This window comes from Hydrogenophaga sp. Root209 (assembly GCF_001428625.1).
Classification (GTDB): domain Bacteria; phylum Pseudomonadota; class Gammaproteobacteria; order Burkholderiales; family Burkholderiaceae_C; genus Hydrogenophaga.
Window position 1 is genome coordinate 1 of sequence record NZ_LMIE01000034.1, and the last position, 57,537, is coordinate 57,537.

The window sequence follows — 57,537 nt, forward strand, 5'->3', positions numbered from 1 at the left end:
AGCTGATAGACCTGGTGGCACGGCTCGACGAACTGACCGACCTCTCGCCGCTGGCAGGCATGCTGGCTCGCCAAGCGTGCGCTGATCGACACTAACAGCGTTTATTGGTGCGGGCAGGCTGGCGTGCGGAAAAAAAAGAGACGTGCAATACCCCTCATTGGTCGGCGTTTTTGCTCTCCGCGGAAGGGCTGCGCCCAATGCGGCAAAACAAGCGCTGCAACATGCTCCTGGTCTCCCCACGGGCCAGCTGCTGCGGATGGTGACCAACTCCAGGCAGCGCCGTCACTTCAAGCGGCATCAGACCGTGGCGAAACAATGCAATCGCGCTGGGCCGCCAGCCATATTCATCGTCATTGCCGAACAACACGGAGACCGGACAACGCACTGCGGCAAGCTCGACGCTCATGTCCCATTGAAGTGCCTGCGGGCTGGCCCAGGGCTCGTACCAGCCCCAGAACATGGTGTCGGTGTTGTCGCCATGGTGGCGACGAAGTTTTTCGCGCAAGCCGTCTTGCTCAAACGCGCGCCGCGCGACGGCCATGGCGTCCACCATGAACTGATCCACAGCCATGGTTGGCGAGCAGGCAAAAACGCCGCATACCAGCTCAGGATGCGCCGCCGCAGCCAGCACCGACATGGCTCCTCCATCACTGTGGCCGAACATCAACGCCTTGTGGATTCCAAAGTGGCGCAACACCTCGCCAAGCACCGGCCCAGCCTCTTCACGCCGGTAGCTGGGCTCGCGCCCACCCACCAGACTCTCGGATCGCCCATAACCATACCGGTCATAGGCCAGCACCGGCCAGCCGCTGGCTTCGGCCAACACCTGAGGCAGGTCTTTCCAGGTGGTGATGCAGTCCAGACCGCCATGCATCATCACGATGGTCGGCTGCCCGTTGCCCACATCACCCCAGGTGGTGGCGGCCAGCCGATGGCCTCCCGCAAACAGTTCGTGTTCCTTCATTTCGTTCTTTTTCATCATGTCAATCTGCCTCCGGGTTGGGCATTGCAGAGGATCCACACAGCCTACAGGTCGGCCTGTCCAGTCAGCAGTTGGCGCGCGACGGTGCGGCGCTGGATTTCGCCCGTACCGTCGGGTATACGCATCACGCGGGCGAAGCGGTAGCCCTCTTCCAGGCGCAGTTCGTTGGTCAGGCCCATGCCGCCGTGGATCTGGATGCTGCGGTCCATCACGCGCCCCAGCATCTCGGTCGAAAATGCCTTGACCATACTGACCTGTGCGTTGGCTGAGCGGCCGCTGTCCAGGCGCCAGGCACAGTTCTGAATCATGGTCTTGGCAGCGTAGATGTCCATCGCGCTGTCGGCCAGCATGAGCTGGATGGCCTGGTGCTCGGCAATGGGCACGCCAAAGGTTTTTCGCACCTTGGCGTAGTCCACCGCCTGGTCCAGCGCCCAGCGGGCCAAGCCCAGGCAGGATGCAGCCATGCCCATGCGCCCGGCGTTGACGCCGTCCATGGCCACCGCCAAGCCGTGCCCGACGTCGCCGAGCCGGTGGTCGTCGCGCACACGCACGCCGTCGAGCACGATGACGCCGGTGTCGCCGCCTAGGTGACCCATGGTGTTGATGATGCGCGGCACTGAAAAACCTGACGCGCGCGTGTCGACGAAGAAACCGGTGACACCACCCTTGTGGCGCGCTGCGGCTTCGGGGTCGGTCAGCGCGAACACCATGGCGTAATCGGCGTAGGGCGAGTTGGTTATCCACTGCTTGGTGCCGGTGAGCACCCATTCGTCACCGTCGCGCACGGCGCGGGTTTGCATGCCGAATACATCGGAGCCCGCATCGGGCTCGCTCAGACCAAAACACAGGGTCTTGTCGCCGCTGGCGATGTCGTCGCGGTACTGCGCGAAGATGTCCGGCTTCAGATGCCGCAGCACAGGCGACAGACCGTTGGTGAAGGGCGAGGGCAGCACCACCGTCTGCACCAGCGGCTGGGCCGGACCCACGCAGTGGTTGAGGCTCTCCTGCACATGGGCCATGACCTGCGCGCCCTGCCCGCCACCACCCAGTTTTTCGTCGCCGAACAAGGTGTAGAAGCCCAGTTCCGCGGAGCGCTTGCGCACCTGCTGGCGCAGCGCCAGCGCCTCGGGCACATAACGGCCGCTGGCGTCGAACAAAGTGCGTTCGCTGCCCAGCAGATCGTGGTGGCGCTGCTGCAGTGGCAGCACTTCGCGCTCCACGAAGCGCAGCACTGCCTCGGCAATCGCCACGGTATCGGGATCGATGGTGAAGTCCATATGGGAAACCTCGGCGCTACAACAGCCGGAACTTCGGCAGCGTGACCTCGTCGGTCACGTCGTCGTACTGCACCGTCACACGCTGGCCGATGCGCACCGCCTCCACATCGTCGGTGACGATGTTGGTCATCATGCGCGCGCCCTCGTCGAGGTCGATCACCGCCACCACGTAGGGGGTGTCGGCCTTGAAGGCCGGACCGGCCGGCCGGCGCGCGATGGTGTAGCTGTAAATGGTGCCGGTGCCGCGCGCATCGACCCATTCGACGGCGTCGGAATGGCAGTGCGGGCACAGGACGCGCGGATAGAAATGGTGCTTGCCACAGTCATGGCAGCGCTTGAGTGTCAGGCGATGTTGTTTCAGGGCGTCCCAATAGGAGCGGCTCTCGCCATCGATGACGGGCAGGGGTTTGTCGTACATGGTGTTCACCGGGTGGAGAGAATGCAAGTGGCACCGCTGGAGAGCGTGCCGCCGGTGCCGTGGACCAGCGCGGTCACGGCGTCCTGGATCTGGCGCGGGCCGCATTCACCGCGCAACTGGCGCACCGCCTCGATCAGCAGGAAGATGCCGTACATGCCGGGGTGTGCGTAAGACAGACCGCCGCCGTTGGTGTTAAGCGGGAATACACCGCCCGGCGCGGTGCGCTGGTTGGCGACAAAGGCTCCACCCTCGCCACGCTTGCAAAAGCCCAGCGCTTCGAGCGTCAGCAGCACGGTGATGGTGAACGAGTCATAGACCTCAACCACGTCAATGGCGTCATGCCGGATGCCCGCCATGGCAAAGGCGTCCCGACCGGCCACTTCGGCGGCCGTCAGGCGCGCTAGGTCGGGCATGGCGGCGATGGTCCAGTGGGTGTGTGATTCGCCGTAACCGCGCACGAACACCGGCTTGCGACCGAGCGCCTTGGCGTGCTCGGCGGTGGTCATGACCAACGCGCCACCACCGTCGGTGACCAGACAGATATCGAGCAGGTGCAGCGGGTCGGAGATCATCGTGCTCTGGAGCACATCCTCGATCGACAGCGGCTCGCGCATGGTGGCCGCCGGATTGAGCGCCGCCCACTTGCGCGTGGCCACCGCGATCTCGGCCAGGTTCTCGGAGGTGGTGCCATATTCGTGCATGTGGCGCTTGGCCGCCATCGCATAGCCGCCCACCGGCGTGGGCATGCCCCAAGGCGTCTCGTACTGCATGGTCAGCACCGCCGGGCGCCCGGCGAGGTTGCGGCTCATCTCGCTCTTCTGCAGGCTACCGTAAGTGATCAGCGCCACCTCGCAGCGGCCAGCCTCGATGGCGGTGGCGGCATGCGCCACATGCGCCTCGAAGGCCGAGCCGCCGATGTTGGTGCCGTCGACGAAGCGCGGCGTAATCCCCAGGTACTCCGACAGCGTCACGGTCGGCAACTGGCCCGGACCGGGCACCCCCCACATACCGGCGGTCAGCAACCCATCGACTTCGTGCATGGCGATGCCGGCGTCCTTCAAGGCGTCGCGGGCGACCAGCGCCTGGGCCTGCAGGACCGACATGGGCGCAAGGACCTTGCCGTCCTTCAGTGGCAGGTCGGCAACGCCGACGATCACAGCTTCTCGTTTTGTCATAGTTGGAAGTTTCCTAGTGTTGAATATCCCGGTCCACCCGGTCTGTACTGTTGATCCGGCCCTTTGACGTCGCGAGTCGTAGACGGGCTGCCACAGGCAAACGACTCACGAAAGTTCAAAATTCATGGAGCCGGAGCAGCAGGCAAAAAAGTAATGGTTTCAGTGAAGTCGGCAATGGTCTCGCCACGCTGATTGATCACCAAATGTTGCAACTCCATCAGGGTGTAGCCGCGCGAGGTCGTGGGGAGCAACCGGGCCTCCCCTTCGACATGAATGGTGTCGCCCGGAAACAGCGCACCGCGCAGGCGCGCCTGTACGCCGGTCATACCGCCGAACGGGCCGACTTCGTGGCCTTTGAGCGTGCCCTTGATGATGCCCGCCACGTAAGTCGCCAGCAGCCCCATGCCTAGCGAGATGACCATCGGGCCGGGCGCAAAGCGGCTGCGATGCGATCCGGTCATGTTCTCCCGGATGTACTCCATGTCGATGAAAAATGGTTCATGCAAGCCGACCACATTGACGAAGGTGACGATGTCGGTTTCGCTGATGGTGCGCCGGTGCGTCTTGAAATGATGCGACTTGGCACTGTCGGTCAGCTTGGTCATTTTGAAGTCCGGTGATGGATGGGGGGTGGTGATGGATGAAAGTGGTCCTCTGCGGGCAATCCCTCGATCGGCCTGTCCCGCTGTTTTGACAAAGTCGGGTTTTTATGTATCCAGCGCCGGAGAACAGCGGATGAACCCAGCACCCTTGACTGGCGGTCCACTTCAGGGCCAGATCGCCCTCGTCACCGGTGCCACGGCCTTCATCGGTCGTGCCATAGCGCTGGAGTTGGCGCGGCGCGGCGCGCACGTGGTCGTCAACGGCCGCAATCCCGAAGCCGGGCAGGCGGTGATCAACGAGATCGCTGCGAACGGCTACAGCGCCACGTTTGAACAAGCCGACCTGACCAATAGCGATGCGGTTCATGCCATGGTGGATCGAGTTGCCGAGCGCCACGGTCGCCTTGACATCCTGGTGGCCAGCGGCGCAGATGCCAGTGCCGACTTGCCGTTCTTTCGCCTTTTCAAGGAAATGCGCGACGGCGGCTTCGACAACTACATCCGCGCCCACTGGCTCACCCGCGTGTATGCGATCCAGGCGGCCGCCCGCGTCATGGCACTGCACGGTCGCGGCAAGATCGTCGCGGTGGGTACCGCCGCGGGCCGCGTGGCCACGGTCGGCGAATCTTTCATTGGCGGTGCCACAGGCGGCATGATGCAAATGTGCCGCGTGCTGGCACGTGAACAGGGGCGCGACGGCATTCGCGTCAACGCGGTGGCGATGAGCTACATCTGGGATGCCGAGCCGCGCTGGGGTCCGGGCTCGCCAGCGCTCGAAGACGGCCATGGTGCGGGCATGATCGAGAACCCGCGCAAGCGCATGCTGTTTCCAGTGCATTGCCAGAACATCGCCAACTCGGCGGCGTTCTTGGCCGGACCGGAGTCCGATGCCATCACCGGCCAGACGCTCAGCGTCAACGGCGGTTTGAGCACACCGGGCTGACATGGCCATCAGGCGCCACCGTGCGCGGCCTTGACGGCCGCGCGGTCAATGCTATCGGCACCGCCCAAGGGGAGTGCCGATACAAACACCACGTGCTTGGGTTTTTTGTAGCGTGCGATGCGACCGCCCACAAACTCGATCAACTCCTCGGCACTCAGCGTGCACCCCGCCTTCAGCACGCAGACAGCCTTGACCGCCTCGCCCCACTGAACGTCCGGCACACCGAGGACCACCACCTGCGCCAGCGCCGGGTGCTCCATAATGACCCGCTCGACTTCAGCCGGATAAACGTTCTCGCCCCCCGGCTTGATCAACTCCTTGGCCGGTGAACGCCCGCTGTACCAGAGGTAGCCCTCGGCATCGACGCGCCCCATGTCGCCCGTGTGGTGCCAGCCGTTGCGCAGCGTGAAGGCGTTGTCTGCTTCACAGCGCCAGTAGCCCTGGAACACCATCGGCCCCCGCACCACAATTTCGCCGGTGGCGCCTGTGGGCAACGGGCGGTCCAGTTCGTCCACCACCGCGACCATGTTCAGCGCGGTGGGACGCCCGGCGCTGCCGGGGCGCTCGTCAAATGGCGCCAGGCTGACCGAGCCCGAGGTCTCGGTCTGGCCGTAGGCACTCCAGAAGGTCGCCTGGGGACAGGTGGTGCGCAAGCGCGCGATGGTCTCGGGCACATCGATCCCCGACACCACGCGCAACCTGGCCAGTGAAGAGCCTTGGGCGGCTGCGGCGTCCAGCAGGGCACCCAGCATCGGTGGAAAGGTGCCGATCAGGCTGCCCCCGTCCTCGTCGATATGTTTGACCAGACTGGGCGGATCGAAACGTGTCAACAGCAGCGTCGCCCCGCCCGCCTGCTGCGTGGCCAGCATGAAGCCGATGGCGGCCACGTGAAACAGCGGCAAAACGCCCAGATTGACGTCCGTCGGCGTCAGGTGCCAGGCCAGTTGCGTCTGCAGGCTGGCGGCAATCAGGCCGCGGTGCGAGAGCAGCGCGCCGCGCGGCCGACCGCCCACGGCGGCGGTGTGGATGATGAGCAAACCGCTGTCGTCGGCCAGACCGGGCAGATCCGCCGCCTGCGTATCGCACTCCCGATACAGCTCACTGACGGGTTGCCATGGCGCTGGCGCGGCGCCCAGCGTGTAGCGCAGCGTGTCGTCCAAACCGCGCTGCGGCAGCAGGGCCTGGAATTCATCGGCCACGATCAGCACCCGCGGTGCCACGTCCTCGATGACATAGGCGACCTCCTCGGCCGACAGCCGCCAGTTGATCGGCACCACGATCGCGCCCAACTGGGCTGCGGCGCCGAACAGATCGACGTATTCCAGGCAGTTGGGGGCCAGTATCGCCAGCCGGTCACCCTGGCCCACGCCTGCGTCCGCCAGACCGGCTGCCAGGCGCGCTGTGCGCCCGGCGTACTGGGCGTGCGTGATCCGCTGATTGCCGAACACCAGAGCGGTGTTCGATCCGTACAACCGCGCGTTGCGGTTGATGAGATCGTGCAGCGTAAAAGATCGCAAACTCATTTCAGGCTCCTGGTTCAGATTTCACCCGACGGGGACTGTGTCGACGGCATCACTTCGTGCAGAAACGCCGCCACGCTGGCGGCGAAGGCGTCGTTGGCATCACCAGCGATCATGTGACCAGCACCCTTCAGATCGATAAAACGCGCCCGCGGCAGGGTTTGCACCAGGGCGCGCGCATCTTCTTCGCTGATGACGTCGCTGCGCTGGCCGCGCAGCAGCAAAGTGGGCGCCTGCAGGCCGCGCAAAGCGCGCTCGTAGCCGTCCGCATCGCGCCGGTGGTTGTGGTTGGCCTCGCTCATCAGTTGCGGGTCCCAATGCCAATTCCAGAGACCTTGCGCATTCATGCGCAGGTTTTTCTTCAGCCCCTCAACCGGTCCTTCCATGGGTCGGCCCCGGTAGGCGGCGATATGCTGGGCGGCCTCTTCAAGTGACGCAAAACCATCGGGCCGAGCCCGCATGAAGCGCACGATGCGCTCGACACCGACTTCTTCCATGCGCGGCGCAATGTCCACCAGCACCAGCGCGTTGATCGGCGGCGCATCGGCGCGGCCCACAGTGGCCATGCTGATGAGGCCACCCAGCGAGGCACCGACCACCGCCAGCGGTGTGCCCAGTTCGCGCCAGATGCAGCACATGGTGTCGGCCAGCGTCTCGATGCGGTAATCGCCATCCTTGGCCCAGGCGCTGTCGCCGTGGCCCGGCAAGTCCAGCGCCACGGTGTACCAACCCGCATCGCCCAGCACCTGTGCCGCCTTGCCCCATGCATGGCGGGTTTGCCCGCCACCGTGCAGCAGCAACACCGTGGGCGCGCCGACTGGGCCATAGACGTCGGCCACCAGAGAGCCACCGGCAAAGCCGGGAAATTCCCGGCGCGTCGTCATGATGACGGCCCCACTTCCTGGGCGAAGTCGGCCCCGCTGTCCGCGGTCTGTCCCCAGTCGGCGAAGGTTTTGTAATGTGCGCGCCAAGAGGCCAGCAGTTCATCGCGCGGCAAGTCGGCGTAAGTGCCGTGGTCGTGCACATACTCCATGTGCCTGCGGCCGCTGACATCGAATTCATGAAAGACCGAATCGGCGCGGCCATCGAATTCCAGTGGATGGATACCGGCCTTCTCGCACAAGGAGCGGTTGAAGGCGGGCGTGGCCTTGAGCCACTGCCCGTCAACCCACAGCTCGGTGTAACCGTGAAAGACGAACAGATCGGTGCCCATCATGTCTTGCAGGCGCTTGCTGCTCAGGTGGTTGCGAACGTCGGCATAGCCCAGCCGTGCCGGCACGCCCAGGACGCGGGCTGCCGCTGCCAGCAGCGCCGCCTTGGGCACGCAAAAGCCACGCCCGGCCTCGATCACGCGACTGCCCTTCAAACCCTCGACCGTGGTGTCAAAGCAGTAGGGGTCGTAGAGAAACTCGTCACGCACGGCGTAATAGAGCTTGACTGCGATCTCGCGCGGCGCCATGGCAGGGTCGGCCACCCGGTGCGCGAACGCGATCACCGCCGAGTGATCGCTGTCCACGTAGCGGCCGGGCGCGAGATAAGCCGACGGATCGTTCGAAGGGGTGATTGGGGTTTGCATAGTCACTTCCATGTCATTGATCCTTGACGCTCAGGCACTTTGGCGGTTCGGCCAGCGCAAAGCCATTGAAGGGTTTGGATCGATCATGAGCCTGCAATTTCCAGGTCGGTCGGGCATTGGGCACGCCACCATCGACCCGAATGCAAGAACCCGTGATGAAAGCCGCCGCCTCGCACAGCAAAAACACAATCGCCGCCGAAATCTCGGCCTCGGTGCCATAACGTTGCAGCGGCACCTTGGTCTTCAGGCTGCGCAGTTCGGCCTGCATCTCGGGGCTGTAGGTATCAAAGCCGCTGCTGGCAATCCAGCCCGGTGCCACGGCGTTGACACGCACGCCGGCGCAGGCCCATTCGCAAGCCGCCGTCTCGGTGAACGACAGCATGCCGGCACGCGCCGCACCGCTGTGCGCCATGGTCGGCATGCCGCCCCAGATGTCGGCGATGATGTTGACAATGGCGCCGCCATGGAACTCCATGGACTGGTTGAAGGCTTCGCGCGCCACCAGGAAGCCGCCGGTGAGGTTGCTGCGCACCACCGCATCCCAGCCCTTCAGGCTGATGTCCTTGACCGGCTGCGGGTACTGGCCACCCGCGTTGTTGACGAGACCATCGATCTTGCCGTGCTGTGCGATCACGTCGGCGATCATGGCCTTGACGCCCGCCTCGTCGCGAATGTCGCAAGCGTGGATACTGGCCCGGCCGCCGGCCTGCGTGATTTCAGCTTGCACAGCTTCCAGCTTCTCGACGCGGCGACCGACAAGCGCGACGCTGGCCCCTAGGTTGGCCAGTTCGTGCGCGGTGCAGCGGCCAATGCCACTGCCACCACCGGTGACGATAACGGTTTGACCAACAAACAGGCCAGGGCGGAACACGGAACGGTAGGTAGATTGAGACATGATGGACATTTCCTTTCTGCACCCTCAGGCTCGCAGCATGAAATTGCCGTGGCCAAGGGCGATGGGCTTATCGGGGCTGGATTGCCATGCCTGGATGCGCAGGTTCGCCACACGCTGGCCCAGCTTGACCATCACGACGTTGGCATAGGTGTCCTGCGGACGGCCCGAGCGCAGGTAATCAATGTTGAAATCGATGGTCTTGGGCAAGTCCCGGCTGTCCATGTGCCACAGCAGGTAGAACAATCCGGCGCATTCCAGAAACCCTCCGGTGGCACCGCCATGCAGAGCCGGCAGCATGGGGTTGCCTATCAGTTTTTCCTGGAAAGGCAAGACGCAGGTGAACTCCTCGCCCTTGACATCAATGCGCAGGTCCAGAAAACGCGCAAAGGGCACCGCCTGGATCACTTCGCTCCAGTCACCCTGGGCGCGCGCATGGTCAATTTGTTCGGTCCATTTCATCGTGGCACATCCTCGTTGCGCAATACCGGTCGCCCGGAAGTAAACATGTAAATGCCGACTGCGGTGGCTATTGGGTCGTCCAACGTGTCGTGGTAAGCGGCGCCACGGACGAACGCCAGTTCTGCAGTCAACTTGTAGCAAACGGCTCCCCCCAGAATCGCCCGCCCGGGCGTCGCGGGCTTGAGGTAGTCGATGCGCAAGTCCAGCGTGGCCATCGGCCGTATCTCCGGCAGCTTGACGAAAATCGCGAATCCGAGCGCGGCGTCGAGCAGCGCAGTGATGACTCCGCCATGCAAAACCCTGGTCTGCGGATCGCCCACCAGTGCTTCCTGGTACTCGACTTTGAGCACGCACCAGTCGGTGTGCACCGCGTGCGGCAGGAAGCCCAGTTCGCGGTTATACGGCGACACATGGGCGAACTTTTGCCATCGCTTGGCGATTTCTTCTTCTTTGATGATGTGTGTTTCTGTCATCTCGACATGTCTCCAGACAAGGTGAGGGTGGGCTCTTCGCTGGCCGCCGTCACCGGATACCAGCGGGTCGCGGCTGGCGTTTCTTCATGGCGCACATGGCCGGCACGCTGCAGCCACAGCAGGTGCGCCAGGGTTTCGCCCATGGCCAGGTAAGCATGCAGCGGGTCGCTCTGCGCGCCATAAACGGCGTAGCCGAGTTCGGTGGCATTCATGCCCCCCTCGCCCAGACGCGCCAAGAACTTGCGCAGTGCCCTCTGGTGGTGCGCCACCAGTCCATGCGCGCGCTCGACCCCGGCGTGGTAGACGCCGTGGTGGGCTGGCAAGACGTACTCGATGTCCAGTCCCGCAATGGTGCGCAGGCTATCCAGGTAACGTGGCAGCGGATCGGTTTCGCCATAGGGCCAGACACCAATGTTGGGTGTGATGCGCTCGAGCAACTGGTCGCCCGTGAGCAGCAATTTCAGCTTGGGCTCGTACAAGCAGATTTGGGCAATGCTGTGTCCACCAAGCACCAGCACGTCGAAAGCATGATCGCCGATGTGCAAGGTCTGGCCGGCTTCGAGCGGCTCGACGCGAGTCGGCACGGCACAGGCCATATTGCTTTGCAACACCCCGCCCACCACCTGATGCGCATCTTCCGGCGCCACCCCATGGCGGCACATGAAGTCGATACAGTAAGCGCGGTCATCGATGCTGACCACGTGCGTCTGCCGCGCCACCGCCACCTCCTCCTCGCGCATCAGGATCGGAGCCCCGGTGCGCTCGTGCAGCCACACCGCCAGCCCGAGGTGGTCGGGGTGGTGGTGCGAGACGATGATGCGCGTCAAGCCAGCCGCCAGCGGGCCTTCCAATGCGCGCAGCCACAAGGCCCGCGCCGCCTCGCAATCGGCACCCGTGTCGAATAGGCACCAACCCTCGCTGTCGCGAATCAGGTAGATGTTGACGTGGTCGATGCCATAGTCCACCGGCAGCGTGAACATCAGGATGCCGGGCAGGACCTCCTTCAGAGGCAGCTCGACCAACCCGTCAATGACTGAAGTAGCTCGAGAGGTGCTCATGTTCACAACCGTTTCGCCACTTCTTCGAGCATGACCTCGGTGGCACCGCCACCGATAGCTTGGACGCGTGCGTCGCGCACCATACGCTCGATCGCGGCCTCGCGCATGTAGCCGAAGCCGCCGTGGAACTGCTGGCAGTCATAGACCACATCGTTGACCAGCTCGCCGCACAGCGCCTTGACCATCGACACCTCCTTGACGCAGTCGCGCCCCTGCGCGTCCAGCCAGGCCGCGTGGTAAACCAACTGGCGGGCCGCCGCCACCTGCGCTGCCCGCATGGCCATGCGCTGGCGAATCGCCTGCTTGTCCCACAGCGTGGCGCCGAAGGCCTTGCGCTCGCGCACATAGGCCAGCGTCAGCTCGATCGCGCGTGCGGCCTCGCCCATCACCTGCGCACCTAGCACCATGCGCTCGTTCTGGAAGTTGCGCATGATCTGGTAGAAGCCCTTGTTCTCTTCGCCCAGCAGGTTGGCGGACGGCACGCGGCAGTCCTCGAACACCAGCTCGGCGGTGTCGCTGCACAGCCAGCCGCTCTTGTTGAGCGCACGCCCGACCCGAAAACCCGGGGTGCCCTTCTCGACGATGAAGATCGAGATACCGCGCGAACCCTTGGCGCTCGGATCGGTCTTGGCGGCGACAAAGTACACGTCGCCATGCACGCCGTTGGTGATGAACATCTTGCTTCCGTTGATGACCCAGTGCTCACCGTCGCGCACCGCGCGTGTGCGGATGCCGGCCACGTCGGAGCCGGCATCGGGCTCGGTGACCGCCACAGCGCAGATCTTCTCGCCACCGATGATGGGCGGCAGGTAGCGTGCGAGCTGCTCTGGCGTGCCAAAGTTGGCCAGGTGCGGCGAGGCCATGTCGGTGTGCACCATCACCGTCACGGCGAAGCCGCCGTAAGTGGAACGGCCGAGTTCTTCGGCCAGGATGGCGCTGTACACGGTGTCGAGTTTCGAGCCGCCGTACTTTTCGTCGTAGCGTATGCCCAGATAGCCCAGTTCGCCCATCTTGCGCAGCAGCGCGCGCGGCACCATGCCCTGATCTTCCCAGAGCGCGGCGTGCGGCACTACTTCCTGCTCGACAAAGCGGCGCAGGTTGTCCCGGAACTGCCGGTGTTGCTCGTCAAAATAAATCGGCTCGTTCATTGCTTTTCCTCGGATTCGATTGTTTCCATGATCGCTAGCACATCACCACCGCGCACCGCGTCGCCGACGCGGCAACGCAGCTCGGCCACACGTCCCGGCGCTACCGCGCTCAGCGTATGCACCATCTTCATAGCTTCCATCTGCACCAGCGTGTCGCCCGCGTTCACACTCATGCCTACACTGACCTGCACCTGCGTCACCAGACCGGGCATGGGGGCGAGCAGGAGATTGCCGCCCAGCTCATCGGCACCCGCCGCGCCCTTGAGTGCGCGCTGCCAGCGATCGAGCCGGCGCCAGGCCCACGTGCCGCTCAGGCCAGAGAGCCACACGCGTTCGCCTTGCTTGGCGTGCTGCTCCACCGCCACCGTGAAGCGAACCGTCAGGCCGTCGCACTGCAACGCCAGGGTGTCGCCGACCAATACCGCCGCCAGGGTCAACTCCCGATCGCCGACGCACACACGCCAGCTGTCACCCTGCGGCGAGACGCTGACTTCATGCACGCAGCGCTGCTCGTCTTCGAGCAGCACCTGTGTGCTGCCAGTGCCACTCCCAGCGCCGGCCGCGCGCCAGGCCCCGAGCGACTGCCAGGCCGAGCGCCCGGCCGTCGCCTGTTTGATCAGCACGCCGTGCACGGCGGCAGCCGCGATGGCCAGCCCATCGTCCGTGCGCGGCTGCCAGCCTGTGGGAAAGGCGCGTTCGATGTAATGTGTGGTGAGTACTTGCGCGAAGTGGTCATGGCGCAGCAGATCGGCCAGAAAACCGAGGTTGCTGTGCACGCCGAGCAGCACCGTGTCGTCCAATGCCGTGGCGAGCCGCCGTGCGGCGGTCGGCCGGTCGTCGGCATGGGCAATTACCTTGGCCAGCATGGAGTCGTAATAAGGCGTAACGTGACTGCCGTTGCGCATGCCGCTGTCGACCCGAACGCCCTCGCCGCGCGGCTCGCGGTAGTCGATCAGGGCGCCGATCTCGGGCGCGAAACCCGCCGCCGGATTCTCCGCGCAGACACGCGCCTCGATCGCGCAGCCGCGCTGCGTCAGGTCCGGCTGGGCGAAGCCGAGCGGCTCACCAGTGGCCACCCGCAGCTGCCATTCGACCAAATCGATACCGACCGTCAACTCGGTCACCGGGTGCTCGACCTGCAGCCGGGTGTTCATTTCCAGGAAGAAGGTGTCGCCGCTGCGGCTGTCGTGGATGAACTCGATGGTGCCGGTGCTGTCGTAGCCGATGGCGTGCCCGATCGTCAGCGCGTGCGAAAACAGGGCCTCGCGCACGGCGGGAGGCAGGTGTGGCGCGGGCGCTTCCTCAATCACTTTCTGGTGGTTGCGCTGGATCGAACATTCGCGCTCGAACAAATGGACCAGATGCCCGTGCTTGTCGCCCAGCAACTGCACTTCGAGGTGGCGTGGCTCGTCGAGGTAGCGTTCCAGCAGCACGCGGTCGTCGCCGAACGAAGCCTTCGCTTCGCGTCGCACGGTATCCAGCGCGGCCGAGAAGTCAGCCGCGCTGCGCACCACCCGCATGCCCTTGCCGCCGCCGCCGGCCGAGGCCTTGATCAGCACCGGGTAGCCGATGCCCCCGGCCGCCGCCTGCAAGACCGCAGAGTCCTGGTCGTCGGCGTGGTAGCCCGGCACCACCGGCACGCCGGCTCCGAGCGCGATGCGCTTGGATTCGATCTTCGAGCCCATGCGCCGAATCGCTTCGCGCGAGGGGCCCACAAAAATGAGCCCGACGGCTTCGCAGGCGTCAATCAGGGCCAGGCTTTCCGACAAAAAGCCGTAGCCCGGATGGATGGCCTGCGCACCGGCGGCACGCGCCGCGGCCACGATGGCAGCGGCATCAAGGTAGCTGCGCGCGGCCTCCGGCGCTCCGATGCGCACGGCCGTATCGCACAGGGCCACGTGCAGCGCCTCGCGGTCGGCGTCGGAATAGACCGCCACCGTGCGCAAGCCCATGCGGCGCGCGGTGCGGGCGATGCGGCAGGCGATCTCCCCGCGATTGGCAATCAGGAGGGTGTTAAACATCAGTCGCACGCCTTCATGCCAACACTCAGACCTGCCGCCACACCGGCAGCCGCTTGCCAAAAAAGGCTGCAATGCCGTCGCGCCCTTCTTCGGTTTCCCAGGCGTCGGCCAGCTTGTCAGCGGTGTAGATCATGTTGGTGGGCAGATCGTGCGCCTGCACATAGGCCACCAGCTTCTTGGTGGCCGCCACCGCGCCGGGCGCGCACTGCAGCAGGTCGGCGAGTTCGCGTTCAATGGCCGCGTCGAGCTGATCGGCCGCCACCACTTCTGAGAGCAGGCCCAGGCGCTGCGCCTCTGCCGCGCTCATGCGGCGCGCCGTCAGAAAGGTGCGCCGGGCGTTGGCTTCACCCATGCGCGCCACAACGTAGGGCGCGATGTTGGCCGGCAGCAGGCCCAGGCGCACCTCGGTCAGCGAGTAGATGCCGGTATCGACCGCGATCGTGATGTCACAGACAGAGATCATGCCGACGCCGCCGCCATACGCGGGGCCATTGATGCGGCCAATGACGGGCATAGGCAGCTCGTTCAGGGCGCGCAGCATGAGCGCCAGATCGCCGCTTTCGCCCACGCGCTCGGTCCGGCTCTTTTTCATGTTGTCCTGCATCCAGCCCAGGTCACCACCGGCGCAAAAGGTCTTGCCGGTGCCGGTGAGCACCACCGCGCGCACGCCCGGCGCTGCGGCCAGCCAATCGACGGCACGGCGCAACTCGCTGATCAGGGTGGCGTTGAGCGCGTTATGAGTGTCGGGGCGGTTGAGCGTGAGGCGGGCCACGCCGCGCGCGTCGACGACCAGTTGCAGGGTCTCGTAGGTGGGGGTGTTCATAGAGGTTCTCTTACATGCGGTAAACAGGGGTTGCCGTACTCGGCAACGCACGGCGCGCCGCCAGCGCCAGCGCCAGGCCCAGCACGTCGCGCGAGGCCGAGGGTTCGATCAGACCGTCGTCCCACAGCCGGGAGGTGGCGTAATAGGGATCGCTCTGGCGCGCGTACTGCTCGCGTACCTTGCGTTCGATATCCAGCAGCCGCGCCTCATCAGCCGGGCCGCGCAGGTTAGAGCGCGCCAGCTCGACCATCACGTTGCTGGCAATGTCGGCGCTCATCGTGGCAACTCTGGCACTGGGCCAGGCGAACAGGAATTCGGGCTCAAAGCCGCGGCCGCACATGCCGTAGTTGCCGGCGCCATAAGAGCCGCCAACCACCAACGTGAGCTTGGGCACGCGCGCGCAAGCCATGGCATACACCATCTTTGCGCTGTGCTTGGCAATACCGCCACGCTCGGCCTCGGTGCCAACCATGAAGCCGGGGATGTTCTGCAAAAACAGCAGCGGTACTCCGCGCTGGTTGGCCAGTTCGATGAAATGCGCGCCCTTCAGGGCCGACTCGGACAGCAGCGCGCCGTTGTTGGCGAGGATGGCGACCGGCTGGCCGTGGATCGCGCCAAAGCCGGTCACCAGCGTATCTCCCCACAACGGTTTGAACTCGTGGAAAGCGCTGCCGTCGAGCAGCCGCGCAATGATTTCGCGCGCGTCGTAGGGCTGTTTGGGGTCGACCGGTACGACGCCATCGAGCTCAACCGGGTCGTAACGTGGTGCGCTGGGCGGCAGCGGCGGCACCATGGGCGGCTCGGGCGGCAGGCTGGCGACGATCTGACGCAGCATGGCCAGCGCCTGATGCTCGTCCTCGGCCAGGTGGTCGCTGACACCGGAGACACGGCTGTGCATCTCCGCGCCGCCCAGGGTTTCGCCGTCTACCACTTCGTTGATCGCGATCTTGACGATGGACGGGCCACCCAGATGAATGCGTGCGTTACCGCGCACCATCACCACTTCGTCCGACAGCGCGGGAATGTAGGCGCCGCCCGCGGTGCAACCGCCGAACACGGCCGAGAGCTGCGGCAGGCCAGCCTGCGACATGCGGCACTGGCGGTGGAAGCTGTTGCCGAAGTGGTCCTTGTCGGGAAACACGCGGTCCTGCTCCGGCAAAAAGGCGCCGCCGCAATCCACCAGGTACAGGCAAGGCAGGCGCAGGCGCTGGGCAATCTCCTGCGCCCGTATGTGTTTTTTAACGGTTTCATGGAAGAACGAGCCGCCCTTGACGGTGGCATCGTTGGCAATGAACATGCAGGGCCGCCCGGCCACCATCCCGACGCCGGTGACGATGCCCGCACCCGGCACCTCGTTGCCATACTGATCCCAGGCCGCCAGCGGCGAGAGTTCCAGGAAGGCGCTACCGTCATCGACGATGAAGTCGATGCGCTCGCGCACCAGCAGCTTGCCGCGCTCGCGGTGGCGCTGGATGTGCGCGTCGCGCCCGCCGGTGGCCACCTCGGCCAGGCGTGCGCGCAGAAGAGCGATCTGGCCCGCGTGGTGTGCAAGGTTGTCGCGGAAGCTCGGACCTTGCACATCGACCAGCGTTTGAATCACGGACATCCTGTTTCGTCCTTTGAAGCGCGGTCAGACCGCGGCGTAGCCACCATCGACCACCAACTCGGCACCCATGACGGTGGACGACTCATCGGAGGCCCCGGAACAGCACCACCGCCGACACTTCCTGATGCTGCACCGCCCGCCCAATTGGAGTGGTGCCGAGCAGCGATTTGTGATCGGCCGGATCGCTCAACAAGTCCTTGGTCATCGGCGTCTCGATGGCGCCAAGGTGAACCGAATTGACACGAATATTGAAAGGGGCGAGATAGGGCGCGCTGGCCATACTGAACAGCCGTACCTCGCCCTTGGAAGCCCCATAGGCACAGGGTGCGCCTAACGGCCGTAGATAGACAGGATGTTGATGATCGAGCCACCACCTGCCTGCTTCATCGTCGGCACCCCCGTCCGCGTGCCGAAAAAGGGGTAGCGCACGTTGACGTTGAACATGCGGTCCCACTCCGCCGCGCTGGCGAACGCCCGCCGCGACGGTTTCGCCAATCCCGGCGTTCATGTCCGCGACAGGCAGCTCGCAGTGGACCTGGCCCATGCCCATCGCACTGCCCGTCACAAGAATGACCTTGTCCTGTACTCGACCAATGACCTTCTCCTTGTCATGTGATTCAGCGCACCGCCCCACAAATCTCTTGCATTCGCTGGCCGGCGCGAAATCCCTTGAGCGAGCCGCTGTGCATCACATGGCCCGACAGGGTGCGGCCGATGACGCGTTCGGCCAGAAGGGACGCCTCGATCAGCGCCTCTAAATCGATGCCGGTCTCGATGCCCAGTTCCTGGCACATGAACACCATGTCTTCGGTGCAGATATTGCCGGCCGCGCCACCGTGCGTGTGACCCGCGAACGGACAGCCGCCCAGACCGGCGACCGAACTGTCGAACAGCCGCACGCCCATTTGCAAGGCGGCATAAACGTTGGCACCGCCGACGCCGCGCGTGTCGTGCAGGTGCAGGCCGATCTGAGCCTCCGGCACGATCGCGCGCACCGCGCCGACGCGGCGCTTGATCTCCTCGGGATTTGCCCAGCCCATGGTGTCGGCCAAGTAGACCGCCGGCAGCGGCACACGCCGGTCGGCGCAGGCATCGACCAGCCAGCGGACCTGATCGGTGAGGACCGACAGCGGCACGGCGCCACCGAGATTGCAGCCAAAGGCCGTGATCACGTAGGCCTTTTCCACCGGAATGCCCAGGGCGATGTAGCGGTCCAGCCAGCCGAGCTGGCGTTCACGCATCTCGGCCACGCTGCAATTGTTGTTGCGCTGCGAAAACGGCTCGGTTGTGTAGAACATCAGCTTGCCGTCCAGATCCACCTGTTCACAGGCGCGCGCCCGCTCGAAGCCGTTGTCGTTGAGCCAAAGCGCCGTGTAGCGGGTACCAGGGCGCTTGATGATGGCGGCGAACAATTCGGACGTGTCGGCCATCTGCGGCACCGCGCGCGCACTGACAAAGGACGCAACCTGGATCTGCCTCAGACCCGAGAGGCTCAAGGCATCAATCAGCGCGGCGCGGTCCGCCAGCGGATAGGTTTTTGGCTCCATCTGGAAGCCCTCGCGCGGTCCCTCCTCATGGAACTCGACGGAGGTAGGCAAGTTGCTCATCGCTTGTACCTCCTTCGATCAAGCCGGGCTGACTTCGGCCAGCACTTGGTGGCGCTCAACCATGTCGCCGACCCGGCAGCGCAGGCTGCTCAGGCTGCCTTCGAATGGCGCCATGACGTGCAGCTCCATCTTCATCGATTCGAGCACGATCACGGTCTGGCCGATGGAAACCTTCTCACCGACCGCCGACTTGACCGCCACCACCTTGCCCATCATTGGCGCGCCCAATTGACCGCTGGCGGCAGCGTCACCGGCGCCCCCCCCCAGATAGGGTCGTGCCGTGAACAAGCTGCTGCCCAACGCGCTGGCGAGCTCGGCCTGCCACGCGTCGCCCCGGATCGTCAGTTCCAGCGCCCGCCCACCACATTGCAGCAGGAAGCGTCCGCCCGCGAGCGGCTGCAGCGTAGCGCGCACCTTTTGCTCGCCAATGACCAGCGCACTGCTGCCCTGGTCATCGCGCATCGAAAACCGCACGGGCCATTCCGCCGCGCCCGCCTTCAACACAAGGACCGGCTGGGGTGCGGCCTGAATCGGCCCACTGCTCAGGCGCCAGCCCGTGAAACCGTCCCAGAGGGTCCAGCAGCCCAGCGCGGACGACTCGGCACGCCGTTGCGCCAGCCAGTGCAGCGCGGCAGCAGCCAGATGCTCAAGAGGCGGCGCGGCGGGAGCCACCACGCCGCGCTGCGCGTGGCGCTCGTCGATCAGGCGGGTGTGAAATGTGGCATCGCGGGTCTCCGGCCATTCCAGCAGTTCATGCAGAAATTCCAGGTTGGTGACCAGGCCGATCACCGTGCTTTCGCGCAATCCGGCCACCAGCGCCCGGCGCGCCGACTCGCGGTCGGGCCCGTGCGCGATGAGCTTGGCGATCATCGAGTCGTAGTGCGGCGAGATTTCGTCGCCACTGTCTACCCCGGACTCGACGCGCACGCCCGCGCGCGAAAAATCGACCACCTGCAACCGCCCGGTAGCCGGCAAAAATCCCGCAGCGGCGTCTTCAGCGCACAGCCTGGCCTCGAAGGCGTGACCGGTGCACCGCACGTCGGCTTGCGCCAGCGGCAGGCTGTCCGTGTCGGCAATGCGCAGTTGCAGTTCGACCAGATCGAGGCCGGTGACTTCTTCGGTCACCGGGTGTTCGACCTGCAAGCGAGGATTGACCTCCAGGAAATAATATTCTTCACCCGTGACGACAAACTCAACCGTGCCCAGGCCGCGGTAATTCACGCCAGAGGCCAGCTTGACCGCATCGGCCAGGATAGCTTCACGCAGACGCGGGCTCAGACCGCTTGACGGCGCTTCTTCGATCACTTTTTGATGGCGTCGCTGCAAGGTGCACTCGCGCTCGAACAGGTGAATGGCGTGGCCCTGGCCGTCACCGGCCACCTGCACCTCCAGGTGGCGCACATGCGGCAGGTAGCGCTCGACGATCAGTTCGCCGTTGCCGAAGGCTTTTTCGGCCTCACGCATGGCACTCTCGATGCGCGACTCCAGCCCCTCCAGCGTCTCGACCACCGCCATGCCACGGCCACCGCCACCAGCCACGGCCTTGAGCAGCACGGGCAGCTTCATACCGCGCACCAGATTCAACACCTCGGCTGGGTCGGTCATGCCGCTTTCGCTGCCGGGAATGACCGGCACGCCGAGACGGGCTGCCTCGCGCTTGGCACTGGCTTTGCCGCCGACGCGCTCGATGGTGTCGGCCCGGGGTCCAATGAAGGTCAAGCCAGCCGCATCCAGTGCGCGCACAAAGGCCGGATTTTCCGAGACAAAACCGTAGCCCGGATGAACGGCGTCGGCGCCCACACGCCGGGCCGCCGCGATGATGGCATCGATGTTCAGATAACTCTCGCTGGGCGCTGCACCCCCGAGTTCGACCGATTCACCGATCTCACGCACATGGCGGGCAAACCGGTCGGCACTGGAGTGCACGGTGGCCACTTCCAGGCCGAGCTTGCGGCAGGTGCGGGCAATGCGGCAGGCGATCTCGCCGCGGTTGGCAATGAGGACTTTCTTAAGCATGCCCAACTCCTGCGGCGAAGTGGGTCATCAAGACGGTGTGGATGCGTTGCATGGCTGGCGTCCTGGTTAAAAACGGAAGACACCGAACGGCGTCGGTTTGGCGGCAGTCCGGGATGCGAGGTCGAGCAGCAGTCCCATGGCGTCGCGTGTTTCCACCGGATCGATGATGCCGTCCACCCACAAATTCGAGGAGAAGTTCGCAGCAGGCTGGAAGTCTTCGTAAATCTTGCGTACCGGCGCCTTGAACGCCTCTTCTTCCTCGGGCGTCCACTCTTTTCCCTCGGTCTTGTTGATCTGTCTGCGCACCAGTGCCATCACCGTGGCGGCCTGATCCGGACCCATGATGGCCGCGCGGCCGGTCGGCCAAGCAAACATCGCGGTCGGGTTGAACGGGCGGCCACACATCGCCAGGTAACCTGCACCGTAAGAGGCGCCCATGATGATGGTGTACTTGGGCACGTTGGCCGAGGCCATCGCCGTGATCATCTTGGCCCCGGCTTTGGCAATGCCAGCCTGCTCGGCGGCGCGCCCGACCATGAAGCCGGTCACGTCGGCCATGAACAGCAGAGGGATGTCTCGCTGGCAGCACAGATCGATGAAGTGCGCCGCCTTCATCGCGCTTTCCGGGAACAGCACGCCCTGGTTGGCCAGGATGCCAACCTCGTGGCCATGGATGCGAGCAAAGCCGGTCAGCAGGGTGTCGCCGTACATCGGCTTGAATTCCTGGAACCGGCTGTCATCGACGAAACGCGCCAGAATCTCGCGTGTGTCGGTCGGGATTTTGGTGTCGCGGCTGATGATGCCGTAAATCTCGCGCGGATCGAAGCGCGGAGGCACCGACGGCTGACGCGTCCAGCGTGGCTTGGGCTGCTCACCCAGGTCCCGTACGATTTCACGCGTGATGGCCAGCGCGTGGCGGTCATCTTCGGCAATATGATCAGTGACACCGCTGACGCTGCAGTGCATCTTGGCGCCGCCCAGCGACTCTGCATCCACCGTCTCGCCGGTGGCGGCAAAGGTCAACTCGGGGCCACCGAGGTACATATAGCCTTGTTCCTTGACAATCACCGCCTCGTCGCACAGCGCCGGGATGTAGGCGCCACCCGCCGTGCAAGGCCCCATCACCACGGCAATCTGCTGGATACCCTCGGCCGACATGCGTACCTGGTTGTTGAAAATGCTGCCGAACTGCCCCACATCGGGAAAGATGTTGGCCATCTCAGGCAGGAAGGCGCCACCGCTGTCCACCAGCGTGATGCAGGGCAAGCGGTGTGCCCAGGCAATTTGCTGCGCCCGCACATGCTTCTTGCAGGTCATGCCGTAGTAGGTGCCACCCTTCACGGTGGCGTCGTTGGCAATGATCATGCACGGACGGCCCTGCACCAGACCGATGCCGGTGATGATGCTGGCACCCGGCGGCACGCCGTCGTACATGCCCTCGCCGGCAAGCATGCCGACCTCTAGGAAAGGCGAACCTGGATCGAGCAGCACTTCGACGCGATGGCGCGGCAGGATCTTGTTGCGCGCCAGGTGTTTTTCCCGCGCTTTCGGGGGGCCTCCGGCCAGCGCCAGTTGGCGACGGCTTTGCAGGTCCGCAATCACGGCCTGGTAGGCTTTTTGGTTGAGCCGAAATTCGTCGTCGGAAGTCGATATGCGGGAGGAAAGGATGGTCATATGTGATTGCGCCTATTCGCGAGACAAAGCATTCAGCCGCTCAGGCCTTGAACACCGGTGTACGGCGTGCCTCGAAGGCCGCCAGACCTTCGCTGACGTCGTCATCGAGCAGAGCCGCGCTGGCCAGGTCTTCCTCAAGCTGGAGACCGACCTCCGACGAACCCTCCATGCCTTGCCGTGCCAAACGTTTCATGGTGGCCATGCCGATGCGGCTGCGCGTGGCGATCTTGCTGCAATACGCCAGCGCCGCTTCACCCAACTGCTCAGGCTCGACCACATAGTTCACCAGCCCCCACTGCTCGGCGGTGGCGGCATCGATCCAGCGCGCCGAAAAGAACAGGTCCAGGCCACGGCGCAGACCCGCAATGCGTGGCATGCGCTGGCTGCCGCCCCACCCGGGAATCAGGCCGAACTGGGCATGCTGGTCGCCAAAGCGCGCGTCCTTGGCCGCAAAGATGATGTCGCAGGCCAGCATCAGTTCGCTGCCACCGGCCAGGGTCAGACCCTGGCAGGCCGCCACCACCGGCAAATCGCTGCGTTCCAGGCGCTTGAGCACGCTGTGACCATAGCTGATGAAGTGCTTGAGCCTGGCTGGATCGCCACGCAGCGACTTCACCTCATCCAGATCGGCGCCGGTGCAGAAGTGCTTGCCTTGCGCCCGGATCAGAATGGCGCGCACACCGGAGTCGGATTTCTCGAATCCGTCGATGGCGGCCTCGATGGCCGCATGAACGGACATCGACAGGCAATTGAATTTTTCGGGGCGGGCTAACTCGATAATTCCAACGGCGCCGGCACGGCTGATCTCCACTGGGGATGTCTGAATCATTTCTTGCTCTCCTTGGCGTACTGCACGGCGGCGCGTCCCACGCGCTCGCGGGCAACGATCAGCTTCATGATTTGCGCCGTTCCGTCGCCGATTTCCAGGCCCATCACGTCGCGCAGGCGCTGCTGGTGAGGCAGGTCCATCGACCAGCCATAGTGCCCAAAGGTCAGCAGGCACTGGTGAATCGCGTCAAAAGCGGTCTTGGGGCCCATCCACTTGACCATGGCCGCTTCCGCGGTGTGCGGCTGACCGGCATCGCGCAGGGCCAGGCCGTGGTAGCAGAGCTGGCGGCAAGCGGCGATCAGGGTCTCGAACTCGACAAGGGGAAAGCTCACGCCCTGGTACTGCGCCAGCGGCGCGCCAAAGGTCTGGCGTTCCTTCACGTATTCCCAGGCTTCGTCGATCGAGGCCTGCGCGGCGGCCACGCACTGCAGCGCGATCAGGATGCGGCTGAAGTCAAAGCCCTGCATCACCTGCGTGAAGCCTTTGCCCTCCTCGCCCAGCCGGTTCTCGACCGGCACCCGCACATCGTCGAAAAACACCGAACCACGGCCGATGATCTTGCTACCAACATCGTTGAAGCGCGTGCGTTGCACGCCGGGCTGATTCAGATCGACCAGGAAGGCGCTGATGCCTCGTGCGACATCCTCGGGCTTTCCGGTGCGTGCGAACAACACCATGGCATCGGCCTGGTCGGCAAAAGTGATGGAGGTTTTCTCGCCGGAAAGCACGTACTCGTCGCCCACGCGACGCGCCTTGAGTTGCAGATTGGCGGCATCCGAGCCGCCCCGTGGTTCGGTCAGACCCAGCGCGACGATGGCCTCGCCCGCCACGATCCGGCTGTTCCAGGTGCGCGCCAGCTCGGGGGACGCATTGGCATGGATGATGGCGCCCATCAGCGAACTGAGCAGCTGCATGTAGCTGACGTTGAAGTCACCATAGGCAATTTCCTCGGTGATCATGCCGGCCGTGACGCCACTGAGGCCCAAGCCGCCATATTCCTCGGGCAGATCAACACCGATCAGACCGAGCGAACCCATTTCCTTGAACAAGGCCCGGTCGATGCCAGGTTGCGATTCGCGCTTCTGGTAATCGGGCCTGAGCTTCTCTCGTGCAAAGCGGCGCGCCACGTCACGCAGCGCAATCTGGTCATCGTCGAACATCATGGGTAAATCTCCTGACTGACTGTTGTCGAAATCGCCGCCTGCATCACACCGTCAATCCGGACGAAGAATTTGAGGTGCTCGCCAATTGCATGGCTGGTCGTTGTCGCATGATATCATCGAACAGGTGTTAGTTAGATTTTTAAAGAGGCGTTCCCCATGTCCACCGAAGCCACTGTTTTCTTTCCGACGCTACTCTCCGTCCTGAAGGTAGGCGCGCACACCCTTCGCAACCGAACGCTGATGGGATCGATGCACACACGTCTGGAGTCGCTGGACCGGTCGATCGACCGGCTGTCCCTGTTCTATGCCGAGCGCGCACGCGGCGGCGCGGGCCTGATTGTCACGGGCGGCTATGCCCCCTGCCAGGATGGCCTGCTGGATGAAACGGGTCCCCTGCTTATCACGACGGCACAAGCCGATGTGCTCAGACCGATCCCTCAGGCGGTGCACGCCGAGGGCGGCAAGATCATTCTGCAAATCCTGCACACAGGGCGCTACGCAAAAGTCGCCAGGCCAGTGGGCGCTTCTGACATCCCCTCCCCGATCAACTCCCGCGCGCCTCGCGCCTTGAGCACGGCCGAAGTCTGGCAAACGGTGGAAGACTATGTACGCTGTGCCGAACTGGCGCAACGCGCCGGCTTCGACGGCGTCGAGATCATGGGCTCGGAGGGCTACCTGCTCAACCAGTTCACCGTCACGCGCACGAACAACCGCAGCGACGAATTTGGCGGCAGCATGGAAAATCGTCATCGCCTGCCGGTGGAGATCGTGCGGCGCACGCGCGAACGCCTGGGGTCGCAGTTTCTGCTCATGTATCGGGTTTCGGCGCTCGATCTGGTCGAGGGCGGTGCCCCGGCTGACGACATCATCCAGCTCGCCCAGGCGGTGCAGGCCGCAGGCGCTGACATCCTCAATACAGGCATCGGCTGGCACGAAGCGCGCATCCCGACCATTGCCTACGTGGTGCCGCGCGCGGCGTGGCGCTTTGCGGCGGCCCGCATCAAACAAGCAGTGACGATTCCTGTCATCGTCTCCAACCGGATCAACACGCCCGATCTGGCCGAAGAAATCCTGGCCAGCGGTGACGCCGATATGGTGTCGATGGCGCGCCCCTTCCTGGCCGATGCCGACTTCGTACGCAAGGCGGCGCAGGGCCGCGCCGATGAGATCAACACCTGCATCGCCTGCAACCAAGCCTGTCTCGACTACATCTTCGCCGACCGCCCCGCCACCTGTCTGGTCAATCCACGCGCCGGGCGCGAGCTGGAGTTCTCGCTGATGCCGTCACGGGCCATGCAGCGCAAGGTGGCGGTGATCGGTGCCGGCGCGGCCGGACTGGCCTGCGCGCTGACTGCGGCGGAACGCGGTCATGCGGTCACCCTGTTCGAGGCTGGACCCGAGATTGGCGGCCAGTTAAACCTGGCCCGGGCCGTGCCGGGCAAGCAGGAGTTCAACGAACTGTTGCGCTATTTCAGGCAAGGCGTGGCTCGGCATGGCGTGACGCTCAGGCTCAACAGCCGGGCGGATGCCCCATCTCTAGCTGCCGGTCACTACGACCGCATCGTGATAGCCACCGGCGTGCGCCCGCGCCTGCCGCAGCTCCTGGGCATGGCTCACCCGAAAGTGATGAGCTATGCCGATCTGCTGTCGGGTCGGGTGCAGGCAGGCCGCCGGGTCGCGGTGATCGGCGCCGGTGGCATCGGTTTCGATGTAGCCACCTTCCTGCTGCATGACGAGCATGAGGGTAATGCTGCCAACGCGCCTCAGGCGCTTGAGCAGTTTTACGCTGAATGGGGCGTCGATACCTCGCCCGCAGCTGCGGGTGGCCTCAAACCGGCACTGCCAATCAGCGCGCCACGCGAAGTCACCCTGTTGCAGAGAAAACCTGAAAAGCCTGGACGCAGTCTGGGTATGTCCACTGGCTGGGCACTCAAGGCCGAGCTGGCGCGGCGCGGCCTGCGCACGCTGCCAGGATGCGTCTATGAACACATCGATGACGCCGGGCTGCACCTGCGCGTCAACGGTGTACCGCAGACGCTGAACGTGGACACCATCGTGATTTGCGCCGGCCAGGACAGCGAGAACGCGCTGGTCGCCGAATTGCGCGCGCTCGGCCTGGCGCCCGATGTCATCGGCGGCGCCGAGCTGGCCGCCGAACTCGACGCCTTGCGCGCCATTGACCAAGGCACACGCCTCGGTCTGGCGATTTGAGTCCACTGGAACACCACCATGGATTTCGCCCACAACCAGGAACATGAAGCGATACGCGAAGCAATCGGCAAAATCTGCGCTCGCTTTGACGACAGCTACTGGCTCGAACGGGACCGGCTGGGCGGCTTTCCGCATGAGCTGCACCGCGCTCTAGCCGACGGCGGCTGGCTCGGCGTTTGTCTGCCACAGGAATATGGCGGCGTCGGACTGGGCATCAGTGAAGCGACCGTGATGATGCAGACCATCTCACAGTCGGGTGCGGGGCTGTCTGGCGCATCGGCGGTGCACATGAACATTTTCGGCTTGCAGCCCGTGGCGGTGTTTGGCAACGAGGAGCAGAAACGCCGCATGCTGCCTCCGCTGATCCAGGGCAAGGAGAAGGCCTGCTTCGCCGTCACCGAGCCCAACACCGGCCTGAACACCACCCGTCTGAAAACCCGCGCCGAACGGGCAGGCGACCACTATGTGCTGTCTGGCCAGAAGGTCTGGATATCGACCGCCCAGGTGGCAGAGAAGATGCTCATTCTGGCGCGCACCACTCCGATCGAGGACTGCAAGAAACCGACCTTCGGCCTGAGCCTGTTCTACACCGACCTCGACCGCAGTTTTGTCGAGGTGCGCGAAATCGAAAAGATGGGACGCAAATCGGTCGACTCGAACGAACTCTTCATCGACGGCTTGCGCGTGCCGGTAGGAGACCGCATCGGCGAAGAAGGCCGCGGCTTTGAGTACATCCTGCATGGCATGAACCCGGAGCGGGTGCTGATCGCGGGCGAGGCCGTCGGCCTGGGTCGGGCGGCGCTGCAGGTAGCCGTCAAGTACGCCCGCGAGCGCGTGGTCTTTGACCGGCCCATCGGGCAGAACCAGTCTATCCAGCATCCGCTGGCGCAATCATGGATGGAGCTTGAGGCCGCTGAAATGATGGCGATGCGCGCGGCCTGGAAATACGACAACAGCCTGCCCTGCGGCGCCGACGCAAATGCTGCCAAGTACATGGCGGCCGAGGCTGGTTTCAACGCCTGCCAGCGCGCCATGGCCACGCTGGGCGGCTATGGCTATGCCAAGGAATACCACGTCGAGCGTTATCTGCGCGAAATGATGATTCCGCGCATCGCGCCGATCAGCCCGCAACTCATCCTGTGCTTCATCGCTGAGAAGGTGCTGGGCCTGCCTAAATCCTATTGACATTCACGAGCTCGCGACCGATTTTCTTCCCGCTGAGGCCAGCAATACCCAATTTTTACCCAGGCCAGCACCCACCCCATCATGACTACCACCCACGACAGCGAACGCGCTGAACAACTGACCATGCTGCGCGAAAGCGCGCTAAGTTTCGTCACCAAAGAATCACCACTCAACCGTGCCCGCGCCCTGCGCCAACAGGTGCCGGGCTACGACCGCCGCTTCTGGAGCGCCCTGGCCGAGCAGGGCTGGACCGGGCTGCTGGTGCCCGAACAATTGGGCGGCTACGCCCAGGGTTTCGCTGAGATGGCCGAGGTGGCGGCCGCCCTGGCTTCTCAGGTCGCGCCCGAACCGGTGGTGCCGGTGCTGGTGTTTGCCGGCCGGCTGCTGTCCCATGTGGGTGCCACCGAGCTATCGATGCGTCTCTTGACCGAACTCGCCGAGGGTCGCACGCTACCCGCCGTGGCCTGGCAGGAAGATGTAACCGGCGCGAAAGACCAGCCCGGTCTGGCCGCGACCCGGCTGGAGCGCCAGGGCGACTCCCTGCTGATACATGGCTACAAGCGCCATGTACGCCCCGGTGCCGGGGCCGACGGCTACATCGTCAGCGCCACCAACCCACAAGGTCTGGTCCTGGTGTGGGTGCCGGCAGATGCATCCGGCCTTACCCTGTCGAGCCAGCCGCTGGCCGACGGCAGCTATGCAGCACAGCTCAACTTGAACAGCGTTCGCCTGCCCGCCAGCCACCTGCTGGCCGAAGGGGCCGCCGCCGCGGCCGCGCTGACCCGCGCCTACGACGAAACCCTGGTACTGGCCAGCGTTGAACTGCTGGCCCTTGTGCGCAGCATGCTGACCATGACACAAGACTACCTGCGAACGCGGATCCAGTTCGGCAAGCCGATAGGCAGCTTCCAGTCACTGCAGCACCGCACTGTGGACCTGTTGATTCAGCAGGAACTGACTGCCAGCGTGGTGACGCAGGCTCTGGCCCTGCTAGATGACCCGGCCGCCGACGCCAGCGCGCGCTCTGCCCTGGCAAGCCGCGTCAAGTCGCGCGCGTCGGATGCGGGGCTGCAGGTGGCGCGGGAGGCGGTGCAACTGCACGGCGCCATCGGCGTCACCGACGAATACGACCTGGGCCTGTATCTGCAGCGTGCTCTGGTGTTGGCCGCCTGGCTGGGCAATGGCAACCAGCAGCGCCGCCGCTACGCCAACCTCACCCAAAACGCCACCGCGCAGGAGCACGCATGAACACCACCGCCTCCACTTCCACTGACTGGAATGCGTTCGACAACGCCAGCTTTCGCGCCACACTGCGCGAATTCTTTGAAGAACATTTCCCCAGCGAATGGCGCTACCCGCAACGGCGCCTGCGCTGGTCCGAAATCGGCCCTTGGTACCTGAGGCTTTCAGAAAAAGGCTGGGTCGCGCCGAGTTGGCCCACGCAGTACGGCGGCATGGGACTCTCACCCGAGAAACTCATCATCTTCATTGAAGAGCAGGAGCGCTGGGGCGTGGCGCGCGCGCCCGACATGGGCATCACCATGGTCGGCCCGCTGCTGATCAACCATGGCAACGACGCCCAGCGCGCCTACTACCTGCCCAAGATCATTTCCGGTGAGCACATCTGGTGCCAGGGTTACTCGGAACCCAATTCGGGCTCCGACCTGGCCAGTCTGCGCACCGAGGCGGTGGTCGATGGCAACGATTTTATCGTCAACGGGCAAAAGACCTGGACCACGCTGGCACAGGACGCCACCCACTTTTTCCTGCTGGTGCGCACCGACAAATCGGCCAAGAAGCAGGAAGGCATCAGCTTTTTGCTGGTCGACATGAACACGCCGGGCATCACGGTGCGCCCCATCCGCAACATCGCGGGCAGCGAAGACTTCTGCGAGGTCTTCCTGGAAAACGTGCGCGTGCCGCGCACCAGCATCGTCGGCGAGCTTAACAAGGGCTGGACCATCGCCAAGGCGCTGCTCGGATTCGAGCGCATCTTCCTGGGCAGCCCCAAACAAAGCCAGTACGCGCTGGCGCGCGTGCAGGAAGCCGCGCAGCGCCTCGGCCTGTTCGAAGACACCGGCTTCGTGGACCGCTACACCAAGCTGGCGCTGGACGTGTCCGACCTGGGCGCGCTCTATGGCCGTTTCATCGATCAAGTCAAGCGCGGCGAAACCCTGGGACCCGATGTCTCGATGCTCAAGCTGTTCGCCACCGAAACCTATTCGCGGCTGGCCGACCTGCTGGTCGATGTCATGGGATCGAGTGGCGGCACGCCCGGCTCCACAGCCCTGCCCGGTGGCAAAACCGATGCGTTGACCACCTTCTACAATGCGCGCCCGGCCACCATCTACGGCGGCAGCAACGAAGTGCAACGCAACATCCTGGCTTCCAGCGTGCTGAAGTTGCCGTCATGAGCGCATCGGGCTATCCGGCATTTGACGGCTGCGGCCCGGACGCGCTGTTCGCGCAAGGGTTGGCGCAAGGTCGCTTTAAAATCCAATGTTGCAGCGCCTGCGGTCAGCATGTGTTTTATCCGCGCGCGCTGTGCACCCATTGCGGCTCGGCCCAGCTCGACTGGATTGAACCCAGCGGGGTCGGCTGCGTCTATTCCAGCACCACGGTGCGCCGCAAGCCGCAAGCCGGTGGCGACTACAACGTGGCGCTGGTGGACCTAGCCGAAGGGCCGCGGCTGATGTCGCGCATCGATGGCATTGCACCCGACCAGGTGCGCATCGGCATGCGGGTGCAGGCGCGCGTGATCGACGATCCTGCCAAGGGCAAGTTGCTGGTCTTCATCCCCGAGGGCGCCACACCATGAGCGCCGCGTCGGGCCGTTCCCAAGCAAGCTCGCACCGCAGTGCGCAGCACGAAGGTCCTCCATGAGCACCATCTCTCCCCTGCGCGGCGCGGCCGCCATCGTGGGTGCCAGCCTGGGCGGCGTGCCCATGGCCCCCGGTCGCAGCGCGCTCGAAATTCTGGGCGAAGCGGTGCACGGCGCGCTGGCCGATGCAGGCTTGAAGCTGTCCGATGTCGATGGCCTGTTCACCGGCTCGTCCTATCACTTCCTTGCAGGTTTATCGGTGGCCGAATATCTGGGTATCCATCCCAAGTTCTGCGAAGCCACGATGGTCGGCGGCTCGTCTTATGTGGGCCACCTGCTCACTGCGGCCATGGCGCTGCACACCGGCCAGTGCGACGTGGCGCTCATTTGCTACGGCAGCAACCAGGGCTCGGGCTTCGGCAAGCTCAAGTCGATGGCCGAAACGCCCTTGTACGAGGCGCCATACGAGCCACGCTACCCGATCTCCAGCTACGCCCTGGCCGCAGCGCGCCACATGCACCAATACGGCACCACGCGCGAGGACCTGGCGCACATCGCGGTGGCAGCGCGCCAGTGGGCACAACTCAATCCGCTGGCCCACACGCGAGATCCACTCAGCATCGGACAGGTGCTGGCTTCGCGGCTGGTGAGCGATCCGCTGTCGGTGCTCGATTGCTGCCTGGTCACCGACGGCGGCGGCGCCCTGGTGCTGGTGCGCAGCGAGCGGGCACGCGACTTTCCCAAACCGCCGGTCTATGTCCTAGGCACGGCTGCGGCCACCTGGCACCGCCAGATCGGCTCCATGCCCGACCTGACTGTCACCGCAGCCGCCGAGTCCGGGCCGCGCGCCTTTGCCATGGCCGGTCTGGCACCGAAGGACGTGGACGTGCTGGGGTTGTACGACGCCTTCACCATCAACACGCTGCTGTTCCTCGAAGACCTGGGCTTTTGCGCCAAGGGAGAAGGTGGCGCTTTCGTGCGCAACGGGCGCATCGCACCGGGGGGCGATTTGCCGGTCAATACCAATGGCGGCGGTCTGTCGTGCTGTCACCCTGGCATGTACGGCATGTTCCTGCTGATCGAGGCCGTGCAGCAACTGCGCGCCGAGGCCGGCGACCGCCAGGTACCGGGCGCAGAGATCGCCCTGTGTCACGGCAACGGCGGCGTTCTCTCCAGCCAGGTGACGGCCCTGCTGGGCACGGCCGCCACCGTCTGATTTTTCAAATCAACAACCAGGAGTCATTTCATGAGCAAGGGCAACATGCTGCAAGACAAAGTCGCCGTGGTCACCGGCGCGGGCCGGGGCATCGGCCGCGACATCGCACTGATGATGGCGGCGCAAGGCGCCAAGGTGGTGGTCAACGACATCGGCGCCTCGGTCGGCGGCGAAGGCAATGACGCCAGCCACGGCCAGCAGGTGGTCAACGAGATCAAGGCCGCTGGCGGCCAGGCCGTTCTCAGCACCGACAGCGTCTCGACCTGGCCCACGGCCAACCGCATCATCGAATGCGCGGCCGACACCTTCGGGCGCATCGACATCGTCGTCAACAACGCCGGCATCCTGCGCGACCGCCTGTTCTTCAACATGTCGCCCGAGGAGTGGAGCGCCGTCATCGACGTGCACCTCAACGGCAGCTTCTTCACTTCGCGCGCCGCCGCCCCGCACTTCAAGACGCAGAAGTCGGGTGCCTATGTGCACATGACTTCCACGTCCGGCCTGATCGGCAACCTGGGCCAGGCCAACTACGCCGCTGCCAAGCTGGGCATCGTGGCCATGTCGCGCCACATCGCCGGCGACATGCAACGCTACAACGTGCGTTCCAACTGCATCTCGCCGTTCGCCTGGAGCCGCATGATCGGCGCCATCCCCACCGACACACCCGAGCAGCAGGCACGCGTGGAAAAACTAAAAAAACTCGGTACCGAGCAGATTGCGCCCATGGCCACCTTCCTGGCCAGCGATGCCGCAGCCGACGTCACGGCCCAGATCTTCGCCGTGCGCGGCAACGAGATTTTCCTCATGAGCCAGTCGCGCCCGATCCGCGGCATGCACACCGCCGAGGGCTGGACACCCGAGACCATCGCCGAGCGCGTGTTGCCCGCCATGAAGCAGAACTTCTATCCGCTGGAGAGCTCGAACATCGTGTTCTCCTGGGATCCCGTCTGACGTCATCTGCCATGGCGATCAACTACGAGAAACTGATGGCATGGCCGTTCGAGGACGTTCGCCATCGCTACACCCAGCGCGACACCATGCTCTACGCACTGGGCGTGGGCCTGGGCACCGACCCGACCAACGAGACCGAGCTGCGCTTTGTCTATGAAAAGAACCTGCTGGCGCTGCCCACGCTGCCGGTGGTGCTGGGCTATCCCGGCATGTGGCTCAAGGACCCGGCCACCGGCGTTGACTGGGTGCGGCTGGTGCATGGCGAACAGGGCTTGCGCCTGCACCGGCCGGTGCCGCCCGAGGGGCGCACGCGGGTGAGCCAGATCATCGACAAGGGGCCGGACAAGGGGGCTCTGATCTACACCGAGCGCACGGTGACGGACGCCACCAGCGGCGAACTGCTGGCCACGCTGACCTCGACCACCTTCTGCCGCGCCGACGGTGGCTTTGGCGGCCCGGCCGGGCCGGTCAAAACCGTGCATGAGCTGCCCACGCGCGCGCCTGATCACAGCGACGATTTCGCCACCCAGCCGCGTGCCGCGCTGATCTACCGCCTCTCGGGCGACTACAACCCGCTGCACGCCGAACCCGCGGTGGCAAGCGCCGCTGGTTTCAAGCAGCCCATCCTGCACGGCCTGGCCACCTACGGCATCGCCGGCTGGGCACTCACCCAGCGCGTCTGCGGCGGCGACCCGAGCGCCCTGCAGTCGCTGGATGTGCGTTTTTCGTCACCCGTTTACCCCGGCGAAACGATACGCACCGAGCTCTGGGTGGATGGCAAGGTCGTTTCCTTTCGCGCCCGCGCCGTCGAACGCGACATCGTCGTGCTGAACAACGGACGCGCCGAGCTGCGCTGACCGTCCTTTGCCTTTCATTTTCGTTTTCAATTTTTTTCAAGGAGCCTCAACATGAACTACGCTGACTTTCAATTCCTCAAGTTCGACCACAAGCCCAACGGCGTGCTGGTCATCACCATCAACCGCCCCGAGGTCATGAATGCCACCAATGGCCGGCTGCACTGGGAGCTGACCAAGATCTGGGGCGTGGTCACTGACGATGCCAAGACCAAGGTGGCGGTCATCACCGGCGCGGGCGACCAGGCCTTCTCGGCCGGCGGCGACCTGGAATGGGTGGCCGGCATGGTCGGCAACCCGAAGGAAATCGCCAACACCATGACCGAGGCTTCGGACGTGGTCTACAACATGATGGCCTGCGACAAGCCCATCATCTCGGCCATCAACGGCGTGGCCGTCGGTGCCGGTCTGGCAGTCGCCTTCCTGGCCGACATCAGCATCATGGCCGAGGAGGCCAAGATTACCGACGGCCATGTCAAGATCGGCGTCGCCGCCGGCGACCACGCAGCCATTCTGTGGCCGCTGCTGTGCGGCATGGCCAAGGCCAAGTACTACCTGATGACGGCCGAGTTCGTGAACGGCAAGGAAGCCGAGCGCATCGGTCTGGTCAGCCTGTGCGTGCCGCGCGCCGAGCTGATGGACAAGGCCATGGCCGTGGCCAACAAACTGGCCAATGGCAGCCAGCAGGCGATCCGCTTCACCAAGCGCTCGCTCAACGGCTGGATGAACGTGGCGCGCCCGATCTTCGAGAGCTCGCTGGCGATGGAAATGCTGTGCTTCCTGGGCGAAGACGCCAAGGAGGGCGTGGCCTCGGTGCGCGAGAAGCGCGCGCCCAAGTTCCCCTCGGCCCAGGTCTGATTGAGTTCGCTCCTTCTCCCGCTGGGGGAAGGAGCCAAAACGCCCCACCACACAGGAGAACACCCCATGGATTTCGCACTGACCCAAGAACAACGGATGATCTACGAGTACGGCGACCGTATCTCGAAGCAGTTCGACCACAATTACTGGCGCGGCTACGCCGACAAGAACGAGCGCCCCACCGAGCTGTACCAGCAGATCACCAACGACGGTTTTCTCGGCATCATGGTGCCCGAGGCCTATGGCGGTGCCGGCCAGGGCATGACCGAGATGCTGCTGTTCATGGAGGGACTGGCCAACAACGGCATTCCGCTGCTGAACCTGGTGGTCGGCCCGACCATGACCATGGGTCTGCTGGCCAAGCACGCCAGCGAGGACATGAAGCGCCGCTTTCTGCCGGGCGGCTGCTCCGGCGACATCAAGTTCTGCTTCGCCATCACCGAACCGAACGCCGGCTCCAACTCGATCGAGATCACCAGCATCGCCAAGTCCGATGGCCAGGGCGGCTTCAAGCTCAACGGCCAGAAGGTCTACATCACCGACGCCAACTGCGCCGACTACGCCATGGTCGTGACCCGCACCACAGCGCGCGCTGACGTGAAGAAAAAGACCGACGGCTTCACCATCTTCATGGTCGACATGAAGAAAAAAGGCATCAGCAAGACACTGATTCCGATTGCCTTCCCGGTGCCAGAAACGCAGTGGCAGCTGTTCTTTGACAACGTGGAGCTCACCGAGGCCGATGTGCTGGGCGAAGTCGGCAAAGGCTTCAACATCCTGTTCGACACGCTCAACCCCGAGCGCATCATCCTGTCGGGCTTGTGTACCGGCGTCGGACGCTTTGCCTTGAAGAAGGCCGTGGCCTATGCCAACGACCGCAAGGTGTTCAACAACACCCCCATCGGCGCCTACCAGGGCGTGCAGCACCCGCTGGCGATTGCCCGCTGCGAGATCGAGATGGCCTCACTGATGGCGCTAAAGGCCGCCTGGGCCTTCGACCAGGGCCTGCCTGCCGGGGAGTTTTCCAACATCGCCAAGTACGCGGGTGCCGAAGCCGGCATCCACGCCGTTGACGCGGCGATCCAGACCCATGGCGGCAACGGTTTCACCAAGGAATACGGCATTTACGACCTGTACGGTCTGGTGCGGTTGCTGCGCACGGCCCCGTTGAACCGCGAGCTGGTGTTGAACTACATCGCGGAGCATGTGATGGGCCTGCCGCGCTCCTATTGACAGGCCACCATGGGTAACAACGCTCCCCTGCCCGCCTTTGGTGCCCTGGCCGGCCTGAAGGTGATTGACCTCTCACGCGTGCTCGGTGGCCCGTACTGCGGACAGATTTTGGCCGACCACGGCGCGCAGGTCATCAAGGTCGAGCCGCCCGCTGGCGACGAGACCCGCGCCTGGGGCCCACCCTTTGCCGACGACGGCACGGCGGCCTACTACAACGGCCTGAACCGCAACAAGCGCGACATCGTGATCGACCTGTCCAAGCCCGAAGGGCGCGAGATTGTGCTCAAGTTGCTGGCAGACGCTGACGTGCTGATCGAGAACTTCAAGATCGGCACGCTGGAGCGCTGGGGCATCGGCTATGAACAGACGCTGCGCGAGCGCTTCCCGCGCCTGATCCACTGCCGGGTCAGCGGCTTCGGCGCCGATGGGCCGCTCGGCGGCGCGCCTGGCTACGACGCGGTGGCACAGGCACTGGGCGGCCTGATGAGCGTCAACGGCACGCCGGACACCGGCCCGCTGCGGGTCGGTGTCCCGGTGGTCGACATCACCACCGGCCTGTCGGCCGTGATAGGCGTGCTACTGGCGGTGATCGAGCGGCAGCGCTCCGGGCGCGGGCAGTTCGTCGAGGCCACGCTGTACGACACCGCCGTGTCGCTGCTGCATCCGCAAAGTGCAAACTGGTTGCAGTCGGGCCAGACACCCAGGCTCAGCGGCAATGCGCACTCCAACATCGTGCCCTACGACAAGTTTCCGACCCGGACCTGCGAGGTCTTCCTGGGCATCGGCAACAACGGGCAGTGGAAAAAACTGTGCGAGTTCCTCGGCCATCCCGACATGGCCAGCGAGCCGCGCTTTGCCACCAACGCCGAGCGTTTTCGCCATCGCGACGAACTGCGCGCCTTGCTAGAGGCGCAGTTGCAAGAGGTGGATGGCGAACAGCTGTGCCGTGACCTACTGGCCGCCGGTATTCCGGCCGGCGCCGTCAGGGCCATTCCGCAGGTATTGACGGACCCCCACACCCTGCATCGGGACATGGTGGTGCAGGTCGAGGGTGTGCCTGGCATCGGCATCCCGGTCAAGCTGTCACGCACACCGGGGCGCGCCCACAGCGCGCCGCCGCGCTTCGGCCAACACACACGTGAGCTGCTGACGGAGCACGGCTACGGCGCCGCCACCATTGATGCCCTGATCGCACGGGGAAGCATCGTAGAACACGTTGCGACATGAACTCTGCCTGCCAGAGACTAGGGGAAACCCCATATACCTAACTAATGTTAGGTGAGAAAATGAAAGCCTTTATGCAGAACAGAAAATCGGATCGGCAAGCTGCGCACAGGCAGGTGGTCGACCGTGCTATGTCATAGGCACCCTCAGTGATAAACACCATCAGTACCAAAGAGCAGCGGCCAACTCCGATGAAAGCCAGCAACGCGGCGGCAGTGCCCGCCCTCGAATGCCGAGGGCTGGAGCGGCGATTCGGCGGCCTCGTCGCGTTGAAGGATGCCAATTTGCGCATTGAGCGTGGGGAGATCTTCGGCTTGGTCGGCCCCAACGGCAGCGGCAAGACGACCATGACCAACGCCATCACCGGCTTCTTTCCACCCCAGGTCGGCAGCATATGGCTCAATGGCCGCGACATCACCGGCATGGCGCCGCACAAGGTCGCAGCTCTGGGCGTCGCGCGCACGTTCCAGAACCTGGCGCTCTTCAACGGCATGAGCGTGCTTGACAACATCCTGCTGGGGCGTCACATCCACATGAAGCCCGGCGTGGCAAAAACCGCCCTCTACTGGTGGCTGGGTCGCAAGGATGAGATGGCGAGCCGGCTCAAGGTCGAAGAGATTATCGATTTCCTGCAGCTGCAGAGCGTGCGCGACGAGCTGGTGGACAGCATTCCGATCGGGCTGAAAAAGCGCGTCGAACTGGCACGCGCGTTGGTGGCCGAACCCAGCTTTCTGGTTCTTGACGAACCGATGGCTGGCATGAACCAGGAGGAAAAGGAATACATGGCCCGTTTTATCCTCGATGCGCGTGCCGAGCGCAATGTCACTGTGCTGCTGATCGAGCACCACATGGATGTGATCACCGGTATCTGCGACCGCATGATGGTGCTCAGCTATGGTGAAACCATCGGAACCGGTATTCCTGCCGACGTGATGAAGGATGAACGTGTGATCAAGGCCTACCTGGGGGGTGCGCATGCAAAGCACTGAAACCGATGCTGCCAAGGGCAGCAACACCACATGGGATATGGGCACCGACACCACCCTCATCCACATTCTGGCTCGCAACGCCGAGTTACTGGGCAATCGCGTGGCCATGCGCGAAAAGCACCTGGGAATATGGCAGGAGACCACCTGGTCGCAGATGCTGGACACCACGCTCGCCTACGCGGCCGGCATGGAAAGCCTGGGTTTTAGCGCAGAGGATGCCTTGCTGGTCCTGGGCGACAACCGACCCCGGCTCTACATGGGCATGCTCGCGGCCGGCGTGCTGGGCGGCTACGCGATGCCCGTCTACTCTACTGCAACACCCGACGAAATCCGTCACTTCATGCATGAGACGCATGTCCGCTTTGTCCTGGCCGAAGACCAGGAGCAAGTCGACAAGGTGCTTGATCTGGGCGATCAGGGTGCAACGATCAAGAACATCATTTACGACGAGCCACGCGGCTTGACCAACTATTCGAATCCCGGACTGATTTCGTGGGAAAAGTTGCAGGCCATCGGTGCAGATCGCTTGCGTGCCGAGCCGAAACTGCGAAATGCCTTGATCGAACGGGCGCTGCCCGACGGACCGGCGGTGTTCGTGCACTCGTCGGGGACCACGGGCAAGCCGAAGGGCGTGGTACTGAGCCACCGCAATTTCCTCGCGGGGGTGCGTAACGCCCATCGCGGGGGCGCCTTCACATTTGGCGAGACCATCCTCGCCTATCTGCCCATGGCCTGGGTGGGCGACTTTGCCATCACGGTCGGCGCCGGTGTTGCGCTGCACTTCACCATCAATATCCCCGAACGCCAGGAAACGGTGCTGCACGACCTGCGCGAGGTGGCTCCCACTTTCTATCTGGCCGCACCCCGCAGCTGGGACAACATGCTGACCACCATCCAGGTTCGCATGGAGGATTCGACGCCGTTCAAGAAATGGCTCTACGATGTTTTCATGAACTCGGCGCTGGCGTCCGAACGACGCAAGCTCGAGGGAAAACAGCCCAGCCTGACAGAGCGTCTGATGCGGCAACTGGGAGAGTGGTTGATCTTCGGACCGATCAAGGACCAGTTGGGCCTCACCCGCCTGCGAGGTGCTTTCACCGGCGGCGAGGCCATTGGCGAAGACACTTTTGTTTTTTACCGCGCACTGGGCGTGAAATTGCGACAGTTTTATGGTCAAACTGAAAGCAGCGCCTTCACTGCCTTGCAGGACACCGAAGAAGTACGCCTGCACACGGTCGGCAAACCGCTGCCCGGTGTGGAAGTCAAGATCGGCGACAACGGAGAGGTCTTGATTCGCTCCGGGAGCGTGTTTTCCGGTTACTACAAACTTGAAAATGCCACCCGTGAAGCACTTGAGGACGGCTGGCTGTACACGGGCGATGCAGGTTATATCGAGCCTGATGGACACATGGTGGTGCTCGGACGGTTGTCGGAGGTGGTGTATACCTCCAAAGGCGAACGCTACATTCCGAACTACATTGAGAACCGCCTCAAATTCAGTCCGTACATCAAGGATGTGGCCGTGCTCGGGAGCGGCCGCGACACGCTGGCGGCCATCATCTGCATCGACATGGAGCCGGTGGGCCATTGGGCTGAGGTACGGGGCATTTCCTACATGTCCTATGCCGACCTGTCGCAAAAACCCGAGGTGATCGAACTGGTCACGGCAGCGGTCAAGCGCGTCAACAGCATCCTGCCAGACGGGTTGAAACTGCATCACTTCGTGTCCTTACACAAGGAGTTCGACCCCGACGACGGAGAGGTCACGCGAACCCGCAAGCTGCGCCGCAACGTGGTCGAGGAGCGTTATGCGCCCATCATTGATGCGATCTACGGCGGCCAGCAGACGGTCACGATGAAGGCGCAGATCACGTATGAATCCGGTGAAGTCGGCACCATCGAGCGCCAACTCTCGGTGCAGGAGATTTAAATTATGGATTTTTCACTGTTTGCCGAATTGGCCATCAATGGCGCGCTGTCGGGGCTCATGTATTCACTGGTCGCCATGGGCATCGTGATCATCTACAAGTCATCCTCGGTGCCTAACCTGGCGCAAGGTGCGATGACCATGCTGGGTGCCTATGTCGTGCTGGCCATCGCCAATGGATTGGGCGTGTCGATGTGGGTCGCCATCCCGCTGGCCATGGGAACGATGTTCTTTGTCGGAATGGGCATCGAGCGGGTGGCGTTGCGCCGGCTGGCGGGCCGCCCCATCATCATGATCCTGATGATGACACTGGGGCTGGACATCTTTATACGCGCGACAACAATGGCCATCTGGGGCGGCTCTGGCCTTCCGCTGTCCATTGGCATCAGCGACGACCCGCTGTTTCTGGGGCCGGTGCTGCTCAGTCGGGCTTATGTGGTCGGCGCCGTGGTGGCCATCGCGCTGTTTTTGGTCTTGATGTTCTTCTTTCGCACGCGCAGGGGCATTGTTCTGCGCGCCATCTCCGACGATTACATCGCATCGTGGTCGATCGGTATTTCGGTTGAACGCGGGGTGGCGTTTTCCTGGGCCATGTCCTCGGTTCTGGCCACCACGGCCGGCGTGTTGTGGGGCTCGGTTCAAGGGGTCAGCCAGGCGCTGGCGCTGCTTTTGCTCAAGGGCTTGACCGTCGCCGTTTTGGGCGGTCTTGACAGCATCGGCGGCGCCATTCTGGCCGGCTTGCTGCTGGGCCTTCTTGAAGGCGTTGCATCTGGCTATCTCGACCCCTTGGTTGGCGGTGGTAGCCGCGACCTGGTGGTTGCCACAATACTGATTCTGACCATCCTGATTCGGCCGCATGGCCTGTTCGGGCGCCACGACATTGAAAGGATCTGAAGGTCATGCTATTTCGTCAATCAGGAATTTTCCATACCAATTACGCCAACGCGCGCTCGCTTTTTCCGCTCCCCGCGGATCGCTGGATGATCGGCTTGTTGCTGGCCTTTGCGTTAACTGCGCCATTCACCATGAGCACGCTCGTCCTCAGCACCCAGTTGTTACCGTGGCTGGTGTGGACTGCGGCCGTGCTCGGCTTGAACCTGATCCTGGGCTGGACCGGACAGTTCCACTTCGGCTATGCCGCCATCATGGGCATCGGCGCCTACACGGCGGTGCACGGCGTACGCAACGGCATTCCCTGGGAGATCGCGATGGTGCTCGGCGGCGTGATGGCCGCTGTGATCGGCATCGTTTTCGCTTTCGCGGCGCTGCGCGTGAAAGGCCTGTATCTGGCGCTCAGCACGCTGGCCCTGCAGTTCGTGATGGACTGGGTGATCTCCCACGTGCCGGCCATCAGCGGCGGCACCCAGGCCACACTGCAGGCACCTGACATCAGCCTGCTCGGCCAGGCCATCACCTCGGATACCGGACTCTATTACGTGGCGCTGGGCTGGTGCCTGATCGTCACCGTGTTCATGCTCAACTTGCGCCGCACCGGGCTTGGCCGCGCGCTCATTGCGGTGCGTGAAAAGGACTTCGCTGCGGCGGTCATTGGCGTGCACAGCCTGTATTACAAGCTGGTGGCGTTCGCCACCTCGTCCTTCATTGGCGGCATCAGCGGCGCCATCCTGATCTTCACCTTCTACCGAGCAGCCACACCGGAGCAATTTGCCGTCAATGTCTCCATCGAGTTGCTGGCCATGGTGATCGTCGGCGGACTGGGCAGCATCATCGGCAGCTATTTTGGGGCTGCCTTCATTCTGTTGATGCCCGGCCTGATGAACAGTCTGATCGGCTGGCTGGCGCAGCTCCTGGGCATCTCGCTCGGGATCGAAACGCTGGCCCACATTCCACATGCGGTTTATGGCGCGCTGATCATTATTTTCCTGCTGGTTGAGCCTATGGGGCTGGGCAAGATGTACACCAATCTGCGCAACTACCTGCTGGTCTGGCCCTTCGGCTACGCCCGAAAGTAAAAACGACATCATGGCGACTGACAACTTGACTTCCAACCCAACGCTGATGCAAAACCAGACTGCGGAACCTGCATTGATATTGTCACTGAACAATGTCGAGGTCATCTACGATCATGTATCGCTCGCCATCAAGGGCGTTTCGATCGATGTGCCGCAAGGCGCCATGGTGGCACTGCTGGGCGCCAACGGCGCTGGCAAAAGCACGACGCTGAAGTCGATCAGCGGCCTGCTGCGCCCTGAGCGCGGCCTGGTAACCCGCGGTGAGGTGCAATTCCTGGGTCAGAACATCGATGCACTGGCGCCGCAGGAGCGCGTCAAGCTCGGTATCGTGCATGTGCTGGAAGGGCGGCGTGTGTTCGAACACATGACGCCTGACGAAAACCTGGTGGCGGCCTCGGCGGTTCGTGGCACCCGCCAAGACATGCTGCGTAACAAGGATATGGTTTACAGCTATTTCCCGCGCTTGCATCAGCGGCGCACCGCGCAGTCCGGCTACCTGTCAGGCGGCGAGCAGCAGATGCTGGCCATTGGCCGTGCCTTGATGACGCAACCCAAGCTGCTGATGCTTGACGAGCCGAGTCTTGGTCTCGCGCCTTTTCTGGTGGCCGAGATTTTCGACATTGTTCGGCGCATCAACAAGGAAGAAGGCCTGTCCGTTCTGCTGGTGGAACAAAACGCAATTGCAGCTTTAGAGGTCGTCTCGCATGGCTATCTGATCGAGAACGGACGCGTGGTGATGCATGACAGCGCAGAAGCCATGAAGAAAAACCCGGACATCCAGGAGTTCTATCTAGGAGGCACCGAAGGGCGAAGCTTCCATGACATCAAACACTATAGTCGGCGCAAACGCTGGCTCACCTGAAACTAGTTTCTCGTAGCATGGACACCTCCACATCGCGTCGAGCTCTCGCATTAAGTCTTGGGCACGACCGGCATTCCTACTACAGACTGCATTTCACCCCGTGCTAGCTAAACAGGAGACATCACCATGAAAATCAAACTGCTTTCAATTCTTGCTGGCGTGGGGATGGCGATGTCCAACGTCCAGCCCGCGCTGGCCCAAGCCCAGACCGAACCGATTAAATTTGCGCTATGTTACGACCTGAGCAAGGTTTACGCCTTCGCCGTACCGCAAGTTGCCCAGGCCGCGCGCGACTATGCGCAGATACTCAACCAGAAAGGCGGCATCGAAGGCCATCCGGTCGAGATTCTGGTTCAAGACCATGGCAACGAACCGCAGCGGGGCATCGAGTGCTATGAAAAGATGAAGCGCGAGGGTGCGATCACCTTCGACTTCTTTTCCACGCCGGTCGGGCGCGCGCTGCTGCCGCGCGCAATGCAGGACAACAATGTGATGATTTCATCCTTTACTGGCCGCAGCGATGCAGTCGACGGCGATGTGTTCAAGTGGATATTCCCCATCGGGCCCACCTATTGGAGCCAAGCAGCCAATAACATCCAGTACATCAAGTCCAAGTCGAACAACAACCTCAAGGGGGTGAAGATCGCATTCTTTTACCTGGACACCGCGTTTGGGTTGGAACCCATCGGCGTGTTGAAGACACTCGCGGCCAAGGAAGGCTTCGACCTCCAATTGTTCCCGAACCCGCTGCCTGGTAACAATCAGTCAGGGGCGTGGTCCCAGATCCGCCGCTTCAACCCCGATTGGGTCATCAGCTGGAATCTGGGCAACATGCACGTTGTTGCCTCGCGCGAAATGAAACGCAACGCCATGCCGATGGACAAGTACATCGCCGTCAATTGGTTCAACGAAGTGGACATCGCGAACATTGGCGCCGACGCAGCCAAGGGCATCAAGCGCGGCACTAATGTGGTGGGCGGTCAGGAGCACCCGCTGATCCAGCAGATCCTGAAGGATCTGTATGACAAGGGAAAGGGCAACGGCGACCGCAAGCATACCAATGACATCTTCTACAACACTGGGCTGGCCACCTACGCTCCTGTTTTCGAAGGCGCGCGTCTGGCAATCAAGCAGTATGGCTGGCCTCTGACATCCGACAAGATGAAGCGCGGGCTGGAGAGCCTGCGCAACTTCGACGCTAACGGCCTCATCGCCCCTGTAACTGTGACGGCCAAGGACCATGGCGGCGGCGGCAAGACGCGCATCGACATGTGGGATGGCGCGAAGTGGGTGCCAGAGACTGGCTGGTTCTCCGCATACGACGATGTAGTCCAGGAAAGCGCCAAGAAGGAATCGGCGGAGTTCGCCAAGTCGAAGCAGTAGCGATACGCCTCGGTCAGGCCTCGGGCACGACTGTACGGCGTGCCTTCTACAGACTGCATTTCACCCCGTACTAACTAAACAGGAAACATCATCATGAAAATCAAACAGCTTTCCATTCTTGCTGGCCTGGGATTGGCGCTGGCCGGTCTGCAGTCCGCGCAGGCGCAGGCACCAGCCCAGCCCGTCAAATTCGCGCTTTGTTATGACCTGAGTAAATCCTACGGCTTTGTGACGCCACAAATTGCCCAGGCGGCGAATGACTATGCCAAGATATTGAATCAGAAAGGCGGCATTGAAGGCCACCCAATCGAGATACTGGTTCAAGACCATGGCAACGAGCCGCAGCGTGGCATTGAGTGCTACGAAAAGATGAAACGCGAAGGCGCCGTTGCCTTTGATTTCCTGTCCACGCCGGTTTCCCGCGCCGTTCTGCCGCGCGCCATGGCGGATGGCAATGTGATGGTGCAATCCTTTGTAGGTCGTGGCGATGCGGTCGATGGTGATGTGTTCAAGTGGATTTTCCCCATTGGGCCCACCTACTGGGGTCAAATGGCCAACAATATCCACTACATCAAAACCAAGTCCAACAACAACCTCAAGGGCGTGAAGATTTCGTTCATCTACCCCGACTATCCGTTCGGGCAGGAACCGATCGGCGTGTTGACGACACTTGCGGCCAAAGAGGGCTTTGACCTGCAGTTGGTTCCCAACCCGATGCCGGGCAATGACCAGGCCGCCGCTTGGTCCCAGATCCGCCGCAACAACCCCGACTGGGTGATCAGCTGGAACCTGGCCGGCATGCACGTCGTCGCCTCGCGCGAAATGAAGCGCAACGGCATCCCGATGGACAAGTACATTTCCGTCAATTGGCTCAACGAAGTTGACCTTGCCAACATTGGTCTGGAAAACGCAAAAGGCCTCAAGCGCGGCACCAACGTGACGGGTGGACAGAGCCACCCGCTGATTCAGCAGATCATCAAGGACCTGTATGAGAAAAACAAGGGCAGCGGTGACCGCAAGCATCTCAACGATGTTTACTACAACACCGGTCTGGCCATCTATGCCAGCGTTTTCGAAGGCGCTCGCCTAGCCATCAAACAAAGTGGCTGGCCCCTCAACCCTGACAAAATGAAGCGCGGACTGGAAAGCTTGAAAAACTTTGATGCCGAAGGCCTGATCGCCCCCGTGACGGTGACCGCCAAAGACCATGGCGGCGGCGGCAAAACCCGCATCGACATGTGGGACGGCGCCAAGTGGGTGCCCCAGACTGACTGGTTCTCGGCGTATGACGATGTGGTCCAGGACATCGTGAAGAAAGAATCTGGCGAGTTCGCCAAGAACAAACAGTAATTGCCTTCCCTTGGGATGGATCACGGTCAGACGCGTTGCGCACTGATAGTGAACCATCCCATCTTGTTTCTCGGATTTTCATCCCTCTCTTGAATCGACAGGTGGCAGCCTATGCCACAGTGGATTGCAGTGGTAGCTGCCAGGCGCACCATCCAACACAGGAAATCTCGCCCGCTATCTAACTATCGTTAGATAGTCATAATTTCATCCTCACCAATGTGGCGCCTAAAGCGCAAGGAGCAATCAGTATGGATCTCGAACTAAAAGGAAAATCGGTCATCGTCACGGGTGGCGGCTCGAACATTGGCCGCGGCATCGTGCTCGGCTTCGCCGCGGAAGGCGCCAACATCACCATCGGCGACATCGACGAAAGTCAGGCGCAAAAGACGGCAGAACTCGCGCTGGCGAGCGGCGCGGCGTCGGCGCAGGTTGTCAAGACCGATGTCACCCAACTTGACCAGGTGCAAGCCATGTTCAAGGCAGCCTCGGACAAGTTCGGCGGCGTCGATGTCCTCGTCAACAACGTCGGCTGGGACCAGTTGATGTTCTTCACGCAGACGACCCCCGATCTGTGGCAAAAGATCATCAACATCAACTACCTCGGCGTTCTCAACTGCACCAAGACCGCGCTTGAAGTCATGGTTCCTCGCAACGCCGGCTCAATCGTCTCCATCAGCTCTGATGCCAGTCGGCAAGGTGAGCCACGTGAAGCGGTGTATGGCGGCGTCAAGGCTGCCATCAACAGCTTCATGAAAACGATCGCCAAGGAAAACGGGCGTTACGGCATCCGCTGCAACGTGGTATGCCCCGGCGTCACTATCCCCAGTACCACCGACGAAGTGGGCGGAAGCAGCATGTGGATTGATGCCGACAGTATGTTCACGCCGGAGCAACTGGAAAAAGTCGCCAAGGCGCTGCCGTTGCGCAAGGTGGGACGGCCGCAGGATATTGCCAATGCCGTCGTCTTCCTGTCTTCAGCGAAGGCTGCGGGCCATGTCACCGGGCAGGTTCTTTCAGTGTCTGGTGGTTACAGCATGATTGGGTAAACGCCCGGGCACGGTCGAAAGACATGCGGCATTGAAATAACAGACAAAAAGGAAAACCCATGGAATTCAAGGACATCCTCTACGAAGAACTCGACTCGGTGGCCTACATCGCGATCAACCGCCCCGAAGTGATGAATGCGTTTCGCGGCCAGACCGTCGAGGAACTGCTGCAGGCATTCATGAAAGCAGGCTGGGACAAGCGAATCGCCGCCATTGTGCTCACCGGGACGGGTGACCGTGCTTTCTGCACCGGCGGCGATCAGTCGGCTCATGCCGGCCAGTACGACGGCCGGGGCACCATCGGTATCCCGGTGGAAGAGTTTCACAGCGCCATTCGTGACGTGCCCAAGCCCGTGATCGCCCGCGTGCAGGGTTACGCCATTGGCGGCGGCAATGTCCTAGCCACCTTGTGCGACATGACCATTGCCTCGGAAAAGGCCGTGTTTGGCCAAGTCGGCCCGAAAGTAGGCTCGGTCGACCCTGGCTGGGGCACAGCTTACCTGAGCCATGTGGTTGGCGAAAAGAAAGCCCGCGAGATCTGGTACATGTGCCGCCGCTACAGTGCACAGGAGGCCTTGGCCATGGGTCTGTGCAACACCGTCGTGCCCCACGACCAGCTCGACGCCGAAGTCGCCCGCTGGTGCAAGGAAATTGTCGAAAAAAGTCCGACGGCTCTGGCGATCGCGAAACGTTCGTTCAATGCATCCACCGAGCACATTCGCGGGATCGGCAGCCTGGGACTTCAAGCGCTGAGCCTGTACTACGACACGGCAGAGTCCAAAGAAGGCGTGAGCGCTTTCCTGGAAAAACGCCGGCCTGATTTCAGGCAGTGGGCGAATGGTCGCAAGTGAGCAACCCCGCGCGACGAGACGTTGCTCAAGGCCGCCCCTTCGACCAAAGCTAGGTTTGATACGATTCGAAATTTGGATCTACCAAACGGTCAAATGATGTCAAATACAGACGCAAAACCCAGCAAAAATGAGGTGGATGGTCCCGCCACACGCGAACGCGTGCTGCTCGAAGCTGCAAGGCTATTCAGGCATCATGGTTATGCAGCAACTACTTTGCGCGAGGTTGCGGATGCTGCCGGCGTCAAAGCCGGCAGTATCTACTATCACTTCGAATCGAAAGAGCAGATCCTGGGCGAGGTATTGGACAAAGGCATCACCATCGTCGCAGATGCCGTACGCACCCGTGTTGCGGCTCTTCCCGAAAGTGCACCCTGGCGAGATCGAATCGCCGCTGGCATTGAAGGCCATCTCTGGGGAATGCTGCATTATGGCGACTTCACGTCAGCCAACATCCGCATCTACGGCCAAATCCCGACCAGCGCAAAAAATCGCCACCGGGTCGTGCGGCGGGCTTACGCAGACTATTGGGATCAGCTTCTCGAATCAGCGCTCGCCAGTGGCGAATTGCGCGACGACACCAGCACGGCCATGATTCGGCTTTTCGTGATTGGGGCATTGAACTGGACCGTCGAATGGTACAACCCCCAACGCGGCTCTTTTCGTGACTTCTCGCGTCAAATAACGGGGATCGTGTTCGATGGAATTCTCACGCATGACAAAGCATAGTCGCGATGCATTGCCGGCAACTTCAACAAGCCGGGCCGAGAAACTGACAGCAATAGTCCACATGTCGCCTACATTGCGCAGTGGCACGCTGACCGGCTGCGTCTGGGGACTCCCAAATTGGACAACCCGCCGCAGGAGCAGCAAATGACCATCAAAGAAGGCTGGCGCGGCCGATTCTATGAAGACTTCGAGGTCGGCGACGAGTATCGGCATGGCCTCGGTCGCACACTGACCCAGAACGACAACATCTGGTTCACGTTGCTGACGCAAAACACGGCTCCGCTGCACTTCGATGCCCACTACGCCGCGCAGACGGAGTTCGGCCGTCCGCTCATCAATTCCTGCCTCACGCTGGCCCTCGTGACGGGGCAGACGGTGAGCGATGTCTCGCAAAACGTCATGGCCAACCTGGGGTGGGACGAAGTTCGACTTCCGAATCCGGTGTTTGAAGGCGACACGCTCTATTCACGTTCCACGGTGCTGGACAGGCGCGAGTCGCGGTCGCGAACCAATGTCGGCGTCGTCACGGTGCGCACCGAAGGCTATAACCAGAGCGGCGTCATTGTCTGCACCTTCAAACGCACGGTGATGGTCTACAAACGTGACGGCGCACCGCGCACCGCACCGCCGCTGCCGGTCGACAACCGACCCTGACCCCCCCCTTTTTTTCGTCAACTTCGGCCCCAGGGTCGCCACCTTTTTGACCCTCTCCGCATGAAGCCCACCTCCCTGCTCGACCAATACGGTCCCCGCGAAGCGATGGAGTATGACGTGGTGGTGGTGGGCGCCGGCCCCGGAGGTTTGGCCACGGCCATCCACCTCAAGCAGCTCGCGGCTGAAAAGGGCGAGGACGTCTCGGTGGTGCTGCTGGAAAAAGGCTCCGCGCCCGGCGCTCACATTCTTTCCGGCGCGGTCATGGACCCAATCGCACTGAACGAACTATTCCCCAACTGGAAGGATCTGGGCGCACCGCTGAACCAACCCGTTACCGGCGACGACGTGCTTTTCCTGAGCGAAACCGGTGCCAGGCGCACACCCAACTTCCTGGTGCCCGACTGCTTCCACAACGAGGGCAACTACGTCATCAGCCTGGGCGCCCTGACCCAATGGCTGGGCGAGCAGGCTGAAGGCTTGGGCGTGGAAATCTTCCCGGGCTTCACAGCCACCGAGGTTCTGTACGACGACAACGATTCGGTCAAAGGAGTAGCTACCGGCAACCTTGGCATTGGCAAGGACGGCCTGCCGCACGACGGCTTCCAGCTCGGCATGGAGTTGCATGCCAAATACACCATCTTTGCCGAAGGCGCGCGCGGCCACCTGGGCAAGCAACTCATCGCTAAATACAAGCTTGACGAAGGCCGCGATCCGCAAAGCCATGCCATCGGCATCAAGGAACTTTGGGAGATCGACCCGACCCGCGCCCAACCCGGCCGTGTGGTACACACGGCCGGCTGGCCAATGGACACCCAGACCTACGGCGGCGGTTTTCTCTACCACTTGGAAGGAAACAAGGTCACGCTTGGCTTCGTCACCGGGCTCGACTACAAGAACCCATGGCTCAGCCCCTTTGAGGAAATGCAGCGCTGGAAGGCCCACCCCGCCATTCGCGCCCACATCGAAGGCGGCAAGCGCATCGGCTACGGCGCGCGCGCCATCACCGCCGGTGGCCTGCTCAGCCTGCCCAAGACCGTGTTCCCGGGCGGCGCGCTGATCGGCTGTGATGCCGGCTACCTGAACGCCGCACGCATCAAAGGCAGCCACGCCGCCATCAAGAGCGGCATGCTGGCCGCCGAAGCCGCGTTTGAAGCCCTGGCCGCCGGACGCAGCGGCGACGAACTCAGCGCCTACCCCGCTGCGTTCGAAAACAGCTGGCTGCACACCGAACTCGACCAGTCGCGCAACTTCAAACAGTGGTTCAAGAAGGGCAGCCTCGTCGGAGCCCTGATGACCGGCATTGAACAGTGGCTGCTGCCCAGGCTTGGCATCAAGCGTCCGCCCTGGACGATCCACCGCACCCAGGCCGACCACGCCAGCCTGCGCCCGGCCGCCGAGATGCCGCAGATCAGCTACCCCAAGCCCGACGGCAAGCTCACCTTCGACCGGCTCTCCAGCGTGTTCGTCAGCAACACCAACCACGAAGAAAACCAGCCCGCGCACCTGACGCTCAAGGACGCCAGCGTGCCGGTGCAGATCAATCTGGCGAAATACGCCGGCCCCGAGAGCCGTTACTGCCCGGCCGGCGTTTACGAATTCGTAAAGAACGACGACGGCTCGGACCGGCTGCAGATCAACGCGCAGAACTGCGTGCACTGCAAAACCTGCGACATCAAGGATCCGACGCAGAACATCGTCTGGGTGACGCCCGAAGGCGGCGGCGGGCCGAACTACGCGGGAATGTAGCCGAGAGTGATTCAAATCTAAAGTGCAATACCCTGGGTTTCAATGAACGAGGGTGGGTGTTGCGTGCTATTGAGCAGGAGGTCCCGATAGACTGCCAGAGGGGGATCGTGCGCCCTACCCCTTCCAGGGCGGGTTGTTGATCTGATCGGCAATCGCATCGAGCTGCTCCTGGCTGTACCCTGAGAGGTCCGAGCCCTTGGGCTGGTACTGGCGCACCAGCTCGTTGGAGTTCTCGTTAGAGCCTCGCTGCCAAGGGCTGTGGGGGTAACAGAAGTACACCGCAATGTCCGTGCGTCGGCTCAGTTCCCTGCGCATCGCCTTCTCCCGGCACTGGTCGTACGTCATGCTCTGGCACATAGGCTCAGCGAGCCTCAGCAGCTTGTCAGAAAAGGCCTGCAGGACATTGACCGCGCTGGCGGGCTTGAACCCGTGCAGCTTGATGAGCATGAGCAGCCCGACTGGTGCACTCCACCAGGGTGCCCACCGCGCTGGCGTTCGCAGCACCCTTGATCAGGTCACCCTCCCCGTGCCCGGGCAACTGCCGGTCTTCAATCTCGGGCGGACGCACATGGATGCTCACCATGTCCATCTATTGTTCCGGCCCTTTGAAGTCGCGAGTCGTGGACCGACTGCCACAGGCAAACGATCCACGAAAGTTCAAAATTCATGGGGCCGGAGCAATAGTATCTGAGCTCTTCGGCCTTTTCCTTTGTTGCGAGGTAGTCGTTTGCGCTTGGGTGGGCTGCTTTGCATCTGCGGACCGTACTCGGGGGCAGGTGTTGCACTTCAGTCTTGAATCCGCTGACGGTGAATCACCGGCATTCATGCTGAAGCGAACCTGGCCAGAAGTTCCCGCCCGCACTCGCACCCGGACTTGATGGCACCTGCATAGGGATTTCCCGAGTTGAAGCCAGACTAACTACCGTTAGATTAACGCCATGCAAACAAGGCATCGCGCCTACCGAACGGCAAGGCACATGGCAGGCACGCTGCCCAACACGGCCAACACGAGACAACCTTTGAGAAAATTAACTGCCCCCTCGAACGGCACCCTGGCAACCAGAGACCATGGTCGCGCCCATGCACCCGGCCCATCCGAGCCGAAGGTCTGCACGACTGCGGCTGCCATCCTGGCGCACCCCTCCACTACGCTCGACCGGCAAACCCGTTCAATGGTTAAGTCGCCGCAGCACAGCGCAAGTAGCGGCCTGTCATGCTGAATCTCACCAATGTCCAGATCGTTTACGACAACACCATCGAGGCGGTGCGAGAGGTCTCATTGGCCGTCGGCAAAGGTCGCATAGTCGCCCTGCTCGGTTCCAACGGGGCCGGGAAATCAACCACGCTCAAAGGCATTTCGGGCGTTCTGTATCCGGAAGACGGTGAGATCAAGGGTGGCCAGATCACGTTTGAAAACCGCCAGCTGACCGGCCTGGCGCCGGACGAAATCGTGCGCGCCGGCGTGGTCATGGTGCCCGAGGGGCGCCGCCTGTTCGACCAGTTGACGGTCGAGGAAAACCTCGTGATGGGCGGCTACACACGCAGTCTGACCGACGCCAGGCGCCAGATGGAGATGGTGTATGGGCTGTTCCCGCGTCTGGTGCAAAAACGCAGCACGGTGTCGGGCTACCTGTCGGGCGGCGAACAGCAGATGGTGGCCATCGGCCGCGCGCTGATGTCGTCCCCGAAACTGCTGATGCTCGACGAGCCCACGCTCGGTCTGGCGCCACAGATCAGCGAAGAGATTTTCGACATCATCACCCGCCTGTGCCGCCAGGAAGGCATGGGCATTCTCCTGGTGGAGCAGAACGCACAGATGGCGCTGGCCATTGCCGACTATGGCTACATCATGGAAAACGGCCGCGTGGTGCTCGACGGTGAGGCCGACAAGATGCTGCGCAACGACGACGTGCGCGAGTTCTACCTAGGCTTCGGCGAAGGTGGATCGCGCAAGAACATGCGCGAGGTGAAGCATTACAAGCGGCGCAAACGCTGGCTGTCCTGAGAAAAAAAACATGAACGACACATTGTTAAGGGTCGAAACCCTGTCCAAGCGCTTCGGCGGCGTCGAAGCCGTTGCCGGTGTCAGTTTTCACGTTCGGCGCGGTGAAATCTATTCCCTGATCGGCCCCAACGGGGCCGGCAAGACGACCACCTTCAACATGATCAGCGGCGTCGTCAAGCCCAGCAGCGGCACCGTGCATTTCGATGGCAGCGACATCACCGGCATGCCGGCACACCGCCTGGCCGCCATCGGCATCGGTCGGACCTTCCAGAATCTGGCGGTGTTCAAACATGCCAGCGTGGTGGACAACCTGCTGGTCGGCCGCCACTGCCACATGGCCACCAACGTGCTGGATGCCTCGTGGTTCTTCGGACGGGCGCGGCGCGAGGAGCTCGAACACCGTCGCAAGGTGGAAGAGATCATCGATTTTCTCGAAATCGAGGAAATTCGCGACATGCCGGTGGGCACCCTGTCCTATGGCCTGCAAAAGCGGGTCGAGTTGGGACGCGCACTGGCCACCGAGCCCAAGTTGCTGCTGCTGGACGAAATGGTGTCGGGCATGAACAGCGAGGAGACCGAAGACATTGCCCGCTTCGTGCTGGACATCCGCGACGAACTCGGCATTTCGGTCCTCATGGTCGAGCATGACATGGGCATCGTGATGGACATCTCCGACCGCGTCTGCGTGCTCAACTTCGGCCGCAAGATCGGCGAGGGCACGCCGGCCGAGATATCGGCCAACCCGGCCGTGATCGACGCCTACCTGGGCAGCAAAACCAAGGAGGCCGCGTGATCGACAACCTGGACGCGTTACTGCGCGACGGCAACACCACATTCCCCAAGCTGCTCCAGCACTGGGCACAGCGCTTTCCGGATGCGCTCGCGTTTCGCGAGAAAGATTACGGCATCTGGAACCGGATGACCTGGCAGCACTATTTCGAAACGGCGCGCCGCTTCGCCCTCGGTCTCAAGTCTCTGGGCTTCGACAAGGGCGACCGGCTGGCGATTGCCAGCGAGGACAGTCCGCAGTGGATGTTCACCGACCTGGCCACGCAAGCCATCGGCGGTGTCGTGGTGGGCATCTACCCCACCAACCCGTGGCCGGAACTGCAGTACATCGTGCACCACTCGAACAGCAAGTTCGTGGTCTGCGGCGATCAGGAACAGGTCGACAAGGTGCTCGACGCCATGGCCAAGCACGACACCGGCCTGCCCGACCTGGTGAAGATCATCTGCGTCGACATGAAGGGGATGCGCGGCTACAAACACGACAAGCTGATGTCGTTCGAGGACGTGCTTGAGCTAGGAGACCAAAACGCCGCGGCATCGCCCCAGCACGCGAGCGCCTTTGATCGTGCCATCGAGGACACCCAGCCCGATGACACCTGCATGCTGGTCTACACCTCGGGCACCACCGGGCCGCCCAAGGGCGCGATGCTGTCGCACCGCAACCTGATCGTCACCGTTGACAAGCTCAAAACCCATTTCAAGCTCGACCGGCACAACTACGAAGTGGTCTGCTACCTGCCGTTGTGCCACGTGGCCGAGCGTGCCTTCTCGACGGTCATGCACCTGCTCACCGGTGGCGTGGTCAATTACGCCGAATCGATCGACACGGTAGCCGTCAATCTGCGCGAGATCGCACCCACGGTGTTTTTGGGCGTGCCGCGCATCTGGGAGAAGCTGCAGCAAGGCATTTTGATCCGCATGCAGGACGCCTCGCGCTTTCAGCGCTGGGCTTTCCAGCGCTGCTTCGATGCCGGGCGCCGTCTGTTCGAAAAGGTCGAGGCGCAAGGGGGCCAGCGCAGTCTGTCGGATCGCCTGCACTTCTTCGTTCTGTGGTTGCTGATGTTTCGCAATCTGCAGAAATTCGTCGGCCTGGACCGCATGCAGTGCGGCTTCTGTGGCGGCGCCAGCGTCTCGCCCGAGGTACTGAAGTTCTTCCGCATCCTCGGCATTCCGGTGTACCAGGTCTACGGCATGACCGAGTCCGGCGGGGTGATCTTCTTCCAGCATGAAAAAGCGATCAAACTGGGCGCCACCGGCCTGCCCATCGACGGCCTGAACTGGAAGATCGCGGAGGACGGCGAGCTCGTCGTCAAGCACCCCGCCGTGTTCAAGGGCTACATCCACGACGAAGGCGCCACCGCCAAGACCGTGGTGGACGGCTGGCTGCACACGGGCGACATCGTGGCGCTGGCTGACAACGGCGAGCTGATGATCGTTGACCGCAAGAAGGCCATCATCATCACCAGCGGCGGCAAGAACATCGCGCCCTCGGAGATCGAAAACGCGCTCAAGGACAGCCTGTATGTGCGCGAGGCGATCATCCTGGGCGACGGACGCCACTATTTGGCGGCGCTGATCCAGGTCGACTACGAAACGGTCGGCAAGTGGGCACAAGAACGCAAACTGGCCTACACCACCTACAAGAGCCTGGCCGCGCTGCCCGAGGTGCGCGAACTGATCGACGAGGACGTCAAGCGTGTGAACAAGCTGTTTGCCCGGGTCGAGAACATCCGCAAGTTCCTGATCCTGGAAAAAGAACTCGACCACGACGACGGCGAACTCACCGCCACCCAGAAGGTGCGCCGCAACGTCATCGAAAAAACCTTCGCGAAAGAGATCGCGATCATCTACGGCGCAGGAGCGGGCTGATGGACTATTTTCTGCAACTGGTCATTTCCGGCATCGCCGTGGGCCTGCTCTACGGCTTCATCGGCATGGGCTTTGCGATGATTTACCGCGCCACCGGCGTGGTGAACTTCGCCCAGGGCGAGCTGATGATGCTGGTGTCCTACATCGCCTTCACCCTGGCCGGCACCTTCCAATTTGGCTTCTGGCTCATGCTGGCAGCAACTGTCGCGGCCTCGGTGCTGATTGGCCTTCTGATCGAGGTCTTGCTGATCCGTCCGATGCTTGGTCAGCCGGTGTTTTCCACGGTGATGGTGACCATTGGCCTGGCCGTGATCCTGCGCTCGGTGGTGGTGCTGATCTGGGGCGCAGACCCCATGCCGCTCAATGCCGGCCTGCCAACGGAGGTCATCAAGATCGGCCCGGCCGGCCTGTACCCGGCGCAGCTGTATTCCGTTGGGCTGATGGCGGCCGTACTGCTCGGCCTGTGGACCTTCTTTCGCTATTCGCGGGTCGGTATCGCCATGCGTGCCACCGCCAACGTGCAAACTGCAGCCCTGCTGATGGGCATCAATGTCAAGCGCATTTTCGCCTTGTCCTGGGCCCTGTCGGCGGGGCTCGCCGCCATTGCGGGCGTGTTGATCGGCGTGATCTACGACGTGAATCCCGGCATGTGGACGACAGGTCTGCGCAGCTTTCCCGCGGTCATCTTGGGCGGGCTGGACTCGGTGTTCGGCGCCGCACTCGGCGGCATCCTGATCGGGGTGGTCGAGAATCTGTCGGAAGGCTATATCGGCCGCGGCATGAAGGAGATCGCCGGTTTTGTTTTGATCCTCGTCGTCCTTATGGTCAGACCCTATGGCCTGTTCGGCAAACCTGAAATCGAGCGTGTCTGATGCGTAGCGGAAACTTCAAACAAAACTATCGTCAGCTGCTGGCACTGACCGACTCGGTTCCTGTCATCGTCTGGTCGTGTCTGCTGGTGGCGCTGCTGGCGGCCGCGCCACTGCTGCTGGCCAAGTACTATGTCTCCGTCATTCTGCTGCTGCTGATCACAGCGGTGGGGGTGTTGGGCCTGAACCTGCTGACCGGGACCACCGGGCTGATCTCGCTCGGGCACTCGGGGTTTCTGGCGGTCGGCGCCTACACGGCCGGCATCGTGGCCAGCAAACTTGGCTGGCCAATGCTGGCGTCCATCTTTGCCGGTGGCGTGAGCGCGGCCATCGCCGGGATCATCGTGGGCATACCCTCGCTGCGTCTCAAAGGGCTGTACCTGGCCATCACGACGATGGCATTTGCCGTGATCATCAACCACCTGATCCTCAACGGTGGCGACCTGACCGGAGGCTCGGAAGGCTTGACGGTGCCGCAACCCTCGCTGTTCGGTCAGGCGCTGGGGGCAGAACGTGGCTACTACTACGTGGTGCTGTGCTTTGTGGTGGTGTTCACCTTCATCACCCTGAACATCCTGCGCAGCCGCATTGGCCGGGCGTTCCAGGCGATTCGGGAGCACGACATCGCAGCCAAGGCCATGGGCGTCAACCTGGTGCGCTACAAGTTGCTGGCGTTCATGGTCAGCGCCTTCTACACCGGCATCGCCGGGGGCTTGCTGGCCTACTACACACGCTACCTGAATGTCGACAGCTTCAGCCTGCTGATATCGATCGAGGCGCTCTCCATGCTCATCGTCGGCGGCCTGGGTTCTGTAGCCGGCGCCTTGCTCGGAACGGCTTTCATCGTCCTGCTCAACGAAAGCCTGGGCTTCGTGTTCGGCATGATCGGCGCCAGCTTCGGCGGGTCGGGCTCCACTGCCGCCTATGAGATCAAAGGCGTCATTTATGGACTCGCGATTGTGTTGTTCCTGCGTTTTGAGCCCGATGGCCTGATGGGGCGATGGCGCGACATCAAGCATTACTGGACCCATTGGCCCTTCCGATTCTGACCCCGCAGCACACGCGCTGCTTATTCCATAGGAGACCTGCGATGCGAACACTACCGAAGCTGACCCAGCGCTTTTGCCTCGGCGCCCTCGCCGCACTGACCTTCGGCAGCGCACTGGCGGCAGATCCCGGGGTCACGAACGAGAAACTCGTGCTTGGCGCGGTCATCCCGCTGAGCGGCCCGCCCAGCATCATTGGCAAGGCCATTGCCACGACCCTGAAAGTTTGGGAGCAGGACGTCAATTCGCGCGGCGGCATCGGCGGACGCAAAGTCGACATTCGCATTGAGGACGACGGCTATGTGCCGCAGCGCGCTGTCCAGGGTCTGAAAAAACTGATTGATGTCGAACAGATCTTTGCATTGATCGGCACCTCCGGCTCGTCGCAGTTGCTGGCCATGCTGCCCATCATCGACGAGCAGAAAATTCCCGCCATCAACCATATCGCCGTCAACAGCGCCCACTTCAACCCACCGCACAAGACGCTGTTCAATATCGGGGCAACTTACTGCCAGGAGGTCTCTGCCAGCATGAAGCATCTGGTCACATCCCAGAAGCTGCAGGGATCGAAGTTCGGCCTGATCTTCCAGGAAGACGATTACGGCACCGACGTCAAATGCGGCTACGAACAGGC

At 62.8% G+C, this 57,537-nt stretch carries 53 protein-coding genes and 1 pseudogene (1 of these 54 only partly in view); 30 read left to right on the plus strand and 24 right to left on the minus strand.

Annotated features, from left to right (window positions below):
• Positions 1-154 precede the first annotated feature (154 nt).
• The 5 genes from ASE11_RS24200 to ASE11_RS24220 form a co-directional block, all read right to left on the minus strand.
• Positions 155-979, minus strand: a complete 825-nt coding sequence (locus ASE11_RS24200; protein ID WP_056278140.1) for an alpha/beta fold hydrolase — start codon at positions 977-979, stop codon at positions 155-157.
• Between the two features lie 47 nt (positions 980-1,026).
• On the minus strand, positions 1,027-2,259 hold the full coding sequence (locus tag ASE11_RS24205; RefSeq protein WP_056278144.1) for an acyl-CoA dehydrogenase family protein: 1,233 nt from the start codon (positions 2,257-2,259) through the stop codon (positions 1,027-1,029).
• 16 nt (positions 2,260-2,275) lie between these two features.
• A complete protein-coding gene (locus ASE11_RS24210) occupies positions 2,276-2,677 on the minus strand; it encodes a Zn-ribbon domain-containing OB-fold protein (protein WP_034694630.1) in 402 nt (133 codons plus the stop codon).
• Positions 2,678-2,682: 5 nt separating this feature from the next.
• Positions 2,683-3,852 (minus strand): acetyl-CoA acetyltransferase, encoded by a 1,170-nt coding sequence (locus ASE11_RS24215; protein ID WP_056278147.1) that lies wholly within the window; start codon positions 3,850-3,852, stop codon positions 2,683-2,685.
• A 122-nt stretch (positions 3,853-3,974) separates the two neighbouring features.
• Positions 3,975-4,457: a MaoC family dehydratase gene (locus ASE11_RS24220; protein ID WP_056278151.1), complete on the minus strand. Its 483-nt coding sequence runs from the start codon at positions 4,455-4,457 to the stop codon at positions 3,975-3,977.
• 130 nt (positions 4,458-4,587) lie between these two features.
• Here ASE11_RS24220 and ASE11_RS24225 point away from each other — a divergent pair, with 130 nt between their 5' ends.
• Complete coding sequence (locus tag ASE11_RS24225; RefSeq protein ID WP_056278154.1) at positions 4,588-5,397, plus strand: SDR family NAD(P)-dependent oxidoreductase; 810 nt, start codon at positions 4,588-4,590, stop codon at positions 5,395-5,397.
• An 8-nt stretch (positions 5,398-5,405) separates the two neighbouring features.
• On the opposite strand, the gene ASE11_RS24230 is transcribed toward ASE11_RS24225, so the two are convergent.
• From ASE11_RS24230 to ASE11_RS24310, 18 genes are all read right to left on the minus strand, one after another.
• Entirely contained in the window at positions 5,406-6,920 is a 1,515-nt protein-coding gene (locus tag ASE11_RS24230) for an AMP-binding protein (protein ID WP_056278157.1), read from the minus strand.
• A gap of 14 nt (positions 6,921-6,934) precedes the next feature.
• On the minus strand, positions 6,935-7,801 hold the full coding sequence (locus tag ASE11_RS24235; RefSeq protein ID WP_056278160.1) for an alpha/beta fold hydrolase: 867 nt from the start codon (positions 7,799-7,801) through the stop codon (positions 6,935-6,937).
• Positions 7,798-8,493 carry a transglutaminase-like domain-containing protein gene (locus ASE11_RS24240; protein ID WP_235501454.1) on the minus strand — a complete coding sequence of 232 codons (696 nt, stop codon included), beginning with the start codon at positions 8,491-8,493 and terminating at the stop codon, positions 7,798-7,800. The genes ASE11_RS24235 and ASE11_RS24240 overlap by 4 nt, the downstream gene beginning before the upstream one ends.
• 13 nt (positions 8,494-8,506) lie before the next feature.
• The gene (locus ASE11_RS24245; RefSeq protein WP_056278584.1) at positions 8,507-9,388 is read right to left on the minus strand and encodes an SDR family oxidoreductase; all 882 of its coding nucleotides are present in this window, start codon (positions 9,386-9,388) and stop codon (positions 8,507-8,509) included.
• 24 nt (positions 9,389-9,412) lie between these two features.
• Entirely contained in the window at positions 9,413-9,847 is a 435-nt protein-coding gene (locus tag ASE11_RS24250; RefSeq protein ID WP_056278166.1) for a PaaI family thioesterase, read from the minus strand.
• Positions 9,844-10,320, minus strand: a complete 477-nt coding sequence (locus tag ASE11_RS24255) for a PaaI family thioesterase (RefSeq protein WP_056278169.1) — start codon at positions 10,318-10,320, stop codon at positions 9,844-9,846. The genes ASE11_RS24250 and ASE11_RS24255 overlap by 4 nt, the downstream gene beginning before the upstream one ends.
• Entirely contained in the window at positions 10,317-11,378 is a 1,062-nt protein-coding gene (locus ASE11_RS24260; RefSeq protein WP_056278172.1) for an MBL fold metallo-hydrolase, read from the minus strand. Before ASE11_RS24260 ends, ASE11_RS24255 begins: the two co-directional genes overlap by 4 nt.
• 2 nt (positions 11,379-11,380) lie before the next feature.
• The gene (locus tag ASE11_RS24265) at positions 11,381-12,526 is read right to left on the minus strand and encodes an acyl-CoA dehydrogenase family protein (protein WP_056278176.1); all 1,146 of its coding nucleotides are present in this window, start codon (positions 12,524-12,526) and stop codon (positions 11,381-11,383) included.
• Positions 12,523-14,547, minus strand: a complete 2,025-nt coding sequence (locus ASE11_RS24270; protein ID WP_056278178.1) for a biotin carboxylase N-terminal domain-containing protein — start codon at positions 14,545-14,547, stop codon at positions 12,523-12,525. The genes ASE11_RS24265 and ASE11_RS24270 overlap by 4 nt, the downstream gene beginning before the upstream one ends.
• Positions 14,548-14,572: 25 nt before the next feature.
• Positions 14,573-15,370, minus strand: coding sequence for a crotonase/enoyl-CoA hydratase family protein (locus tag ASE11_RS24275; protein ID WP_056278180.1), 798 nt, complete (start codon positions 15,368-15,370; stop codon positions 14,573-14,575).
• A gap of 10 nt (positions 15,371-15,380) precedes the next feature.
• Positions 15,381-16,976 (minus strand): acyl-CoA carboxylase subunit beta, encoded by a 1,596-nt coding sequence (locus tag ASE11_RS24280; protein ID WP_056278183.1) that lies wholly within the window; start codon positions 16,974-16,976, stop codon positions 15,381-15,383.
• Positions 16,977-17,058: 82 nt separating this feature from the next.
• A complete protein-coding gene (locus tag ASE11_RS26935) occupies positions 17,059-17,256 on the minus strand; it encodes an SDR family oxidoreductase (RefSeq protein ID WP_056278186.1) in 198 nt (65 codons plus the stop codon).
• 50 nt (positions 17,257-17,306) lie between these two features.
• Positions 17,307-17,420, minus strand: coding sequence for a hypothetical protein (locus tag ASE11_RS26940; protein WP_250637255.1), 114 nt, complete (start codon positions 17,418-17,420; stop codon positions 17,307-17,309).
• 173 nt (positions 17,421-17,593) lie between these two features.
• Positions 17,594-18,583, minus strand: coding sequence for a hydroxymethylglutaryl-CoA lyase (locus ASE11_RS24290; protein ID WP_056278190.1), 990 nt, complete (start codon positions 18,581-18,583; stop codon positions 17,594-17,596).
• A gap of 18 nt (positions 18,584-18,601) precedes the next feature.
• Complete coding sequence (locus tag ASE11_RS24295; protein WP_056278193.1) at positions 18,602-20,599, minus strand: acetyl/propionyl/methylcrotonyl-CoA carboxylase subunit alpha; 1,998 nt, start codon at positions 20,597-20,599, stop codon at positions 18,602-18,604.
• Positions 20,600-20,665: 66 nt separating this feature from the next.
• Positions 20,666-22,273 carry a carboxyl transferase domain-containing protein gene (locus tag ASE11_RS24300; RefSeq protein WP_056278196.1) on the minus strand — a complete coding sequence of 536 codons (1,608 nt, stop codon included), beginning with the start codon at positions 22,271-22,273 and terminating at the stop codon, positions 20,666-20,668.
• Between the two features lie 40 nt (positions 22,274-22,313).
• A complete protein-coding gene (locus tag ASE11_RS24305) occupies positions 22,314-23,102 on the minus strand; it encodes an enoyl-CoA hydratase/isomerase family protein (RefSeq protein ID WP_056278198.1) in 789 nt (262 codons plus the stop codon).
• Positions 23,099-24,265: an acyl-CoA dehydrogenase family protein gene (locus ASE11_RS24310; protein ID WP_056278202.1), complete on the minus strand. Its 1,167-nt coding sequence runs from the start codon at positions 24,263-24,265 to the stop codon at positions 23,099-23,101. Before ASE11_RS24310 ends, ASE11_RS24305 begins: the two co-directional genes overlap by 4 nt.
• A gap of 156 nt (positions 24,266-24,421) precedes the next feature.
• On the opposite strand from ASE11_RS24310, the gene ASE11_RS24315 reads away from it, so the two are divergent.
• The 23 genes from ASE11_RS24315 (at position 24,422) to ASE11_RS24425 (ending at position 50,325) form a co-directional block, all read left to right on the plus strand.
• Positions 24,422-26,476 carry an NADPH-dependent 2,4-dienoyl-CoA reductase gene (locus tag ASE11_RS24315; RefSeq protein ID WP_056278205.1) on the plus strand — a complete coding sequence of 685 codons (2,055 nt, stop codon included), beginning with the start codon at positions 24,422-24,424 and terminating at the stop codon, positions 26,474-26,476.
• 18 nt (positions 26,477-26,494) lie between these two features.
• Entirely contained in the window at positions 26,495-27,661 is a 1,167-nt protein-coding gene (locus ASE11_RS24320) for an acyl-CoA dehydrogenase family protein (protein ID WP_056278207.1), read from the plus strand.
• An 81-nt stretch (positions 27,662-27,742) separates the two neighbouring features.
• Positions 27,743-28,909: an acyl-CoA dehydrogenase family protein gene (locus tag ASE11_RS24325; protein ID WP_056278211.1), complete on the plus strand. Its 1,167-nt coding sequence runs from the start codon at positions 27,743-27,745 to the stop codon at positions 28,907-28,909.
• Positions 28,906-30,075, plus strand: coding sequence for an acyl-CoA dehydrogenase family protein (locus ASE11_RS24330; protein WP_056278213.1), 1,170 nt, complete (start codon positions 28,906-28,908; stop codon positions 30,073-30,075). The genes ASE11_RS24325 and ASE11_RS24330 overlap by 4 nt, the downstream gene beginning before the upstream one ends.
• The gene (locus tag ASE11_RS24335) at positions 30,072-30,479 is read left to right on the plus strand and encodes a Zn-ribbon domain-containing OB-fold protein (RefSeq protein WP_056278216.1); all 408 of its coding nucleotides are present in this window, start codon (positions 30,072-30,074) and stop codon (positions 30,477-30,479) included. Before ASE11_RS24330 ends, ASE11_RS24335 begins: the two co-directional genes overlap by 4 nt.
• Before the next feature lie 61 nt (positions 30,480-30,540).
• A complete protein-coding gene (locus ASE11_RS24340; RefSeq protein WP_056278218.1) occupies positions 30,541-31,698 on the plus strand; it encodes a thiolase in 1,158 nt (385 codons plus the stop codon).
• A gap of 30 nt (positions 31,699-31,728) precedes the next feature.
• Complete coding sequence (locus ASE11_RS24345; RefSeq protein ID WP_008905467.1) at positions 31,729-32,649, plus strand: SDR family oxidoreductase; 921 nt, start codon at positions 31,729-31,731, stop codon at positions 32,647-32,649.
• 11 nt (positions 32,650-32,660) lie between these two features.
• The gene (locus ASE11_RS24350; RefSeq protein ID WP_056278221.1) at positions 32,661-33,506 is read left to right on the plus strand and encodes a MaoC/PaaZ C-terminal domain-containing protein; all 846 of its coding nucleotides are present in this window, start codon (positions 32,661-32,663) and stop codon (positions 33,504-33,506) included.
• Between the two features lie 51 nt (positions 33,507-33,557).
• On the plus strand, positions 33,558-34,361 hold the full coding sequence (locus tag ASE11_RS24355) for an enoyl-CoA hydratase/isomerase family protein (RefSeq protein ID WP_056278228.1): 804 nt from the start codon (positions 33,558-33,560) through the stop codon (positions 34,359-34,361).
• A gap of 66 nt (positions 34,362-34,427) precedes the next feature.
• Positions 34,428-35,594, plus strand: coding sequence for an acyl-CoA dehydrogenase family protein (locus ASE11_RS24360; RefSeq protein WP_056278231.1), 1,167 nt, complete (start codon positions 34,428-34,430; stop codon positions 35,592-35,594).
• Positions 35,595-35,603: 9 nt separating this feature from the next.
• Positions 35,604-36,821, plus strand: coding sequence for a CaiB/BaiF CoA transferase family protein (locus ASE11_RS24365; protein ID WP_056278232.1), 1,218 nt, complete (start codon positions 35,604-35,606; stop codon positions 36,819-36,821).
• 188 nt (positions 36,822-37,009) lie between these two features.
• Positions 37,010-37,807 carry an ABC transporter ATP-binding protein gene (locus ASE11_RS24370; protein ID WP_008905462.1) on the plus strand — a complete coding sequence of 266 codons (798 nt, stop codon included), beginning with the start codon at positions 37,010-37,012 and terminating at the stop codon, positions 37,805-37,807.
• Positions 37,794-39,737, plus strand: coding sequence for an AMP-dependent synthetase/ligase (locus tag ASE11_RS24375; protein ID WP_056278235.1), 1,944 nt, complete (start codon positions 37,794-37,796; stop codon positions 39,735-39,737). The genes ASE11_RS24370 and ASE11_RS24375 overlap by 14 nt, the downstream gene beginning before the upstream one ends.
• Before the next feature lie 3 nt (positions 39,738-39,740).
• Positions 39,741-40,628, plus strand: a complete 888-nt coding sequence (locus tag ASE11_RS24380; protein ID WP_056278238.1) for a branched-chain amino acid ABC transporter permease — start codon at positions 39,741-39,743, stop codon at positions 40,626-40,628.
• 131 nt (positions 40,629-40,759) lie between these two features.
• On the plus strand, positions 40,760-41,707 hold the full coding sequence (locus ASE11_RS24385) for a branched-chain amino acid ABC transporter permease (RefSeq protein ID WP_235501455.1): 948 nt from the start codon (positions 40,760-40,762) through the stop codon (positions 41,705-41,707).
• Between the two features lie 10 nt (positions 41,708-41,717).
• Positions 41,718-42,569 (plus strand): ABC transporter ATP-binding protein, encoded by an 852-nt coding sequence (locus ASE11_RS24390; RefSeq protein WP_082586007.1) that lies wholly within the window; start codon positions 41,718-41,720, stop codon positions 42,567-42,569.
• A 126-nt stretch (positions 42,570-42,695) separates the two neighbouring features.
• Positions 42,696-43,952, plus strand: coding sequence for an ABC transporter substrate-binding protein (locus tag ASE11_RS24395; protein WP_008905457.1), 1,257 nt, complete (start codon positions 42,696-42,698; stop codon positions 43,950-43,952).
• 93 nt (positions 43,953-44,045) lie between these two features.
• Positions 44,046-45,302 carry an ABC transporter substrate-binding protein gene (locus ASE11_RS24400; RefSeq protein WP_056278244.1) on the plus strand — a complete coding sequence of 419 codons (1,257 nt, stop codon included), beginning with the start codon at positions 44,046-44,048 and terminating at the stop codon, positions 45,300-45,302.
• A gap of 248 nt (positions 45,303-45,550) precedes the next feature.
• Entirely contained in the window at positions 45,551-46,348 is a 798-nt protein-coding gene (locus ASE11_RS24405) for an SDR family NAD(P)-dependent oxidoreductase (RefSeq protein ID WP_008905455.1), read from the plus strand.
• A gap of 59 nt (positions 46,349-46,407) precedes the next feature.
• Positions 46,408-47,199: a 2-ketocyclohexanecarboxyl-CoA hydrolase gene (gene badI / locus ASE11_RS24410; protein ID WP_056278247.1), complete on the plus strand. Its 792-nt coding sequence runs from the start codon at positions 46,408-46,410 to the stop codon at positions 47,197-47,199.
• A 93-nt stretch (positions 47,200-47,292) separates the two neighbouring features.
• Positions 47,293-47,925, plus strand: a complete 633-nt coding sequence (locus ASE11_RS24415) for a TetR/AcrR family transcriptional regulator (protein WP_056278249.1) — start codon at positions 47,293-47,295, stop codon at positions 47,923-47,925.
• Between the two features lie 144 nt (positions 47,926-48,069).
• Positions 48,070-48,579, plus strand: coding sequence for a MaoC family dehydratase (locus tag ASE11_RS24420; RefSeq protein ID WP_056278252.1), 510 nt, complete (start codon positions 48,070-48,072; stop codon positions 48,577-48,579).
• A 60-nt stretch (positions 48,580-48,639) separates the two neighbouring features.
• Entirely contained in the window at positions 48,640-50,325 is a 1,686-nt protein-coding gene (locus ASE11_RS24425) for an electron transfer flavoprotein-ubiquinone oxidoreductase (RefSeq protein WP_056278256.1), read from the plus strand.
• 126 nt (positions 50,326-50,451) lie between these two features.
• On the opposite strand, the pseudogene ASE11_RS26845 reads toward ASE11_RS24425, so the two are convergent.
• Positions 50,452-50,911, minus strand: a pseudogene (locus ASE11_RS26845) (IS30 family transposase); the annotation flags it as partial.
• Positions 50,912-51,538: 627 nt separating this feature from the next.
• Here ASE11_RS26845 and ASE11_RS24435 point away from each other — a divergent pair.
• The 6 genes in view from ASE11_RS24435 to ASE11_RS24460 are tightly spaced (at most 41 nt apart) and all read left to right on the plus strand, a layout consistent with a single transcriptional unit that may run on beyond the window.
• Entirely contained in the window at positions 51,539-52,330 is a 792-nt protein-coding gene (locus ASE11_RS24435) for an ABC transporter ATP-binding protein (RefSeq protein ID WP_056278262.1), read from the plus strand.
• Positions 52,331-52,340: 10 nt separating this feature from the next.
• Complete coding sequence (locus tag ASE11_RS24440; RefSeq protein ID WP_056278265.1) at positions 52,341-53,123, plus strand: ABC transporter ATP-binding protein; 783 nt, start codon at positions 52,341-52,343, stop codon at positions 53,121-53,123.
• Positions 53,120-54,988, plus strand: a complete 1,869-nt coding sequence (locus tag ASE11_RS24445; protein ID WP_056278268.1) for an AMP-dependent synthetase/ligase — start codon at positions 53,120-53,122, stop codon at positions 54,986-54,988. Before ASE11_RS24440 ends, ASE11_RS24445 begins: the two co-directional genes overlap by 4 nt.
• A complete protein-coding gene (locus ASE11_RS24450; protein WP_056278272.1) occupies positions 54,988-55,860 on the plus strand; it encodes a branched-chain amino acid ABC transporter permease in 873 nt (290 codons plus the stop codon). Before ASE11_RS24445 ends, ASE11_RS24450 begins: the two co-directional genes overlap by 1 nt.
• A complete protein-coding gene (locus ASE11_RS24455; protein ID WP_056278277.1) occupies positions 55,860-56,906 on the plus strand; it encodes a branched-chain amino acid ABC transporter permease in 1,047 nt (348 codons plus the stop codon). The genes ASE11_RS24450 and ASE11_RS24455 overlap by 1 nt, the downstream gene beginning before the upstream one ends.
• Positions 56,907-56,947: 41 nt before the next feature.
• Positions 56,948-57,537, plus strand: partial view of an ABC transporter substrate-binding protein gene (locus ASE11_RS24460; RefSeq protein WP_056278280.1) — the 5' end (the start) only. It continues 613 nt past the right edge of the window; the window shows 590 of its 1,203 coding nt (coding positions 1-590); its start codon is at positions 56,948-56,950; the stop codon falls past the right edge of the window.

Coding starts and splice junctions, on each gene's coding strand:
- ASE11_RS24200 (WP_056278140.1), bottom strand. CDS start 979: ATGAAAAAGAACGAAATGAAGGAACACGAACTGTTTGCGGGAGGCCAT.
- ASE11_RS24205 (WP_056278144.1), bottom strand. CDS start 2,259: ATGGACTTCACCATCGATCCCGATACCGTGGCGATTGCCGAGGCAGTG.
- ASE11_RS24210 (WP_034694630.1), bottom strand. CDS start 2,677: ATGTACGACAAACCCCTGCCCGTCATCGATGGCGAGAGCCGCTCCTAT.
- ASE11_RS24215 (WP_056278147.1), bottom strand. CDS start 3,852: ATGACAAAACGAGAAGCTGTGATCGTCGGCGTTGCCGACCTGCCACTG.
- ASE11_RS24220 (WP_056278151.1), bottom strand. CDS start 4,457: ATGACCAAGCTGACCGACAGTGCCAAGTCGCATCATTTCAAGACGCAC.
- ASE11_RS24225 (WP_056278154.1), top strand. CDS start 4,588: ATGAACCCAGCACCCTTGACTGGCGGTCCACTTCAGGGCCAGATCGCC.
- ASE11_RS24230 (WP_056278157.1), bottom strand. CDS start 6,920: ATGAGTTTGCGATCTTTTACGCTGCACGATCTCATCAACCGCAACGCG.
- ASE11_RS24235 (WP_056278160.1), bottom strand. CDS start 7,801: ATGACGACGCGCCGGGAATTTCCCGGCTTTGCCGGTGGCTCTCTGGTG.
- ASE11_RS24240 (WP_235501454.1), bottom strand. CDS start 8,493: ATGCAAACCCCAATCACCCCTTCGAACGATCCGTCGGCTTATCTCGCG.
- ASE11_RS24245 (WP_056278584.1), bottom strand. CDS start 9,388: ATGTCTCAATCTACCTACCGTTCCGTGTTCCGCCCTGGCCTGTTTGTT.
- ASE11_RS24250 (WP_056278166.1), bottom strand. CDS start 9,847: ATGAAATGGACCGAACAAATTGACCATGCGCGCGCCCAGGGTGACTGG.
- ASE11_RS24255 (WP_056278169.1), bottom strand. CDS start 10,320: ATGACAGAAACACACATCATCAAAGAAGAAGAAATCGCCAAGCGATGG.
- ASE11_RS24260 (WP_056278172.1), bottom strand. CDS start 11,378: ATGAGCACCTCTCGAGCTACTTCAGTCATTGACGGGTTGGTCGAGCTG.
- ASE11_RS24265 (WP_056278176.1), bottom strand. CDS start 12,526: ATGAACGAGCCGATTTATTTTGACGAGCAACACCGGCAGTTCCGGGAC.
- ASE11_RS24270 (WP_056278178.1), bottom strand. CDS start 14,547: ATGTTTAACACCCTCCTGATTGCCAATCGCGGGGAGATCGCCTGCCGC.
- ASE11_RS24275 (WP_056278180.1), bottom strand. CDS start 15,370: ATGAACACCCCCACCTACGAGACCCTGCAACTGGTCGTCGACGCGCGC.
- ASE11_RS24280 (WP_056278183.1), bottom strand. CDS start 16,976: ATGTCCGTGATTCAAACGCTGGTCGATGTGCAAGGTCCGAGCTTCCGC.
- ASE11_RS26935 (WP_056278186.1), bottom strand. CDS start 17,256: ATGGCCAGCGCGCCCTATCTCGCCCCTTTCAATATTCGTGTCAATTCG.
- ASE11_RS26940 (WP_250637255.1), bottom strand. CDS start 17,420: ATGTTCAACGTCAACGTGCGCTACCCCTTTTTCGGCACGCGGACGGGG.
- ASE11_RS24290 (WP_056278190.1), bottom strand. CDS start 18,583: ATGAGCAACTTGCCTACCTCCGTCGAGTTCCATGAGGAGGGACCGCGC.
- ASE11_RS24295 (WP_056278193.1), bottom strand. CDS start 20,599: ATGCTTAAGAAAGTCCTCATTGCCAACCGCGGCGAGATCGCCTGCCGC.
- ASE11_RS24300 (WP_056278196.1), bottom strand. CDS start 22,273: ATGACCATCCTTTCCTCCCGCATATCGACTTCCGACGACGAATTTCGG.
- ASE11_RS24305 (WP_056278198.1), bottom strand. CDS start 23,102: ATGATTCAGACATCCCCAGTGGAGATCAGCCGTGCCGGCGCCGTTGGA.
- ASE11_RS24310 (WP_056278202.1), bottom strand. CDS start 24,265: ATGATGTTCGACGATGACCAGATTGCGCTGCGTGACGTGGCGCGCCGC.
- ASE11_RS24315 (WP_056278205.1), top strand. CDS start 24,422: ATGTCCACCGAAGCCACTGTTTTCTTTCCGACGCTACTCTCCGTCCTG.
- ASE11_RS24320 (WP_056278207.1), top strand. CDS start 26,495: ATGGATTTCGCCCACAACCAGGAACATGAAGCGATACGCGAAGCAATC.
- ASE11_RS24325 (WP_056278211.1), top strand. CDS start 27,743: ATGACTACCACCCACGACAGCGAACGCGCTGAACAACTGACCATGCTG.
- ASE11_RS24330 (WP_056278213.1), top strand. CDS start 28,906: ATGAACACCACCGCCTCCACTTCCACTGACTGGAATGCGTTCGACAAC.
- ASE11_RS24335 (WP_056278216.1), top strand. CDS start 30,072: ATGAGCGCATCGGGCTATCCGGCATTTGACGGCTGCGGCCCGGACGCG.
- ASE11_RS24340 (WP_056278218.1), top strand. CDS start 30,541: ATGAGCACCATCTCTCCCCTGCGCGGCGCGGCCGCCATCGTGGGTGCC.
- ASE11_RS24345 (WP_008905467.1), top strand. CDS start 31,729: ATGAGCAAGGGCAACATGCTGCAAGACAAAGTCGCCGTGGTCACCGGC.
- ASE11_RS24350 (WP_056278221.1), top strand. CDS start 32,661: ATGGCGATCAACTACGAGAAACTGATGGCATGGCCGTTCGAGGACGTT.
- ASE11_RS24355 (WP_056278228.1), top strand. CDS start 33,558: ATGAACTACGCTGACTTTCAATTCCTCAAGTTCGACCACAAGCCCAAC.
- ASE11_RS24360 (WP_056278231.1), top strand. CDS start 34,428: ATGGATTTCGCACTGACCCAAGAACAACGGATGATCTACGAGTACGGC.
- ASE11_RS24365 (WP_056278232.1), top strand. CDS start 35,604: ATGGGTAACAACGCTCCCCTGCCCGCCTTTGGTGCCCTGGCCGGCCTG.
- ASE11_RS24370 (WP_008905462.1), top strand. CDS start 37,010: ATGAAAGCCAGCAACGCGGCGGCAGTGCCCGCCCTCGAATGCCGAGGG.
- ASE11_RS24375 (WP_056278235.1), top strand. CDS start 37,794: ATGCAAAGCACTGAAACCGATGCTGCCAAGGGCAGCAACACCACATGG.
- ASE11_RS24380 (WP_056278238.1), top strand. CDS start 39,741: ATGGATTTTTCACTGTTTGCCGAATTGGCCATCAATGGCGCGCTGTCG.
- ASE11_RS24385 (WP_235501455.1), top strand. CDS start 40,760: ATGAGCACGCTCGTCCTCAGCACCCAGTTGTTACCGTGGCTGGTGTGG.
- ASE11_RS24390 (WP_082586007.1), top strand. CDS start 41,718: ATGGCGACTGACAACTTGACTTCCAACCCAACGCTGATGCAAAACCAG.
- ASE11_RS24395 (WP_008905457.1), top strand. CDS start 42,696: ATGAAAATCAAACTGCTTTCAATTCTTGCTGGCGTGGGGATGGCGATG.
- ASE11_RS24400 (WP_056278244.1), top strand. CDS start 44,046: ATGAAAATCAAACAGCTTTCCATTCTTGCTGGCCTGGGATTGGCGCTG.
- ASE11_RS24405 (WP_008905455.1), top strand. CDS start 45,551: ATGGATCTCGAACTAAAAGGAAAATCGGTCATCGTCACGGGTGGCGGC.
- badI (WP_056278247.1), top strand. CDS start 46,408: ATGGAATTCAAGGACATCCTCTACGAAGAACTCGACTCGGTGGCCTAC.
- ASE11_RS24415 (WP_056278249.1), top strand. CDS start 47,293: ATGATGTCAAATACAGACGCAAAACCCAGCAAAAATGAGGTGGATGGT.
- ASE11_RS24420 (WP_056278252.1), top strand. CDS start 48,070: ATGACCATCAAAGAAGGCTGGCGCGGCCGATTCTATGAAGACTTCGAG.
- ASE11_RS24425 (WP_056278256.1), top strand. CDS start 48,640: ATGAAGCCCACCTCCCTGCTCGACCAATACGGTCCCCGCGAAGCGATG.
- ASE11_RS24435 (WP_056278262.1), top strand. CDS start 51,539: ATGCTGAATCTCACCAATGTCCAGATCGTTTACGACAACACCATCGAG.
- ASE11_RS24440 (WP_056278265.1), top strand. CDS start 52,341: ATGAACGACACATTGTTAAGGGTCGAAACCCTGTCCAAGCGCTTCGGC.
- ASE11_RS24450 (WP_056278272.1), top strand. CDS start 54,988: ATGGACTATTTTCTGCAACTGGTCATTTCCGGCATCGCCGTGGGCCTG.
- ASE11_RS24455 (WP_056278277.1), top strand. CDS start 55,860: ATGCGTAGCGGAAACTTCAAACAAAACTATCGTCAGCTGCTGGCACTG.